General features: G+C 59.4%; 48 protein-coding genes and 1 pseudogene (1 of these 49 running past the window's edge). 25 read left to right on the forward strand and 24 right to left on the reverse strand.

Annotation, left to right across the window (positions count from 1 at the left end; translation table 11 throughout):
* Together BUB53_RS17300 and BUB53_RS17305 are read left to right on the forward strand one after the other, a co-directional pair.
* A pseudogene (locus BUB53_RS17300) lies at nt 1–99 on the forward strand (electron transfer flavoprotein subunit alpha/FixB family protein); the annotation flags it as partial.
* Between the two features lie 207 nt (nt 100–306).
* Nucleotides 307–1,308, forward strand: a complete 1,002-nt coding sequence (locus tag BUB53_RS17305; RefSeq protein ID WP_073036405.1) for an ABC transporter substrate-binding protein — start codon at nt 307–309, stop codon at nt 1,306–1,308.
* A 217-nt stretch (nt 1,309–1,525) separates the two neighbouring features.
* Here BUB53_RS17305 and BUB53_RS17310 read toward each other — a convergent pair whose 3' ends face one another.
* Nucleotides 1,526–2,692: a thiolase C-terminal domain-containing protein gene (locus BUB53_RS17310; RefSeq protein WP_073036407.1), complete on the reverse strand. Its 1,167-nt coding sequence runs from the start codon at nt 2,690–2,692 to the stop codon at nt 1,526–1,528.
* Nucleotides 2,693–2,959: 267 nt separating this feature from the next.
* Here BUB53_RS17310 and BUB53_RS17315 point away from each other — a divergent pair, with 267 nt between their 5' ends.
* The gene (locus BUB53_RS17315) at nt 2,960–4,015 is read left to right on the forward strand and encodes an AbrB family transcriptional regulator (RefSeq protein ID WP_073036409.1); all 1,056 of its coding nucleotides are present in this window, start codon (nt 2,960–2,962) and stop codon (nt 4,013–4,015) included.
* Here BUB53_RS17315 and BUB53_RS17320 read toward each other — a convergent pair.
* The 5 genes from BUB53_RS17320 to BUB53_RS17340 form a co-directional block, all read right to left on the reverse strand.
* Nucleotides 4,012–5,445 carry a 3-hydroxyacyl-CoA dehydrogenase gene (locus BUB53_RS17320; RefSeq protein ID WP_073036571.1) on the reverse strand — a complete coding sequence of 478 codons (1,434 nt, stop codon included), beginning with the start codon at nt 5,443–5,445 and terminating at the stop codon, nt 4,012–4,014. The two genes, BUB53_RS17315 and BUB53_RS17320, sit on opposite strands and share 4 nt — an antisense overlap.
* A 23-nt stretch (nt 5,446–5,468) precedes the next feature.
* A complete protein-coding gene (locus BUB53_RS17325; RefSeq protein ID WP_200797818.1) occupies nt 5,469–6,713 on the reverse strand; it encodes a CaiB/BaiF CoA transferase family protein in 1,245 nt (414 codons plus the stop codon).
* Between the two features lie 153 nt (nt 6,714–6,866).
* Nucleotides 6,867–7,778, reverse strand: a complete 912-nt coding sequence (locus BUB53_RS17330) for a glutaminase (protein ID WP_073036412.1) — start codon at nt 7,776–7,778, stop codon at nt 6,867–6,869.
* Between the two features lie 49 nt (nt 7,779–7,827).
* A complete protein-coding gene (gene rnk, locus BUB53_RS17335; protein ID WP_073036414.1) occupies nt 7,828–8,265 on the reverse strand; it encodes a nucleoside diphosphate kinase regulator in 438 nt (145 codons plus the stop codon).
* Nucleotides 8,266–8,354: 89 nt separating this feature from the next.
* Complete coding sequence (locus BUB53_RS17340) at nt 8,355–8,822, reverse strand: hypothetical protein (RefSeq protein ID WP_073036416.1); 468 nt, start codon at nt 8,820–8,822, stop codon at nt 8,355–8,357.
* 378 nt (nt 8,823–9,200) lie between these two features.
* Between BUB53_RS17340 and ampH the strand changes: the two genes are divergently transcribed.
* Complete coding sequence (ampH, locus tag BUB53_RS17345; protein ID WP_084729261.1) at nt 9,201–10,352, forward strand: D-alanyl-D-alanine-carboxypeptidase/endopeptidase AmpH; 1,152 nt, start codon at nt 9,201–9,203, stop codon at nt 10,350–10,352.
* Nucleotides 10,353–10,412: 60 nt separating this feature from the next.
* On the opposite strand, the gene BUB53_RS17350 is transcribed toward ampH, so the two are convergent.
* The gene (locus BUB53_RS17350) at nt 10,413–10,832 is read right to left on the reverse strand and encodes a hypothetical protein (protein ID WP_159437860.1); all 420 of its coding nucleotides are present in this window, start codon (nt 10,830–10,832) and stop codon (nt 10,413–10,415) included.
* Nucleotides 10,833–11,016: 184 nt separating this feature from the next.
* Here BUB53_RS17350 and BUB53_RS17355 point away from each other — a divergent pair, with 184 nt between their 5' ends.
* From BUB53_RS17355 to BUB53_RS17385, 7 genes are all read left to right on the forward strand, one after another.
* Nucleotides 11,017–12,258, forward strand: coding sequence for an ABC transporter substrate-binding protein (locus BUB53_RS17355; protein WP_073036420.1), 1,242 nt, complete (start codon nt 11,017–11,019; stop codon nt 12,256–12,258).
* Entirely contained in the window at nt 12,255–14,210 is a 1,956-nt protein-coding gene (locus BUB53_RS17360; RefSeq protein WP_073036421.1) for an ATP-binding protein, read from the forward strand. The genes BUB53_RS17355 and BUB53_RS17360 overlap by 4 nt, the downstream gene beginning before the upstream one ends.
* Before the next feature lie 3 nt (nt 14,211–14,213).
* Nucleotides 14,214–15,452, forward strand: coding sequence for a sigma-54-dependent transcriptional regulator (locus tag BUB53_RS17365; RefSeq protein ID WP_073036423.1), 1,239 nt, complete (start codon nt 14,214–14,216; stop codon nt 15,450–15,452).
* A gap of 143 nt (nt 15,453–15,595) precedes the next feature.
* Entirely contained in the window at nt 15,596–16,924 is a 1,329-nt protein-coding gene (locus tag BUB53_RS17370; protein ID WP_073036425.1) for an ABC transporter substrate-binding protein, read from the forward strand.
* Between the two features lie 87 nt (nt 16,925–17,011).
* The gene (locus BUB53_RS17375) at nt 17,012–18,757 is read left to right on the forward strand and encodes an ABC transporter permease (RefSeq protein WP_143163258.1); all 1,746 of its coding nucleotides are present in this window, start codon (nt 17,012–17,014) and stop codon (nt 18,755–18,757) included.
* A gap of 18 nt (nt 18,758–18,775) precedes the next feature.
* Nucleotides 18,776–19,828, forward strand: a complete 1,053-nt coding sequence (locus tag BUB53_RS17380; protein ID WP_073036428.1) for an ABC transporter ATP-binding protein — start codon at nt 18,776–18,778, stop codon at nt 19,826–19,828.
* A 20-nt stretch (nt 19,829–19,848) separates the two neighbouring features.
* Nucleotides 19,849–20,427 (forward strand): histidine phosphatase family protein, encoded by a 579-nt coding sequence (locus BUB53_RS17385; RefSeq protein WP_073036430.1) that lies wholly within the window; start codon nt 19,849–19,851, stop codon nt 20,425–20,427.
* A gap of 41 nt (nt 20,428–20,468) precedes the next feature.
* Here BUB53_RS17385 and BUB53_RS17390 read toward each other — a convergent pair whose 3' ends face one another.
* From BUB53_RS17390 to BUB53_RS17400, 3 genes are all read right to left on the reverse strand, one after another.
* On the reverse strand, nt 20,469–21,752 hold the full coding sequence (locus tag BUB53_RS17390; protein ID WP_084729265.1) for a glycosyltransferase family 4 protein: 1,284 nt from the start codon (nt 21,750–21,752) through the stop codon (nt 20,469–20,471).
* Nucleotides 21,745–22,602 carry a polysaccharide pyruvyl transferase family protein gene (locus BUB53_RS17395; RefSeq protein ID WP_073036434.1) on the reverse strand — a complete coding sequence of 286 codons (858 nt, stop codon included), beginning with the start codon at nt 22,600–22,602 and terminating at the stop codon, nt 21,745–21,747. Before BUB53_RS17395 ends, BUB53_RS17390 begins: the two co-directional genes overlap by 8 nt.
* Before the next feature lie 68 nt (nt 22,603–22,670).
* Entirely contained in the window at nt 22,671–24,473 is a 1,803-nt protein-coding gene (locus BUB53_RS17400) for an ABC transporter ATP-binding protein (protein ID WP_084729267.1), read from the reverse strand.
* Nucleotides 24,474–24,885: 412 nt separating this feature from the next.
* On the opposite strand from BUB53_RS17400, the gene BUB53_RS23445 reads away from it, so the two are divergent.
* The 5 genes from BUB53_RS23445 to BUB53_RS17425 all read left to right on the forward strand — a co-directional run bounded on the left by BUB53_RS23445 (nt 24,886) and on the right by BUB53_RS17425 (nt 29,246).
* Nucleotides 24,886–25,254 carry a serine O-acetyltransferase gene (locus tag BUB53_RS23445; protein WP_308424334.1) on the forward strand — a complete coding sequence of 123 codons (369 nt, stop codon included), beginning with the start codon at nt 24,886–24,888 and terminating at the stop codon, nt 25,252–25,254.
* A 68-nt stretch (nt 25,255–25,322) separates the two neighbouring features.
* Nucleotides 25,323–26,879, forward strand: a complete 1,557-nt coding sequence (locus BUB53_RS17410; protein ID WP_143163259.1) for a hypothetical protein — start codon at nt 25,323–25,325, stop codon at nt 26,877–26,879.
* Nucleotides 26,880–26,963: 84 nt separating this feature from the next.
* Entirely contained in the window at nt 26,964–27,575 is a 612-nt protein-coding gene (locus tag BUB53_RS17415) for a sulfotransferase family protein (protein WP_143163260.1), read from the forward strand.
* Between the two features lie 11 nt (nt 27,576–27,586).
* Nucleotides 27,587–28,369, forward strand: coding sequence for a hypothetical protein (locus BUB53_RS17420; protein ID WP_159437861.1), 783 nt, complete (start codon nt 27,587–27,589; stop codon nt 28,367–28,369).
* Nucleotides 28,370–28,391: 22 nt separating this feature from the next.
* Complete coding sequence (locus tag BUB53_RS17425; RefSeq protein ID WP_073036443.1) at nt 28,392–29,246, forward strand: glycosyltransferase family 32 protein; 855 nt, start codon at nt 28,392–28,394, stop codon at nt 29,244–29,246.
* Between the two features lie 207 nt (nt 29,247–29,453).
* Here the strand turns inward: BUB53_RS17425 and BUB53_RS17430 are convergent, their stop codons facing one another.
* The 4 genes from BUB53_RS17430 to BUB53_RS17445 all read right to left on the reverse strand — a co-directional run bounded on the left by BUB53_RS17430 (nt 29,454) and on the right by BUB53_RS17445 (nt 35,591).
* Nucleotides 29,454–31,775: a Tex family protein gene (locus tag BUB53_RS17430; RefSeq protein WP_073036445.1), complete on the reverse strand. Its 2,322-nt coding sequence runs from the start codon at nt 31,773–31,775 to the stop codon at nt 29,454–29,456.
* A gap of 169 nt (nt 31,776–31,944) precedes the next feature.
* Nucleotides 31,945–32,829 (reverse strand): CpsD/CapB family tyrosine-protein kinase, encoded by an 885-nt coding sequence (locus BUB53_RS17435; protein WP_084729273.1) that lies wholly within the window; start codon nt 32,827–32,829, stop codon nt 31,945–31,947.
* Nucleotides 32,830–32,846: 17 nt separating this feature from the next.
* The gene (locus tag BUB53_RS17440; protein WP_073036447.1) at nt 32,847–34,406 is read right to left on the reverse strand and encodes a GumC family protein; all 1,560 of its coding nucleotides are present in this window, start codon (nt 34,404–34,406) and stop codon (nt 32,847–32,849) included.
* Nucleotides 34,407–34,421: 15 nt separating this feature from the next.
* Nucleotides 34,422–35,591, reverse strand: coding sequence for an ExeA family protein (locus BUB53_RS17445; protein ID WP_229709587.1), 1,170 nt, complete (start codon nt 35,589–35,591; stop codon nt 34,422–34,424).
* Nucleotides 35,592–36,059: 468 nt separating this feature from the next.
* Here BUB53_RS17445 and BUB53_RS17450 point away from each other — a divergent pair, with 468 nt between their 5' ends.
* Nucleotides 36,060–36,812, forward strand: a complete 753-nt coding sequence (locus BUB53_RS17450) for a sugar transferase (protein WP_229709586.1) — start codon at nt 36,060–36,062, stop codon at nt 36,810–36,812.
* A 143-nt stretch (nt 36,813–36,955) separates the two neighbouring features.
* A complete protein-coding gene (locus tag BUB53_RS17455) occupies nt 36,956–39,403 on the forward strand; it encodes a tetratricopeptide repeat protein (RefSeq protein WP_073036451.1) in 2,448 nt (815 codons plus the stop codon).
* A gap of 154 nt (nt 39,404–39,557) precedes the next feature.
* Here BUB53_RS17455 and BUB53_RS17460 read toward each other — a convergent pair whose 3' ends face one another.
* Nucleotides 39,558–40,211 (reverse strand): VPLPA-CTERM sorting domain-containing protein, encoded by a 654-nt coding sequence (locus BUB53_RS17460; protein WP_159437862.1) that lies wholly within the window; start codon nt 40,209–40,211, stop codon nt 39,558–39,560.
* A 306-nt stretch (nt 40,212–40,517) separates the two neighbouring features.
* A complete protein-coding gene (locus BUB53_RS17465; RefSeq protein ID WP_143163261.1) occupies nt 40,518–40,718 on the reverse strand; it encodes a hypothetical protein in 201 nt (66 codons plus the stop codon).
* A 320-nt stretch (nt 40,719–41,038) separates the two neighbouring features.
* On the opposite strand from BUB53_RS17465, the gene BUB53_RS17470 reads away from it, so the two are divergent.
* From BUB53_RS17470 to BUB53_RS17480, 3 genes are all read left to right on the forward strand, one after another.
* A complete protein-coding gene (locus tag BUB53_RS17470) occupies nt 41,039–41,650 on the forward strand; it encodes a polysaccharide biosynthesis/export family protein (RefSeq protein ID WP_073036457.1) in 612 nt (203 codons plus the stop codon).
* Between the two features lie 112 nt (nt 41,651–41,762).
* The gene (locus BUB53_RS17475) at nt 41,763–43,067 is read left to right on the forward strand and encodes a porin (protein WP_159437863.1); all 1,305 of its coding nucleotides are present in this window, start codon (nt 41,763–41,765) and stop codon (nt 43,065–43,067) included.
* Between the two features lie 62 nt (nt 43,068–43,129).
* Nucleotides 43,130–43,792, forward strand: a complete 663-nt coding sequence (locus tag BUB53_RS17480; protein WP_073036461.1) for a rhomboid family intramembrane serine protease — start codon at nt 43,130–43,132, stop codon at nt 43,790–43,792.
* A gap of 5 nt (nt 43,793–43,797) precedes the next feature.
* Here BUB53_RS17480 and BUB53_RS17485 read toward each other — a convergent pair whose 3' ends face one another.
* The 6 genes from BUB53_RS17485 to BUB53_RS17510 all read right to left on the reverse strand — a co-directional run bounded on the left by BUB53_RS17485 (nt 43,798) and on the right by BUB53_RS17510 (nt 52,351).
* Nucleotides 43,798–45,207, reverse strand: coding sequence for an efflux transporter outer membrane subunit (locus tag BUB53_RS17485; RefSeq protein ID WP_073036463.1), 1,410 nt, complete (start codon nt 45,205–45,207; stop codon nt 43,798–43,800).
* Between the two features lie 170 nt (nt 45,208–45,377).
* Nucleotides 45,378–46,691 (reverse strand): HlyD family type I secretion periplasmic adaptor subunit, encoded by a 1,314-nt coding sequence (locus BUB53_RS17490; protein ID WP_229709584.1) that lies wholly within the window; start codon nt 46,689–46,691, stop codon nt 45,378–45,380.
* Nucleotides 46,688–48,436, reverse strand: coding sequence for a type I secretion system permease/ATPase (locus tag BUB53_RS17495; protein ID WP_073036467.1), 1,749 nt, complete (start codon nt 48,434–48,436; stop codon nt 46,688–46,690). The genes BUB53_RS17490 and BUB53_RS17495 overlap by 4 nt, the downstream gene beginning before the upstream one ends.
* Before the next feature lie 179 nt (nt 48,437–48,615).
* On the reverse strand, nt 48,616–49,428 hold the full coding sequence (locus BUB53_RS17500; RefSeq protein ID WP_084729277.1) for a WecB/TagA/CpsF family glycosyltransferase: 813 nt from the start codon (nt 49,426–49,428) through the stop codon (nt 48,616–48,618).
* Between the two features lie 345 nt (nt 49,429–49,773).
* A complete protein-coding gene (locus tag BUB53_RS17505; RefSeq protein WP_159437864.1) occupies nt 49,774–50,703 on the reverse strand; it encodes a glycosyltransferase family 61 protein in 930 nt (309 codons plus the stop codon).
* A 100-nt stretch (nt 50,704–50,803) separates the two neighbouring features.
* On the reverse strand, nt 50,804–52,351 hold the full coding sequence (locus BUB53_RS17510) for a hypothetical protein (protein ID WP_073036472.1): 1,548 nt from the start codon (nt 52,349–52,351) through the stop codon (nt 50,804–50,806).
* 278 nt (nt 52,352–52,629) lie between these two features.
* Here BUB53_RS17510 and BUB53_RS17515 point away from each other — a divergent pair, with 278 nt between their 5' ends.
* Genes BUB53_RS17515 through BUB53_RS17525 form a run of 3 tightly spaced genes read left to right on the forward strand, consistent with a single transcriptional unit; the run spans nt 52,630 to nt 55,408 of the window.
* The gene (locus BUB53_RS17515) at nt 52,630–53,589 is read left to right on the forward strand and encodes a glycosyltransferase family 2 protein (RefSeq protein ID WP_073036474.1); all 960 of its coding nucleotides are present in this window, start codon (nt 52,630–52,632) and stop codon (nt 53,587–53,589) included.
* 3 nt (nt 53,590–53,592) lie between these two features.
* A complete protein-coding gene (locus BUB53_RS17520) occupies nt 53,593–54,441 on the forward strand; it encodes a sulfotransferase domain-containing protein (protein ID WP_073036476.1) in 849 nt (282 codons plus the stop codon).
* Between the two features lie 4 nt (nt 54,442–54,445).
* Nucleotides 54,446–55,408: a glycosyltransferase family 2 protein gene (locus tag BUB53_RS17525; RefSeq protein WP_143163262.1), complete on the forward strand. Its 963-nt coding sequence runs from the start codon at nt 54,446–54,448 to the stop codon at nt 55,406–55,408.
* On the opposite strand, the gene BUB53_RS17530 is transcribed toward BUB53_RS17525, so the two are convergent.
* Together BUB53_RS17530 and BUB53_RS17535 are read right to left on the reverse strand one after the other, a co-directional pair.
* Nucleotides 55,409–56,212, reverse strand: a complete 804-nt coding sequence (locus tag BUB53_RS17530) for a sulfotransferase (RefSeq protein ID WP_143163263.1) — start codon at nt 56,210–56,212, stop codon at nt 55,409–55,411. It lies immediately after the preceding gene.
* Nucleotides 56,213–56,244: 32 nt separating this feature from the next.
* A complete protein-coding gene (locus BUB53_RS17535) occupies nt 56,245–57,120 on the reverse strand; it encodes a glycosyltransferase family 2 protein (protein ID WP_073036482.1) in 876 nt (291 codons plus the stop codon).
* A gap of 259 nt (nt 57,121–57,379) precedes the next feature.
* Between BUB53_RS17535 and BUB53_RS17540 the strand changes: the two genes are divergently transcribed.
* Nucleotides 57,380–57,671, forward strand: the 5' end (the start) of a protein-coding gene (locus BUB53_RS17540) for a Gfo/Idh/MocA family protein (protein WP_073036484.1). The gene runs 851 nt beyond the window's last position; 292 of the gene's 1,143 nt are visible here — the first part of the coding sequence; it begins with the start codon at nt 57,380–57,382; its stop codon lies off the right edge, out of view.

The following is a 57,671-nucleotide window of genomic DNA, read 5'->3' on the forward strand; positions in this document are numbered from 1 at the left end:
ATCAACAAGGACGAAGAGGCCCCCATCTTCCAGGTCGCCGATTACGGCCTCGTCGCAGACCTCTTCACTGCCGTCCCGGAACTCACAGAGAAACTGTGATGTCGAAACGGGCCGCGATCCATGATTGTTCGAGAGCGGTTCCGGTTGCGGAGACAACCGGAACCGGCAAGGGTTCTGAGCATCCGACACGAGCTTTTCGTGTCGGATGCTGAACTTGGCATATGAATTGCGCGGTCCTGAGTACGAGCCGGGGACCAACCAACCTCAGAATTGGTCGGCCCTGTCAATGCAACGGAGGAGGAAAACATGTTGCACAAGATTACCAAAATGATTGCGGTTGCAGGAGTCGCCCTGAGCGCATCCTTTGCCTCTGCACAGGAAACCGTGCGGATCGCACATTCCACGGAGAGCTTTGCTTTCCTTCCGCTGTTTGCGGCGGTGACCAGTGGCGCTTTTGAAGATGCGGGTGTCACGCCCGAGATCATCCGTGCTGGCTCCGGCTCCAAGACTGTTGCCGCGCTTGTCGGTCGCAGTGCGGATATTGCCGTTGGATCGACGGCAAGCGTGCTGTTTGCGCGCAAGGAAGGCCTCGATCTGCGTATGGTGTCCGGGCTGGTCACGCAATACAGTTCCAGTATCGTCTATTCCAAGGAATGGGCTGAAAGTAAGGGCGTCACTGCCGACAGCAGCTATGAAGACATGCTGACGGCCATGCGGGGTGCAAGGATCGCAACGTCCGGTCCCGGTGGTGGCGATCACATCATTCGCTACTTTGCCGGAGAGGCCGGTCTCGATCCGGATTCGGACCTGACCATTGTTTATCTGGGTAAGGATATCGGCGTTTACCAGGCGGCTATCGAAGAGGGTCGTATCGACGGTATTTCCCTGTCCGCGCCCACCCCACAGATCGCTGTCCGTGAACGGGACGCGGTTTTCGCCTTCAACACCGGGGCTGGTGAGGTCGAGGCGCTGGACGGCTTTCTTTACATCGTGGCTACGGCGCGTGGCGATTGGATCGACGACAACCCCGAGCTTGCGCAAAAGGTCATGCAGGGATTCGAAAACGGGCTGGAGCAGATTCGCAACCCGGAAACGACAAATGACACACGAGACAGTGTGTATGCGCAGTATTACTCGGACGTGGAGAAAGACCTTTTTGACGATATTTGGTCACAGTTCGCGGCAGGCACGCCGGAAAGCGCGACAATCACCCGCGACGCGATCATGCGGGTTGTCGAATTCACCAATGCCTTCGAAACTGACAATCCGATCGACCCGGCCGCTGTCGAGGGATCGTTTATTCAGTAATCGGTTATCCGGGCACTGGTGAAGGCTGAAAGGCCCGGCACCGGTAATGTAAAAAGGGCCGTCACATCGTGGCGGCCCTTTTTACATGATTGTGTCGAAGGCTTTGCCGGGTTGCCGAATGAGCGTTGGCAAGACGACGATAGCCAAATCAAAAGACCCCGGAGCAGAAGTCCGGGGCCTTGAACCGTAGCAGAAACGTCAATCCGGGCGCGTTATATCAGCGGGCTTCGGAGGTGAAGACCATCGAGATATGAGACGAAAGCAGGCCGCCCTCACCATGAACGAAGGCCGCATTGGCACCTGCCACCTGCCGACCGTCCGCCTCGCCCCGCAATTGACGAACCGCCTCGACGATACTCATCAGGCCGCCGACTGCACCGGCATGGGCATGGCTTAGCATCCCGCCATGTGTGTTGACGGGCAGCGTCCCGCCGACGGCGGCATGACCTTCCGCGAAAAAGGCGCCGCCTTCGCCGCGCGGCACCAGGCCGGTTTCCTCGATTTCGATGATCGGGACAATGCTGAAGCAATCGTAAAGCATCGCAAGGTCCATATCCGTCGGGCCGAGGCCCGCCATGTCGTAGGCGCGCCGGCTGGATTCCTCGGCGCCGAAGTCGCTGAGGCTGGGGGCCGAAGTCAGGTGTTCGTGGGTGTGACACTCACCGATCCCGGCCAGCCAGGCCGGTTTGCCGGGCAAATCGGCGGCCCGTTCCGGCGTCGTGACGATAAAGGCGCCGCCCGCGTCCGAGATCAGGCAGCAATCAAGCATGTGGAGCGGGTCCGAAATGGGTTTGGAGGACAGAACGTCATCGACCGTGATCGGCGTTTTCATATGCGCGTTCGGATGCAGCAGTGCATGGTTGCGGGTGTTCACGGCCACTGCGGCCATGTCTTCGCGCGTGGTGCCATATTTGTGCATGTAGGCCTGGGCAACGATGGCATAAAGCGACGGAATCCCGATGCCATAGGGGGCTTCGAAATAAGGGTGTCCAACGGCGGTCAGGGCGCCGACGGTCGCATCGCGGCTTTGGCCGGTGGCACGGTTTTCACCTGCACAGACAAGCACATAATTGGCCGCTCCCGTCGCAACCGCCTGTGCCGCGTGGTGCAGCATCGCCGCCGGCGATCCGCCGCCGACAGCGATCGAGGCGCAATAGGTCGGCCTGACCCCCAAGTACTCGGCCAAAACGGACCCCAGCATGAAATACGGTTCGGTAAAGGAATAGGCCGTCAACAGCCCGTCGATCTGGGAATGGTCAAGGCCCGCATCCGCAATGGCCCGTCTTGCGGCCTGCGCATTCAGACCCAGCCCGGACATATGCGGCATCTTTCCAATATCGCTTTCGCCGACCCCGACGACTACGGCGCGATTTCTCAGAGACATGGTTGTTCCTCCAGCTTGGATCGGATTCTTTCATGACGCATCCTTGCGGGTTACGCCGTTCGGGGTCTTACGGCGCAAACCACATGCCAAGTCCGTTAGCGGCGACTGGAAAAGTCATTGCCAGAATTGGTTTTGGCCTGAAACTTGCGGGTTGGTGAAGGCCTGTCAAATCATTGCGACGAACAGCGCCGGGGCGCGCGAGCCTGGCTGCGTGGGGCTGCACCATGCCCGATCACTAGGCCGGATTTTAGAAGGAGATGATACGGAATGATACGACGGATACGGTCCTTCACGCTGCTGTTTACACTCTACGCAATCGGTGCAGCAGCGGGATATCTGTTCGAGTCCATTGGTTTGCCCCTGCCCTGGATGATCGGCCCGATGGTCCTGACCGGTATCCTGACGCTGACCGGCCTGTCGAATGTGGTGGTACCCGTGGGGACGCGCCCCTATGGGCAAGCGACCGTGGCCAGCCAGGTGGCGCTGTTCTTCACCCCCGCGGCGTTCCACTCGCTGATCCTGAACGTTCCGCTTCTGGTTGGCATGGCTTTGTTGATCTGTTGCATCGCCGTGTTTGTTGCCCTGATCCTCTCACGTCTGGCGACGATCCCTTTGGCCAATGCGCTGATCGCTGTTCTGCCGACCAGCCCGGTCGAGGCCTCGGTGACCGCCGAACGGCACGGGTTCGATCCGGCCCCAATCATTCTTGCCCAGATCATCCGCATATCGACCGTCGTTATTGCGATTCCGATGACGTTGTATTTCCTTGAGGGCGTGCCGGACAGGGCGCAGGGTGTGTCACAAGGCGCATTCGATCCTGTGTCCATCGCGATTCTGGCGCTGGTGGCGTGGATCGGTGTCGTTCTGTTCAGGTTTCTCCGCATCGCCAATCCCTATTTCATGGGTCCGCTGGCCCTTGTTGCGGTTCTGAACGTGGTCGGGATGCCGTTGGAGCCTTTTCCGCCTGTCATTCTCATGATCGCACAGATCCTGCTGGGCACGTGGCTCGGGTCGACGTTCCGTCGCTCATTGTTCACTTCGGCGGGTCGCTATGTCACGTCTGCTGTGGCCTGCTCCATCCTTTTCGTCGCGACCTGTTCGGTCACGGGCGTGGCGATGTCGCATATGCTGGGTTTGCCGCTTGATCTCATGCTTCTTGCCATGGCGCCCGGTGGCGTGACTGAAATGGCGTTGACAGCCAAGGTGATGGGCGTGGATATCGCGATGATCACCGCGTTTCACCTGACGCGGCTTTTCATCATCGTGCCGAACATTTCTTGGTTCGTCGATGCGGTTGATCGTAGGGCGCGGAGCAGGGGCTAGACAGCGTTCGCGCTGCGCCGCAACAGGAACGAGGCCCTGTAGCGCGGATCGCCGGTGGCCTGTTTCAGATTGTCGAGCACACTCAGCACATGCGGCAATCCGGTCTCGCGGGCCCATGCCATCGGACCCTTGGGATAGTTCACGCCATAGCGCATCGCGGCATCTATTTCGGCTTCGGTGGCGACACCTTGCATCACCGCCTCGAAGGCTTCGTTTGCCAGCATGGCTACAGTCCGCATCGTGACAAGGCCCGGCCAGTCCGGCACTTTCGTGGCAACGATACCCTGTTGCTGCATCGTCGCTTCGAATGAACGTGCCGTCGCCTCGGGCAGATCGGGGGAACAGGCATAGGCGACCCGTTTCGCACTGCCGGAAGACGCCATGAGATCGAAAACCAGAACCGGGCGGCCAGAGTCCTGTGCCCGTGCACCTGCTGTGCGGCCATCGGTCAGCGCAATGATCGCGCCCTGTGTTTCGGTCTCGCCCAGAAGGTCCAGCGCTTCCATCTGCGGTGCATCCGTATCCGTCATATCGGTCGCGGGCGGCGCGGCAGGCCCCTGACCTTCGCCATACTCATAGAAGCCACGACCGCTCTTGCGTCCCAACCGCCCCGAATTGACCAGTTCGAGTTGCAGGATCGAGGGGCGAAAACGCGGTTCCTGAAAATAGGCGTTAAAGACGCTTACGCTGACGGCATAGTTCACATCGTTGCCGATCAGGTCCATCAGCGCGAAAGGCCCCATGCGAAAACCGCAGCCTTCGGTCAGCAGCGTATCCAGCGTTGCCACATCGGCCACCTGTTCCTCCAGAAGCCGGAGCGGCTCGGCGTAATAGGCCCGTGCGACGCGGTTGACGATGAAACCGGGCGTCGATTTCGTATGAACCGCGATCTTGCCCCAGGTTTCGGCGGTGGCAAAGGTGGTTTCGGCCACCTTGCGCGAGGTCGCGACACCGGACACGACCTCGACCAGTTTCATGACCGGGGCAGGGTTGAAGAAATGCATCCCCAGCATACGCTCGGGGTGCAACAGATCGCGGGCAATTGCCGTTACCGAAAGCGACGAGGTGTTCGTGGCAAGGATTGTTTCGGGGCCGACAATGGCTTCGAGATCGGCAAACAGGCCGCGCTTGATATCGAGATCCTCGATGATGGCCTCGATCACCAGTGCCGCCCCGGACAGACCGGCCAGTGCCTCGACCGGCGCGATACGCGACAGAAGCGCGTCGGTATCCTCGGCTGTCATCTTGCCCTTTGTCACCAGCCGTTCCAACGTCTGACCGATCTTTGCCTTGCCGTTCTGTGCAGCGCCTTCTCCGGCATCGAAAAGCAAAACCCGATGACCCGCCGATGCGGCGAGCTGGGCGATCCCGGCGCCCATGGTGCCTGCTCCGACGACAGCGATAGTGGCTGATGTATCCAATCCGGACATGTTCGAATTCCTCGACGTCTTGATCAATCGATCTCTGTTACGGCTGGTTTTTCCTGCCCGTGCAATTCACGTATGATGGCATCGGTATGCTCGCCAAGGCGGGGCGGAAGCGACCGCGCGACGCTGTAGGCGCCATCGACCTGAATGCCCAGGCCGATCTGCGGCTGAACCGCGCCGTTTTCGCCCTGAAGCGCATAGAACATGCCGCGTTCCTGTAAATCTGCGTCATTTGCAACTTCATCAACGCGGTTGATGGGGCCGGCGGGGATGCGTGCGCGGGCAAACCGCTCTAGCCAGGTTTCGCGCCGCTCGGCTTTCAGGAAGCTTTGGATATGGGCGACGATTTCGGACCGGTGGTCCCGGCGTGCAGCGTTGGAAGCGAATTCTTCCCGCTGCCCGAATTCCACATCGCCAACGGTTTCCCAGAAGCGGCGCCAGATGGCGTCGGACCCCAGTCCCAGTGTGATCGGCAGATCGGCTGTTTCGAACGCCTGATAGATCGCGATGACGCTATCGGTGCCGCCCGACCGTTCGGGAATTTCGCCAGAGCCAAGGTAGGACGAAATCCGGCAACTCAGGAATCGTGTCATGCTTTCGACCAGGCTGATGTCGATCAACCGCCCCTTGCCGGTGCGCATCCGGTCGCAAAGGACTGCCAGCGTTGCCATCGCGGCATCCTGTCCGGCCAGCATATCCGCCGCCGGGGCTCCGATCTTTTGTGGCGGAGCATCAGCCGTGCCGGTGATGTCCATGATACCGGAATACCCCTCGGCGATGAGGTCGTAACAGGTCATTCCCGACCGCGCACCGTTGAGACCGAAACCGGTGATCGACACAAAGACGATGTCATCGCGCATCGCCTTGACCGATTCATAATCGAGCCCAAGCTTGCGCTGCACGTCGAGCGGCTGGTTTGTGACGAAGACATCGGCGCTGGCCACCAGTTTTTCCAGGTCGTTTCGTCCGTTATTGGATTTCAGGTCCAGAACGACACTTTTCTTGTTACGGTTGACCGCCGTGAACCAAAGCGCCTGACCATCGAGGAACGGTGGCCCCCAATGGCGGGCATCATCCCCCGAGGAGCGCTCCACCTTGATGACTTCGGCGCCGAACTCGGCCAGCAACATGGTTGCATAGGGACCGGCGACAGATGTCGTCAGATCGACGACACGCACGCCGGACAGGAAACCGAAACCGGTTCCCGAAGTGACGCGTGGCAGGTCGTCAACCGGCAAGGCGCTGCGGTTGGTTTTCTGGACTTTGGTCAAAACAACTCTCCTGTACCTTGGCGATACTTGCCACGCAAAAGCCGTGCCAGATGTCTGCAAAAACAGCTTCGAATTGTTGTTTCGATCCGAGAAAGATGTCGCGTCCCTTGTCGGGCTCAACGGGTGCCGGCCGTCTTGCACCTCAGAAAGCGATCAGAAAACCGACCATTCCGTCGCGCGGCTCAGCATCACCGCGGCACGTGTCCCCGCTTTGGAATTGCCGTAGCCGTCCAATCCCGGGGACCAGATTCCGATGGATGCCTTGTGTGGGGCGACAATCAGAATTCCGCCCCCCACACCGCTTTTGCCGGGCAGGCCCACCCGGTAGGCAAATTCCCCGGAGGCGTCGTAATGACCGCAACTCATCATCAGGGCGTTCACCCGCTTTGCGTGTTCCTTGGATAATGTTCTTGGTGCGTCGGGCAACCGCGCCAACGCGCGCCCGGCTTTCGCAAGCTGTTCGGTCGTCATCTCGATTGCACATTGATGAAAATACGTTCCCAGAAGCTTTTCTGGCTCGTGCTCCAGATTTCCGTGAGATGACAGGTAATGGGCGAGGGCCTTGTTTCTTGCGCCGGTTCGTTCTTCGGACCGGGCGACGCGGTCATTGATGTAAATGTCATCCGACTCGGCCATGGCACGTATCAACCCCAGCGTTTCCGCCAACGCCTCTCGCGGTTCGCGACCGGAAAGAAGGGCGTCCGTGGTTACGATTGCACCAGCGTTGATGAACGGATTGCGCGGTCGTCCGGCGTCGGATTCGAGAATGCCGATGGAGTCGAAAGCCGTTCCCGTCGGTTCCCGCCCCACACGTGTCCAGAGCTGTTCGCCGATCCGTCCAAGCGTTGCGATCAATGCGAACACCTTTGAAATACTCTGGATCGAAAACGGGGTATTGGCCGAACCGGCGGAATGGGTGGACCCATCAGCCAGGCAAACGCTGATCGCGAACTGATCCGCCGGGATAGTGGCGAGTTCGGGAATGTACTGTGCCGGTATTCCCCAATCGGCCTCGTCCACGATACGATCGTGGATCGAGGCCAGGATTTCATCGAGTTCGACCAATTGTCTTATCCATCACGCATAAGCTGCCGGCCATCTGGGTTTCCTTTCGTCATTCTAAAGCGCCTTCGGTTCCGGGCAATATGACTTTCAGGACGGTCAGAAGCCGGCGTTCACCGTCGCGTGTCTCCCAATGAAAAGAGGCTCCTTCCGACAAGCCGATCAATGCTATTCCGATCGGTGTCATGACCGAGATCATGCCCCGCCCGATATCGGCCTCTTCGGGCAACACGGGAACCACGGTTTTTTCCTGCCCCGTGCTTTCGTCGCGGTAGATGACGGTTCTTCCCAACGCGATCACGTTCGATGGCAGTTTCCTGTCCGGAACGACGCGCGCCCGTCCCAGTTCGTCAACCAACAGATCGGCGAGATCCGGATTGCGGCTATAGGCGGCTTCGACAAGCGCTTCGAGATGTTCAAGCCCGCTTTCGGACAGGACGACGCGTGGCCGCCGTTTGGTAACTTTCCTGGGTGCGACAACTGGGGTCATGAAGGGTTCTCCATCAGGACAGCGCCGCATTTTGCGGACGCCATATTGGGTAAAGGGTATCGGTCGGATGAACCGGCTGTTTGCCGGATCTACGTATGCTCGGGCGTGTGCGGCGTTGCGACATTCAGAACAACCACTGTCCCGATGTCGCCGTCCTCGTTCAGAAGGGCGCTTTTCTGAAGGGGCTTCATGCCAAGCAATGTCGCGCCCAGAAGGGTATGAACCGGCAGTTCCCCGGCGCGACAGACCAGCCCGAGACTCAGCACGCCTTTGACGGCTCCTGCCCCGCTGATCATATAGGTGACTTCCCGCCCGCTGGTGACCAGCGACGCAGGTGCCGGGTCGGGTGCCGGACGGGAATTGCGCAGCTTATGCTGCAACAGCCCGATCAGGATCGGCGAGTACACCACGTGACTGTTTGCGGCGAAACGCAGAAAACGCTCGATCCCGATGCGGTCGGCAACGGTAAGAGAATATTCGGAACTTCGGCAATGCCCGAGAAACTGCGACGCGTTGGTGTCGGTTGCGTGGTATGTGAATTCTTTTGATACAGCCATGGTTTCCCCCGGGGTTTCCCCCACATTCTCAGTCAGTAACTTGAGAAATCCCCGAGTGGTCGCCGTACGCTAAAGCGCGCAGACCGCCCGGGGCAACGGGCGGTTCAGAAGAAGAAACCGAAAATGATTCTCATGTGAAACCATGGGGGAAAGCCTAGCATCGAAACTGTGCCAGTCAACGATCCGGGCCTAGTCATCAAATTGACCGAATTTGACTGTTTGAACAATCTCCTGATTTGCAGATACTTGGCGCGATTGTTCGAGAGTGCCCATGACGGGCCGTTTCATGGCGGATGGATTGACAATCTATTGGAATTACTGGTCACCATCGCCCGATAAAGCCGGGAAGCCGGTGGCATAATTTGCAAGGATAACGGAATGAATTTTGGAAATTTCACCAGCCGGACAAGGCAGATGGTGGCGGGATGCCTTGTATGTCTGTCATTCGCGGCCCCGGCGCGGGCCGATGCGCTTCTGGAGGAGGCGGTATCCTTCAACGGCGCCATCCTGCATTTGCAAACCGACGTGCCCGGGCTGATCCTTGGGGCGGTGCGCGGCGGCGAGGTTGCTGTTGCGGGCTTTGGTGAAACCGAACGCGGCAACGGCATCGCGCCGGATGGTGACACCGTTTTGCGCCTTGGCTCGATCACCAAGGTGTTCGCCGGGGAAATGTTGGCCCATGCCGTGGCGCGGGGCGAGGTCGGGTTTACCGATCCCGTCGCCCCGCTTCTGCCCGGCAGGCTGGGGCAGGTGGCGGGCGGGCATCCGGCCATCCGTTTGATCGACCTGGCGACCCATACCGGGGGATTGCCCCGCGAAGTGCCCCGCAAGGACAGCCCGCCCGAGGACCCGTTTGCCACGATCACCTATGATTCCTTTGCCGACTGGCTGGAAAACAACCCGTTGCAGTTCGCGCCCGGCACCAGCATCGCCTATTCCAATTTCGGCTTTGATCTTTTGTCGGCAGCGCTGTCGAATGCTGCCGGGGCGTCCTATGCCGATCTGTTGGCCGAAAGGATCACCGGGCGGGTTGGAATGGATGACACCGGGTTCGACGTGACCCCCGCCATGCAAGGCCGCCTGATGTCGGGCCATGCGCCGACTGGCGATCCGCTTCCCGATGTTCCCACCGGAGAGGTCATCACCGGGTCGGGCGGGCTGCGCAGTACGGCCAACGATCTGCTGAAATGGATGCAGTGGCATCTGGACAGCGGTCCCGAGGGCGCCGAAGTGCGTTTTCTCGATCATGCGGTTTATGTGCAGCGGGACGGGATGGAAACGGTGTTGTCGATGGATGAATCCGGCCGTATGGATGCGATGGGTCTGGGTTGGGTTGCGATGAACCCCACTGCCGAGCGCCCGTTCATCCTGCAAAAGGCCGGCGCCCTGCAAGGGCAGATGTCGTATATCACCTTCGCACCGGAACACGGCACCGCGGTTTTCGTCACGATCAACCAGTTCGATTTCGCCGCGGCCTATGCGATGACCGATCTTGCCAATGGATTGCTGGCGGACCTGAGCGGGTACTGAAAATGCTAAGCAACCCGGTTTTGGCATATCTGCTGACCAATCGGGTGGTTCACCGGACAGTCAATTCAATGTGCAATCGGTAACCGGAAACGTATATCCCAATGCCGGAAACACCCTTCGCGTTTCATATCCATCCTCCTGTGCCGCAAAGATGGCTGACGGCTCCCTGACGGCGATTGCAGCCGGTACACCGTTCTCTGCCCATGAGATCGAATAGAGTTTCACGAAAACAGAGGCACCGCCATTGTTGATCACCGCAAGATTGGCGCTCATGCATTCGCTTCTCGCGCGGCTCCTGACACATTGAACGGTTTCGGGGTTCCGGTGCGGCCAGTTGGACACAAAGATCAGGCGGTTGTCTTCGATGGTGACGGCTCCCCCGCCATTCACTTCGTCATACGGGACCGCACATTCCCAGGTTTCGGCGTGAACGGGCGCGGCCAGACAGGCAAGAAATGTCATTGGATAAAAGTGTTTCAAGATACGTCTCCTTGTCTTGTGCGGTCGCAAATTGCCCGACCCACAAATGCCAGCCCTTTGACGCTACAGGCTCATCGCGATGATAACCCGTCTGCCTTCCTGCGCAAAGCCGGGTGTTTCACCCGTGAGGGCGGGTGGGAATGTCAGTGCTTTTCAAAATGCGCTGGCCCGGTATCCTGCACCCATGCGGTATCTGGCGGTCATATTGATAAGCCTGTTGGCCTGCCTGTCCGGCACGGTCAGCGCGGCCGATCTTCGGATTCTGACATCCCTGCCGCCCAGTGTGTCCGAGCCCTATGTCGATCTTTTCATATCCCGGACAGAGAACGGCGCCGCGCAGGTGCTCAACAAGAACACCATTGCCGGGATCGACGAAATATTGCGCGGCAACGAACGCGGCTTCGATGTGTTCTGGGCGTCCTCGCCCGAGGCGTTTGAAATACTGTCGCGCAGCGATGCCTTTGCCGATGACGATATGTGCGGGCCGGACGGGCCGCCGCCGGTGGCCGCATTCGCGCTGTCCTCGGTCGGATGGGCGCGGCGTATGGACTCCGACCTGTTCATGCCTGCCGAATGGAATGACCTGACGCGCCCGCTATACCGCAATCGTCTGGCGATGGCGCGCCCCGCGCGGTCGGGGTCGACCCATATGCTGATCGAGCAGCTTTTGCAGGTCAGGGGCTGGCAGGACGGCTGGGCTTTCATCCTTGGCATGTCGGCCAACCTGTCCACACTTACGGCGCGCAGTTTCGGGGTTCCCGACGGGCTTGTGAACGACAGGTTCGATATCGGTTTGACGATCGACTTTCTGTCACAGGCCAACAGCGCCTTTTTGAGATTTCAGTATGGGCGGCCCCTTGTGGTCGCGCCCGCGCAGATCGGGATTTTGCGCAATGGCCGCGATCCGGACGCGGCCTGTGCCTTCCTGAGCGCCGTGCTGTCGCGGGAAGGGCAGCTGACCCTGCTGTCGCCCGGAATTTCACGCGTGCCCTATAACCCGGATATTCGCGCCGAGGTGAAAGACAGGCTGCCCACGGAAATCGTGGACGCGTTGAAACTGACATGGTTTGAGTACGATGCCGAAACTTCGGCGGATCGCTATTGGGCGGTGAATACCCTTTTCGATCTGATGATCACCGAACAACTGGATCGCCGCCGCACGCTCTGGCGTATGCACCATGACCTGAAACCATATGCACCGGCGGCGTCCCTTGATCGGGTTCACGAACTGCTGACCACCGTGGTCGTTACCGAAGACGAGGCCGCGCTGGCGACAGGGGCTGATGCGGGGCTGCGCAACACCTCGCTGATCCGGATGGACCCGCAGATGCGTTCGCTGGCAGAGGATTGGCGGGCGCGGGTCATTACGCAGCTTGAGGATGCGGAACGTGCGCTTTCGAACCTCCAGCAAAGGTATCTTCCATGAAGCGCCTGTTCGATCGGCTGCTGCCGAAGATCTGGACACGGCTTTTCCTGATGATCGTCACGGCGGTTCTGTTGACATGGGCGGTGATCGGGATCGCGCTGTATTGGCTGGGCAATGCCCAGGCTCTGGTGCACACGTTCAGCACCGAACATACGCCTCGTTTGATGCAAACCACAGATCTGGCCGCGCAGGCATCGGACCTGGCAGTGCTGAGCAATCGGATTCTCTATTCAAACGCCGACACGCCCAATACGTTTGAAAACGATCTGCGGGTCTCGGTGGATCAGTTGAACCAGATGCTACGCAACTTCTTCAGCACACCTGAGATGCAGGCGCAATCGCTGGACCTGCAAAGGCAACTGGCCGGGGTGATCCGGTCACTGGATCGCGCCCGCCGGTTCGAGACCACCTTGCGCGGGCAGGTCGACAGGCTGCGCTGGATCAATGTGGATATTCAGGACGAAATCACGCCGCTGGTCGCGGACTTTTCTTTCAACATCGCGGCATTGATCCGTGGCCTGACGCAGGAAAACGACCCTGCGGAACGCCGCAGGCAGGCCGAGGTCCTGATGGCCGAACAGGCGCTTTACCGCACATTCGTGGATATCGGCACCGAAGCTTCGATCGCAAGCACCCTGGCGGTGGAAGGTTCGGCCAGCATGCAGAACGAACAGCTCGAACAATTCGCCGGGCTTCTGTCGGATGCGCTGAGCCGCCTCAACGGACAGCTTCAGGAACTGCCGCTCAAGGCGGAATATATCACCTTGCGGCAGTCCATCGAAGCCTTGAACCAGATCACCGTTGGGCAGGGGAGTATCGTTTCGATCCGCCGTAACTGGCTGGAGGAGCGCAGGATTCTCAGTCAACAGCTTGAGGCCAGCCTTTCGGGCCTGTCCGCGCTTCAATCGCTTGTGCAGAATCTGTCTGCGGATCGCCGCGCCGAAATCCTCAGTACGAGCGAAGCGTTCGAAACCAGTGCGTCGCGCACGGTTCGTCTTTTGGTGGGGATGACGATATTCGCGGCATTGGCCGCGTTGATCATCCTTTTCGCGTATATCCGTCCCGCAATCATTCGCCCGCTGGATCACCTTACCGCCGCGATGCGCGCAATCGCCGAAGGGCGGCAGCCCCGTCTTGTCGATCTTCCGGCCCGCAACGATGAAATCTCACAGCTTGCCGGTGCGGTCGCGGCCTTTCGCGACTCGGTGCAAGAGCGCGACCGCGCGATCGAGCAGCTTCAGCAAACCCAGTCCGAGCTTGTTCAGACGGGCAAGATGGCCGCGCTTGGCAACCTGTCGGCGGGGTTGTCACATGAGCTGAACCAGCCGCTTGGGGCAATTCGGCAGCGTTTGCACATGACCGGGCGGGCGCTTGAGCGCGCCGATGTGGCGACGGCACAGGGCCAGACGGCAAAGATCGACGATCTGGTTGCTCGGATGGAGCGCATCATCAGCCACTTGCGGCGTTTTGCACGCGCCTCTGAATACAGGCGCGACACGGTCCGCCTCTCGCAGGTGATCGACGCGGCCTGCGAATTGCTGCGGTCACGGCTGGACGATCATGGTATCACGGTTGAAATCGACGATACCCTGAACGACATGGCCGCCACCGGCGATTTCATTCTGATCGAACAGGTTGTGGTCAATCTGGTCTCGAATGCGATTGACGCGATTGCGGTCACGTCAGGCCCACGCGGTATCGTCTTTCGGGCCGAGCCCGCAGCACCGGGCAACGTGGCCTTCTCGGTGCTGGATACCGGAGTGGGTCTGGGCGATCTGGAGCCCGAACGCGCCTTCGATCCGTTCGTGACAACCAAACCCCCCGGCGAAGGTCTGGGTCTGGGGTTGTCCATTTCCTATAACATCATCACCGGAATGGGCGGCGGCCTGCGCCTGGCGCACCGGGCACAGGGCGGCACGCGCGCCACGGTCATCTTGCCGAAAGGGACATGAGCCATGACGGATGAAAAGCTGATTTACCTTGTGGACGACGACAAGGATTTCCGCGAAGCCACATGTGAATTTCTGGAGGCCGAAGGCTTTCCGACCGTCGCATTCGAACAGGGCGACGCGATGCTGGCGCAGCTTGACCCGGAATGGAACGGCATCATTCTGTGCGATTTCAGAATGCAGAACATGGACGGGCTGGCGGTTCTCGAGGCGGCCCGCAAATCTGCGCCGGGGGTTCCGTTCGTCATGTTGACGGGTCATGGCGATCTGCGTACGGCCATCGCTGCCACCAAGGCGGGGGCGTATGATTTTCTCGAAAAGCCGGTGCAGCCCGATTACCTGCTTAGCCTGCTGCGCCGGGCGCTGAAGGTTCGCAAGCTTGCCGTGGAAAACAATCGCCTGCGACGCCGGGTGGCGCGCTACAGCGATATGCGCTCGCGTCTGATTGGTACGTCGAAGGCCATGAAGGCCTGCCGTAATGAGTTGCTGAACGTGACCCCGCTGCCCGTGACGGTCACGCTTCACGGCGAGGCGGGCACCGGCAAGGAACTCGGTGCGCGCACGATCCACGAGTTTTCCGAACTGGCGGGCGAATTTCACACCATCAATTGCGCAACTGCCACCATAGACAGCCTGCGGGCCGAACTGGGGCGCCAGACCGATCCGCAAGACACGCTGTTCATGCGGTCGCTGCATCAGATGGATGCCTTTCTGCAAAGTCATCTGGCGGAGTTTCTGCGCCGCAGCCAACGCCCGCGGGTGATCGTGTCGATGATCGGCGATCCCGATGCACATATGGCAAGCGGCGTCCTGACCAGGGAACTTTACTATCTGATAAATGTCGCGACGATCTGCCTGCCGCCGCTTCGCAGCCGTGACCGGGATATTTTTATCCTGCTCGAAAATTTCCTGCGCACCGGGGCGGCGCGATTGGGGAAAAGCCTGCCGCATGTCGATACGGCGCTGATCGAGCGCTTCAGGGCGCATGACTGGCCCGGCAATGTCCGTGAATTGCGCAATGTGGCCGATCGTTTGGTGATTGGTCTCCCGGTCGATCTCAAGGCCACGGCCCGCGATGCGGGGCTGGCCATGTCTTATGACGAGGCCATGCGCGATTTCGAGCGCAGCCTGCTGGAGCGCACACTGGTGGAAACGGGCGGGCACAAGGGCGAGGCGGCTGCGATGCTGTCGATCCCGCGCAAGCGGCTTTATCTGCGGCTCAAGGCGGTGGGACTGTCCGAATAGGTCAGTTTTGACCCAAGCGGAGTGTCAAGATCGACCTAAAACCACCCTAAAACCCCGATTTTCGCAAGAAATTTGATCGCTTGCCCGCTTGCCAACACAGTTTCCGGGCGCTGGAGGAGCGCAAGGATATCTGGGAGGGTTCCATGAAATTGAAGCATTTGTTCTTCTCGTCACTGGCCGCGACGGCGCTGGCGGGTGGCTCGGCTATGGCCGAAGGGTCGATCACGGTCATCACATCGTTCCCCGACTCGATGACAGGCCCGATCGAGGCCGCCTTCGAGGCGGCGCATCCCGAATACGACCTTGAGGTTCTGAACAAGAAAACCTCGGCCGGGGTGAAGTACATTCAGGAAATCGCGGGCGACAACACCGCCGATATCTTCTGGGCGTCGGCGCCGGATGCGTTCGAAGTTCTGAAAAGCGACGGGTTGCTGGATCAGGCACAGATCGCATCCGAAGGTATCCCCGACATGATCGGGGCCTATCCGCTGAACGATCCCGATGGGTATTACTTCGGCTTCGCCGGTGCGGGATACGGCATCATGTGGAACGAACGTTATCTCAAGGCGCACGATCTGGAGCCCGCCCGCGAGTGGGAACAGCTGGCCGATCCCAAATATCACGGCCATGTCGGCATGTCCGCGCCATCGCGGTCTGGCACGACGCACCTGACCGTCGAAACCGTCTTGCAGGGCGATGGATGGGATGACGGTTGGGCCAAATGGAAATGGATCGCCGGGAATTTCTCGACAGTGACCGAACGCAGCTTCGGGGTGCCCGACGGGGTGAACACCGGCAGTTTCGGTCTGGGGATCGTGATTGATTTCTTCGGGTTCTCGTCAAAGGCGTCGGGCTTCCCTGTCGATTTCGCCTATCCGACGATCACCGCCCTGGTTCCGGCCAATATCGCCGTGGTGAAGAACGCGCCCAATCAGCAAGGGGCAGTCGCCTTTGTCGAGTTCCTGCTGACCCCCGAAGGGCAATCCGTGCTTCTGGACCCTGCGATCATGCGGCTGCCGATCAACCCGGCGACCTATGCCAACGCGCCCGAAGGGTTCCCCAACCCGTTCGAGGATTCGACCATCGGCGCCAGCGTGAAATTCGACGTCGAGAAATCCGGCGCGCGCTACAATCTGGTCAACTCGATGTTCGACGTGATGATCACCTATCGCCTCGATGACCTGCGCAGCGCCGTGAACGCGATTCAGCAGGCCGAGATGAAACACGCGGAGGGCGACAATGCCGAGGCCAAGGCGCTGATCGCCGAAGCCCGTGCCCTGATCGAGGCCAACCCGATTGACGAAGCCACCAGCCTCGATCCCGATTTTGCCGCGATCTTCACCAAGAAGCGCCGCAAGGCGACCGACACGGTCGAGGGACGTCAGGCCGAGGTCGAACAGGAATGGGATGCGATGGTGGTCGAAAACTACCGCCGCGCCCGCGAACTGGCTGACCAGGCGGCAGCCATGTAAGCGCTCTGCCGGCCCGGTTCGGGCCGGCCTCACCCTCGCCGTTCAGCGCGGCGAGGGGTTTCGGGGAAGGTGGAAAAAATGCCAAGCATGAACAGGTCTACACCCGGCGCGACTGCCGGAATTGCCGATCGTTTGCCCAAATGGCTGGTGCCGAACCTGTCGGGTCTGCATATGGTGGCGCTGTTCATCGCGCTGCTGCTGATCGGGCTGCTCCTGGTGCCGGTCGCACAGGTGATGATCGTCGCCTTTCAGGATCCGGCAACCGGCGCGGCGACCTTGCAGAACTTTCTGGATTTTTTCCGCACGTCCCTGTTCCGTGAAAGTTTCTGGAATTCGTTCTATGTGTCGGTCATGTCGGTGGTGGTGGCCACCACGATTGCCCTGCCGCTGGCCTATATCACGACCCGGTTTCATTTTGCCGGCTCCGTCCTGATCCAGAGCCTGGGGTTCATTCCGCTGATCATGCCGCCCTTTGTCGGCGCGGTCGCGATGCAGCTGATCTTTGGGCGCAACGGCACGGTGAACCTGCTTCTGCGCGATTACCTCGGGTTCGACATTCCGTTCATGGAGGGCCTGAACGGCGTGATCCTCGTGCAGTCGATCCATTATTTCCCGTTCATCCTGATCAACCTGTCGGCATCGCTGCGCAATATCGACCGCTCGATGGAAGAGGCCGCGCAGAACCTCGGTTCGCACGGCATACGACTGTTCCGGCGGATCGTCTTTCCGCTGGCGATGCCGGGCTATATCGCCGGGGCGGCGCTGGTTTTCATCAAGGTCTTCGACGATCTGGGAACGCCCCTGCTTCTGAACGTCAACAACATGCTGGCGCCTCAGGCCTATCTGCGGATTTCGTCCATCGGGATCAGCGATCCGATGGGATACGTGATTTCTGTCATTCTGGTGGTCTTTTCGGTTCTGTCACTGTGGGCGTCCTTCCTTTTCATGCGCGGCAAGGATTACGCCACGGTCCAGAAGGGCGGCGGCGGCATGGCCAAGCGCAACCTGAAACCGGCGGAAAAGATGCTGGCCTATGGCGTCGTGATCTTCATCCTGCTGCTGGTCCTGACGCCGCATATCGGCCTGACGCTCTTGTCCTTCGGCACGATATGGTCTTTCGCGCCGTTGCCTGACGGCTACACGCTGCAAAACTACGTGACGATGTGGGAAGGCTCCAAGACCTTCATTCTGAATACCCTGCTCTATGCCGGGATCGCCGCCACAGCAGACGTGATCCTTGGAACGGCGATTGCCTATATCGTGCTGCGTACCAATATCTTTGGCCGCAAGGGGCTGGATTACCTGGCGACGGCGGCACTGGCCGTGCCCGGCGTGGTGCTGGGGATCGGGTATCTGCGGACCTTCCACAGCGTCGATGTGCCTTTCGTGGGCGAACCGCTGGCCAGCTGGTGGGTGGTCATCGCCCTTGCGCTGATGATCCGCCGCTTGCCCTATGCCCTGCGCGCCTGCATGGCGGCACTGCAACAGATCAGCCTTGCGCTGGAAGAAGCCGCCGAAAGCCTGGGCGCCACGAAAAAGCGCACCATCTACAAGATCGTCGTGCCACTGATGAAAGGCGGTCTGCTGGCGGGGTTCGTGACCAGTTTCGCCACTGCGGCTGTCGAACTGTCGGCCACCATCATGCTGGTCAGTTCCAATCAGGATGCGCCGCTGGCCTATGGCATCTACCTGTTCATGCAGACCCCATCGGGACGCGGGGCAGGGGCCGCGCTTGGCGTGGTGGCGGTGCTGCTGGTGGCGGCTGGCACGCTGGCCTCCCAGATCATTATCGAACGCGACAAAAAGGCCAAGGCTTCGGCCGATATGCACTGAAAAGGCGGAGACGGAAGAATGGACCAGACCGGCATCAAGATCGAAGACCTGCACCTGTCATTCGGCGAGACACAGGTCTTGCGCGGCGTGAACCTCGATATTCGCCCCGGAGAGTTTTTCGCCTTTCTCGGCCCGTCCGGGTCGGGCAAATCCACATTGCTGCGCGCAATTGCCGGGTTCGGCCCGACGCCGCAGGGGCGTATCCTGATCGGGGATCGCGATGTCGTGGGGCTTGACCCGTGGAAACGCAATGTCGGCATGGTGTTTCAGTCTTACGCCCTCTGGCCGCATATGAGCGTGCGCGACAATGTCGGGTTCGGCCTCAGGGAACGCCGGGTGCCCGCAAGCCAGATCAGGGGGCGCGTGGATGCGGCGCTGGATCTGGTGGGTCTGGCGCATCTGGCTGATCGCATGCCCAACCAGCTATCGGGCGGGCAGCAACAGCGCATCGCCCTGGCGCGCACGGTCGTCGTCGAGCCCGAGGTTCTGTTGCTGGACGAACCGCTGTCCAATCTCGATGCGTCGCTGCGGGTGCAGATGCGCCGCGAACTTCTGCACCTTCAACGCAAGCTGGGCCTGACGACCATTTTCGTGACCCACGATCAGGAAGAGGCGAACACCACATCCGACAGGATGGCGGTTCTGGATGGTGGTGTGATTCAGCAGGTCGGCACTCCGCAGGAACTGTACGACCGGCCCGCCAATCTGTTCGTCGCGAACTTTCTGGGCACCGCCAATATTTTTGAGGGCCGGGTCGAGATCGACGGCGAGGCCGCGCGGTTTCACACGAAAACCGGCGAGGTGCTCACGATCCCGGCCTCGGGCAATCTGGACGGCAGCAACGTGGTCTTGCGTCCGCAGAACATCTCGATGACACAGGCCCCGGAACCGGATGCCCTGAAAGGCGAGGTGCTGCACCGCGAATTTCTGGGTAGTCAGATCCGGTATCTGGTCAAGGTCGCGGGCACCGAGATTGTCGTCGATCAAAGCCACAGCGCCGGGCGGGACTGGTTCGATCCGGGGGCACAGGTACATCTGGTCGCCAATACCTCGAGCGCGGTTATTCTCTGAAACTAATACAGGCAGTCAAAATGAACCCCAGTCCCGATGTCTACCTTTTGCGGCATGGCGAAACCGTCTGGAACAAGGCGAGCCGCATTCAGGGTCAGATGAATTCCGACCTGACCGATCTGGGCCGCGAGCAGGCACAAGCACAGGCCGGTATTCTCAAACGGCTGGAGATCGGGCTGGACGATATCGGACTGTTTTGCAGCCCCCTCACCAGAACCCGTGAAACCGCCGCGCTTGCGCTCGAGGGGCGGGACTGCACCATCGACGACCGCCTGATCGAAATCGGATGCGGTGCCTGGGAAGGGCTGACCCCTGCCGAACGCGCCGCCCGCGATCCCGAGATCGTGGCGCGCTGCAAAACGGATCTCGACCTGTATTTCAACGCACCGGGCAACGAGGGGCTCCCGGCGGTTCAGGCGCGGATCGCTGCGTTTCTGGCCGACCTGACCGGCCCCGCCGTGATCGTGTCGCATAAGGTGGCGCTGATCGTCATGCGCGGCCTGTTGACGGGCCTGCCAGACGAGAGGCTATCCGAACTGACCTCCCGGCAAGGAACCGTGATCCATATCAGCGGCGGGCGGGAACGGCATTACGAGTGACCTGTGTCTGGAAGTTTGGGGCTGTTTTACAGGCAAGTTCATCACAAATCCTTGTCTTGGGGGCGGGTAAGATGCTGCCTGATATCGTTAAGAATCCGGATATGCGCCACCTGCGGTGAGAAATGAGACTGTTGCAGTTTCCGCAGGGTCGCGCCTGTCTTATCGGCATCTGCCGGATCGGAAAGGAACCGGTCGCATGAGTCGATGAATTCAGCTGCGTTTCCGGCGATTGCGAGATGATGTTCGATTTCCGGGCCATATCCACGAGAGGAATGACGCATTACCGCGACAGGCCTGCCGAACGCGCATGCCTCGATGACCTTGATCTTCGATCCGCCGCCTTCCAGTACCGGGGCGATCACAAGTCGCGCACGGGCATATTCCGCTGCAAGGTCTGGTGCATATCCAATGACATCGAACCCGTCTGACTCATGGAAGAAACGTGTTTTCTTCGACCAGTTTCCCATGCCCACCAGACGAAAGCGCGCGTTGGGGTGGCGGCGTCTGATCTCAGGCCAGCATTCGCGCAGGAACCAACGCACCCCCTCGACATTGGGTCTGTGTCCGGCAATGCCAACGAAAAGAACGTCACGCGCGGAAGAGGGCGGGGGGAGTGTTCCATTTTCCACCGTGACAAAGGATACGTTCCTGAGAACGGATGAAGGAACGATTTCGAAATCCCTGGCGTCTTCTTCCGAGGCGAACCAGGCATGTGTCGCGCCGGTTAGCCGACTGCGCATCAGCGATCGGATTCGTTTCAGAACCAGAACATCCAGGAGCCGTTGCATAAACGGTATCCGGATCGCCTGATTGACGCTGGAGCCAAGTCGCTGATCGTCGCGGTCGTCCACATCTACCATGACCAGTCGTGCGCCAGGGGTGGTGTTGGTGATGCCTGACAGGCTGAATGGCCTGAAATACCGGAAAACGACGGCTGCGGGCTGCTCGACCAGACGGTCGCGGATCATGTTATGTGTTACCGGATCATACCGGTAATTCCGGGAAACGAAAATGTATCGTCCCAACGCACCAAGCAATTTTTCCGTCATCGGGCGTTTGCTGGCCACCTCGCTTCGGGTGCCTGTCTGCCATATGCCATCATGATCGGGAAAGGTTTCTGTGATACGGGTGGGTTCGGACTTTCCCACAATCACAATACGTGTCGGCCCCATACTTTTCAGCGCCGCATACAGGATCGCGGATCGTTGTCCGGCCCCGCGTGTAGGGCCTAGGGCCGTGTCGGGAACGACCAGAACGAACGCCTCGGGCTCAGAGGCCGGGGCAGGAAGATCGTCAGGGGGTTGTGTCGCTGCCCGTTTACGCATGGTATGTTTTCAGTTGATAGGCTTTCTCCTGAATCCGATCCTGAGCGCGCGTCAGGTTGGCATCGGTGCTGAGATGCCAGTCGGGCCGGGCCAGGATGCGTTCAAAACACTGACGGGTTCGGCGCTCGACGATGGGCTGCAAACGCCATCGGTTCGCCCTGTTCAGCAACATTGGTAATATCGGCAGAGTTTCATGTATCCGGGCGTCTATGGCAAGGCTTTGCATCCAGTCGGACCATTTGAACCGGCTGGTGCGCCCTTCTTCAAGGACATTCAGAATACGGCAGCCTGTCCACGGGATGCGATAGGCATCGGCTACGATCGCGCCATGCATGGCCTCGCAGATCACATGGCTGCATGTCCGCAATTCCGACAAAAATGTCTCGACTGGCAAAGTCGTGGGGATTTCCACAAGCCCCAGATCGTCAAGCATCGCGGAGAATGCCGGAGAAGATGTTTTGAAATAAGGTACAAAGCCGATCCTGTCGGAGTGTTGCTTTGTCGGGTCGTTGAAATGGCGGGGCATCAAAATGGCCGGATCGGAAATATACTCCGCATTATATCCCATCTTTTCAAGGGCGCGTGCACTGTTGGGGCCACGAACAAAGGCAATATGAGTGTCCTTCGGCAAACGGGCCAGTCCACGGCCATTGCGCATTCCCGATCCGAATACGACAAGGCGTTGCAGGTCTTCCGGTATATGACCGTCCGTCAATATCGACCCGATGCCAAGAAAACGCTCAGTAGGGTCATCGTCGAAAAAACCTTCTCCGAAAACCCGCGGCCACAGATCGGCGTTCAGGTCGTCACCGAAATTGCCTCTCCGGGACTTCCAGTAATACAGATGCATGAAAGGTCTCCCAAAAATGCCGGACCGAAGCCCCGGTCAAAACGGTGGTGGCATCGCCGCCGGGGCTCTTATCCGACGGCCATTTTGCGGAAAGTTTCGCTGCGGTCGACCAGTTGGTCATAGGTGCCGGAGGCCTGAACATTGCCGTGTTCCATCAGGAAAATCTGATCGCAGTTGCGGATCGTAGTCAGGCGGTGGGCGATCATGATGACGGTTTTGGTATTGCGGATGCGTTGGACGGCATCCATCACGGCGCGTTCGGTCAGGTTGTCGAGGGCTGAAGTCGCCTCGTCCAGGATCAGCAGGGACGGATCGTGATAGAGCGCGCGCGCGATGCCGATCCGCTGGCGTTGGCCGCCCGAAAGGCGCACGCCTCGTTCTCCGACGATGGTGTCGTATTGGTTGGGCATCTCGCTCATGACGAAATCATGCAGCGCGGCGGTGCGCGCGGCGCGTTCCACGGCACCCATGTCGATGGCCTCGGGGGGGACGCCAAAGGCGATGTTCTGCGCAACGGTCGAATCCGTCAGGTAGATGCTTTGCGGGACGTAGCCGATGGAGCGGCGCCACAGATGCAAGTTGTCAGCTGTCAACGGTTCGCCATCGACTAAAATCTGGCCCGAATCCGGCGTGAGAAGCCCCAGGATGATATCCACCACCGTGGTTTTTCCCGCACCCGTGCCGCCGACGATGCCGATCGTGCTGAGGGCTGGGATTTCCAGATTCAAGTCCTGTACAGCGGGCCGTCCGCCAGAAACGTAGGAGAAACTGAGCTCCTTGAGAACCAATCGTTCGTTCAGCCGCAACATATCGTCCGGGTCAGTCATGCCGGGACGATCCGTGATATGAGTGACCGCGTCCATATAGTCGGTGTGGATATGGTCCAGAATGGGCTTGGCGCTGCGGATCGAGGCAAGTGCGCCATAAATCTGTTGCATCGCCGGGAGCAGTCGCATGGCGGAGGCTCCGAATACCCCGAGTGTCGGTATGACGGCGGCAAGGTTGCCTTCATTGCGCAGCAGCATAACCAGAACGATTCCGATCAGTGTTGCAAAGGTCAGGCCCTCCAGTGCGAACCGGGGTATCTGGCTCATGACTTGTGCCAAAGCTGCGTTTTGGGCCAGTGCACGGGCGGGTGGACGGAACCGTTCAACATAGCTTTGTTCCAGCGACATCAGTTTGACCTCCTTGAAGCCGCCTGTCGCCTCGTGGGTCAGGCGAAAACGCTCCTGATTGGCCTGAAGCTGGTGCTTGCCGACAAGAAGCAGTTTCTTGCGAAGGCTGATGTAAACGAGGCCATACCCCCCGCTGAGAACCAATGCGACCACCACTGCGACGACAGGGTCGATAACGATCAGGAAGCCGATGATCGTCAGCGTGAGAATGGTGTTTGCCAGTAGTCGCCCGCCGGGGCCGACGATTTTGGTGACTACATTCTGTACTTCGACCAGAACGCTTTTGGCGATATCGGCGCCATTGCGTTCCAGAAACCATTCGTAGGGTTGGTGCAGATATGCCTGCAACAGACGGCTTGAGATGGAATAGCCACGCATTGTAGCAAAGCGGGTCACCATATAGGTGCCGGCTGCTTTGATCGCGAGGCTCAGGATCATAACCAGCAGAACGGCCACGGACAGGGCGACCTGGAAGTTGAAAGTGCCGCTGAAGCCAAAGGTTTCGTAAGCCCAGCCGAGGTACTGATTTTCAAATAGTCTTTGGGGTTCGGACAAGACACGCAACAGGATCAGAAAGGTCGAAAGCCCGAAGACCTCGGCAAATGCCACGAGAATCATCATGAGGGTCAGAAGAAGGAATTTTCTTTGTTCCGCAGGGGTGAACAAAGCCATTACTTTTTTGAAAACATCAATCATATCAAGCGTCCATATCCGCAAAACCGGATAGTCGCCTCTTGTGGCTTTGATAGGGCATGCCCGTGGCAGAGCAATGCGCGTTGGAAAAGACCATGGCCGATTTCCGTAATTTGATGGAGATTAAGCGTATAAATACTGATTTCATATGTATGTAATTTAACCGAGATTGTAGCAAAGTTCACTACCAGCTTGGACCGGTTCAAATACTGTGGAAAGCTATTTAAGCATGAAATGCACTTCAGGTTCCTAATTAATGAACAAAATTCAACCAGAGCAACCAGCGGTTTCCGCTACCACGCCAGACCAAAGTCGCGAACAGCCCCGTAAGTTGTGGGACCCATCGCGCAGGTTGTTGCGCAGTATTCGAAGATATCAGGCCGCGCGGGCGCGTGGTGGTTGGCTCGCGTGGCTGATGTGCAAGGTTTATAGTCAGACATTCCGCTTTTGGACAATTATCACTCAGGCCGAATTGCCACTGAACGGCGATCTGGGCGGGGGCCTGATGCTGCCGCATCCCAATGGCGTCGTGGTTCACCCAAAGGCAAAAGTCGGTCCCAACTGCATTCTTTTTCAGCAGGTTACTCTTGGCACCTCGGGCAACGGCCCCGGTGCGCCCGTGATCGGCGGGGGGGTGGATATCGGGGCAGGGGCCAAGGTGCTGGGGCCGGTGACCATTGGCGATCATGCCGTCATAGGGGCGAATGCCGTGGTGACGCAGGACATACCCGAAGGCGCGATTGCCGCGGGTGTGCCCGCGCGCATCATCGGGAAACGCTGGTAGGCCTGTCATGAAAACGCTTGGCATGTCGCGGTAAGATCGGACAGACTTGGCCCATGATAGCGCGTGTGATGATACGGCTCCGGATTGTTCTGCTGGCGGTATTGGCCGTGGCCCCTGTGGCTGCACGGGCCGATCCCGGTGTGGTGACGATGGATGAACTGACCTCGCTCGGGAGGGCGGGATATGCGGCGGACGGGTTCGAACTGCCCGTCATGTCGCCTGCGCTGCCATTGATCGACCCCAATGATTCCTCGCCTGAGGCAACGTTGCTGCGGCGGCTGGAAAACGCCGGCAAGGCATCGGGCTTCGAGGGGGTCATTTATGACAATCGCGACAGGGGCCATTCCCTGTTGCCCGCGGGCACCTTTCCGCGACTCGCGACGCTTCAATACGGTCCGCAATTGCTGGAGCATCAGGCCGATTACGGGCTGGCCGGAAAGATCCTGCTGCCTGCCATCGTGATCGGCAATTCCTCGACCGCGATCACCCGCGGCAAGATCAATCGCAGCCAGCCGCGGCTGGCCATGTCATCGTCCAGCGGCAGTTTGCGTGCGTTTCTGACCTATGCCAGCAATCACCTCTATATTTATCCAGAGCATAAGGATCACGACAAGGTCGACCGCTTCCCGGCGAATTGGCCCTATATGGTGATTTCGCAAGGATCGTCGCGGTCAGACAAGCCGTTCCTGCGGGCCTTGCTGATGACGCTGGCCGCCTTGCCGCCCGAGACGCGCGACAGGTTGCGCGACGAAAAGCTGATCGCCCCGACCTTGCAGATGATCCTGCGGCGCTCGCAGGTGGGGGTGTATTCGCGTGAGGATTACATGACGGGCCGTGCGAACCCGGTGGTTTTCGACAAGAAGAATCTTGCACCCGAGCGGATGGTTTCGCTGGCGGCAGCCCTGAAACCCGATGAAATCCCGCCGGTGGTGAAACTGTCGGTTGAGGAGGAGGATTTTCAGGCCCATGCCGGGCTGGCAGGGGTGTCGGAAGATCTGTTTACAACGCCATCGGCCATTGCCCGACTCTGGCGCGGGCCCGAGTATTCCCGGCGCATGGTCGTTTCGGCGGAGGAGACCGAAGACCCGAACGGTCATCGGCTGCGGTTCCATTGGGTGCTGCTACAGGGCGACCCCGATCTGGTTCGTATCCGGCCAAAAGGGCAGGGCGAAACGAGCGCCGAGATCACGATCGACTGGCATGACGCGTATCGACCCTTGGGGGCGAAACAGCGCATGACCAACCGCGTCGATATCGGTGTTTTTGCCTGGAACGGCGCGCATTACAGCGCGCCTGCGATCATTTCCATCGGGTTTCCGGGGCACCAGACCCGACAGTATGAGCCCATCCCCAACGGGCCGGGCAAGCGCCTGATCTCGGTCGATTACGATGCCGAGGGGCGCGAGACCTATTACGATCCGCTGCTCTATTGGACCGCCCCCTGGGTGGACAGGATCGGCTATGACGCGACGGGCGCGATTGCCGAAATCACGCGCCAGACGGCGGAGGAAACACTGAGCCTGTCAGCGCCGGACCGGTTGCACGACGGCCGCACTGTCAGCTACCTGCCCGAAGATACGAAACAGGGCCGGTACCTCCGGATGACGATTGAACCGGATGAGTGAACGGTGTGTTCTTGTCTCGGGCTGTGACAGGCACCGTTTTGAGTTGTATTGTTCCAATTTTAAAGGATGGGATTTTTGGGACCGATGAAACCCAGAAAAGTCTTTTGCCTCGGGTTTCAGAAGACCGGCACGTCGTCATTGGGACTGGCGCTTGAAAGACTGGGGTATTCAGTTTGTGGCTACTATCCGTTTCGGGATATGGGGAGCGACAGCAATGTCACCTGGGGCGAAGTTACGGAGCGAGCGCTTGCTCTTGCCGCTGATCACGATACGGCGCAGGATACGCCGTGGCCGGTGCTTTACCGCGAACTCGATGCAGCCTTCCCGGAATCGCGTTTCATCCTGATTACCCGGAATCGCGACGCGTGGATCGACAGCGCTGTCAAGGATTTCGCCCATTATCCCAATGCGATTCACAATCTGATCTATGGATGCCCGTACCCCTTGGGATACGAAAAGGAATGGCTGGCCCGGTATGATCGCCACAACGCCGAGGTGAAGGCCTATTTTGCAGACCGTCCCGATGATTTTATCTCGCTGGATCTGAATCGGGGAGAGGTGAACTGGCAAAACCTTTGCCGGTTCCTGAATGAGCCCGATCCGGGAATTGCCTGGCCTCATTCGAATACACGGCGGTCCAAGACGCTGAAGATGAAATATTACAAGGTCATGGAAAAGCTGGGGTTGAAATCATGACCGGGGATTGTGTGCTGAAGATTTATGGTGAGCGGAATTCGGGGACGAATTACCTCCAGGATCTGGCCAGTAAAAACCTGTATGCTCAGGTGCTGTCGGGCCGGGCACCTGACCGACACCCCCAGGCCTATGTTGCAAAGGCCCTGAAACTGATCTCGAAGGACCTTGGCATGCGGTATCGTCATGCGTGGCGCGACAGATATCTTGCAAATGCTTTCGATGCGCATCTGGGCTGGAAACATGCCTGTCCCTCGCCTGAACGTCTTGGTCCGGATCGTTTGGCGAGCGTGCGATTTGCGATGATTGTCAAAAACCCCTATGCGTGGCTCCTGTCTATGTTCCGCCGACCGTATCATATCGGCGCGCAGGACAAGACATTTGAGGCATTTCTGAACCGCAAGGTGCCGGTGATGCCTGCCATGGAAAACATCGGAACCGATCAAATCGGTCCGGTTGAAGTCTGGAACAGGAAAATAGCGGGATATTTCGTCCTGAAAGATGCCGCCGCACATGCCTGTATTGTGAACTATGAGAACTTTTTGCAGGATGAAGAAGGGGCGTTGCGACATATGGCGCAGGGACTGGATATCAGGCAGCGTCCAGATTTCGTTTCGATTACGAGGGGGGCCAAAGGCGATGCCGAGGTCAACCGACAACATTACGTAGATTATTACATGCACGAACGTTGGCGCAAGAAACTGAGCCCTAAACTGGTTGACATGATCAATTCGCAGCTTGACGGTGACCTCGTATCCCGGATGGGGTATGAGGTTATTTCGCCGGATACGCTTTAACGGATATCCGGATACCCGTTTCATGGCTGTTCCCAAAATAATCCATCAGTTTTTTGCCGTCGGGTGGGATGCTGTACCCACTGAAGCGAAGAACGCGATCCGCTTGATGCGGCAACAGAATCCGGATTGGGAATATCGCTTTTACGATGCGGCGGCGGCGGAAGCGTTCATTGCGGAACGCTGTGACGAACATATGCTGGAAGTCTATCGCAGCATTGATCCTGTTTATGCGGCGGCGCGCGCCGACCTGTTTCGTTATCTGGTCTGTTATGAGGAAGGCGGGCTGTATCTGGACATCAAGTCTACTGCCCGCGCGCCGCTCGACACGGTGTTCGGTCCGAACGACCGGTACGTGCTGAGTCAGTGGTTCAGTAAGTCGGAAGCGGTGGAACAATACAAATCACATCCGGAACTGAAGGGTATCCGCGGTGGTGAGTATGTGCAGTGGTTCATGGCCTGCGAAGCGGGGCACCCCTATCTGGCAGAGGTCATCAAAACGGTTTTGCACAATATTAAAGTTTACCGCCCTTTGCGCGATGGTGCCGGTCGGCTGGGTGTTTTGCGGCTGACAGGGCCTATTGCCTACACACTGGCTATTCATCCTATTATCGCGAAGCACCCGCACGTCTTTCGGGACTATCAGGCGGATCTGAAGTTTGCCTATTCGGTGTACGGGGATATCCGTACGCACCGAACGAAACTGGGGTCGCACTACACGGCCCAGACGCGACCGATCATCAAGACAAATCTTTTCGAAACTGTCCTGTGCATGATCAGGTACGGCCCAATGGTCAAGGCGCGAAAATGGCTGTCGGGAAGAAAGCGAGGCCTGGTATCGCGTTGTCAGGCGATGGGGTCGTTTTTACGATCCAGATGATGGAGGGCAATGCTGTCTGGGGCGCAGTATTGCTTTGCTCCTGGCGCAGGCAGGTTGTCGTGGGCAAACAGATCGGGAGAAGCCATTCACGATAGCCCAGTGGACATGCTGGCTGGGCCGATGTCTTCGGCAGGACGACGTCGGACAGTTGTGCGTATATGACTGCGACCACAAAACTGTGTAAGGGGCAGGGGGCGATGCCCGCGCCTATTTTTGCTTTCGCATCGCGTCCATCAGCGCAGCCCCCAGGGCACTTTGTCCGGTTGAGCCCTGCTGGCTCTTTTGCCGGTTCTGCCCCTTGGGGCCACGGCCCGGATTTGCATTGCGCGGTGGTTTCTTGTCCGCCGGGGGCTTCGATCCCGCGTTGTCCTTGCGCATGCTCAGGCCGATGCGTTTGCGTGCCACGTCCACCTCGGTCACGCGCACCTTGACCACATCGCCGGTCCTGACCACCTCATGCGGGTCCTTGACGAAACGGTCGGCCAGTTGGCTGACATGCACCAGCCCGTCCTGATGCACGCCGATATCCACGAAGGCCCCGAAAGCGGCGACATTGGTGACCGTGCCTTCCAGCGACATGCCGGGGCGCAGGTCCTTGATGTCGTCGATCCCGTCGGCAAGGCGGGCGGTCACGAAATCCGGGCGCGGATCGCGGCCCGGTTTTTCCAGCTCGGCAAGGATATCGCGCACGGTGGGCAGGCCGAACCTGTCATCCACGAAATCCTCGGCGCGCAGCCCCTTCAGGGCCTCGGGCGCGCCCATGATGGCGCGGATGTCCCGCCCGCAGGCTTGCACGACGCGGCGCGCGACATCATAAGCCTCGGGGTGGACCGAGGTGGCATCGAGCGGCTCGGAACTGTCGCGGATGCGCAGGAATCCGGCGCATTGCTCAAAGGCTTTCGGCCCCAGCCCGGATACCTTGAGCAGCGCCTTGCGGGACGGGAATACGCCCTCTGCATCGCGATGCGCGACGATGGCCTGCGCCAGCGACGGGCCAAGCCCGGCCACACGCGCCAGCAGAGGTGCCGACGCCATGTTCAGATCGACGCCCACGGCGTTCACCGCATCTTCGACGACCGCATCAAGCGTTTGCGCCAGCCGCCGCTGGTCCACGTCATGCTGATACTGGCCGACACCGATGGATTGCGGCGTGATCTTCACCAACTCGGCCAGCGGGTCCTGCAGTCGCCGCGCGATGGACACCGCACCGCGCAATGACACGTCGAGATCGGGAAACTCCTCGGCGGCCAGTTCGGAGGCGGAATAGACGGATGCACCTGCCTCGGACACGATCACGCTGGACGGGCGCGGTGTGCCCTGCGGCAGTTGTTTCAGCGCATCGGCGACCATCCGCTCGGTCTCGCGGCTGGCGGTGCCGTTACCGATGGCGATCAGTTCGATCCCATGTTGGCGGACCAGTTCAAGCACGGCAGCCTGTGCGACCCGCAGATCGTTCTTGGGCTGGAAGGGATAAAGCGTCGCCGTCGCAAGCAGCTTGCCGGTGGCATCCACGACCGCCGCCTTGACGCCGGTGCGAATGCCCGGATCAAGCCCCAGCGTGGCGCGCGGCCCGGCGGGGGCGGCCAGAAGCAAATCCTTGAGATTGCGCCCAAAAACGGCAATCGCCTCGTCATGGGCACGTTTGCGCAACTCGCCCATCAGATCGACATACATCGTCAGGCTCAGCTTGACGCGCCATGTCCAACCCGCCACCTCGCGCAGCCATATATCCCCCGGTTCGGACCCGGTAATGCCGATGGCCGCCTCGACCATGGTCACCGCACGGGGCGCGCCGGTGTCGGGATCGGGGGCGATATCGACGGTGACGACCTGTTCCTTGGCCGCGCGCAGGATCGCCAGCGCGCGGTGCGAAGGGATGGTGGCCCATTTCTCGCGATGATCGAAATAATCCGAGAACTTGACGCCCTCGTCTTCCTTGCCCGGCTGGACACGGGCCGAGATGATCGCTTCGGCGTGCATGAACTCGCGCAGGCGGCCCAGAAGATCGGCGTGTTCGCTCAGTTCTTCGGTCAGGATGTCGCGCGCGCCGTCCAGGGCCTCCTTGGTCGATGGCACGGCCTCGGTGATGTAACCGGCAGCCAGCTTTTCGGGCAGGGCATTGCGGTTATCGAGGATGGCACGCAGCAAGGGTTCCAGCCCATTCTCGCGGGCGATCATCGCCTTGGTGCGTCGCTTGGGCTTGAACGGCAGGTAGATGTCTTCGAGCGCGGCCTTGGTTTCGGCGCCGGCAATGGCGCGGGCCAGCGCATCGGTGAGCTTGCCCTGTTCTTTGATCGATCCAAGGATCACCTCGCGCCGGGCTTCGAGGTCGCGCAGATAGGTCAGCCGATCCGCCAGCGTGCGCAGTTGCGTATCGTCCAGACCACCCGTTGCTTCTTTGCGGTACCGGGCGACAAAAGGCACCGTCGCGCCACCATCCAACAGGCCCACGGCGGCGGTCACCTGATCGGGGCGGGCGTTGATATCTGCGGCGATGCTGCGGGCGATACGATCGGCAGTTTGTGTCAAATCCGGCGTCCTCTGCTTCGTTGAACGCGCAGGAATACTCAGGGCGACAGGAAGAGGGAAGGGGGATTTGTCGCAACCCAGTTTAGAATGTGCCCCCCTAAACGGCAGGTAGGCGCATAATGATAGTTATGTTAAATAGAAAGCGGCAGGCTTTAACCCACCATTGGCCTCAGTACCCGTATTCCTTCCCATACTCCTCATGCCGGTCCAGATAGCGGCACTTGTTCAGGATGACACCGAGGACATTCGTTCGCGAGGCGAGTTCCTGCTCACATTTATCGACTTCTTCGATGGTCGTTTTTTCCGCCTCGGCGATCAGCAAGGCGCAATCGACCTGATCGAGAAATGCCATCGTGTCGTCGCCGGCGAACATCGGCGGGGTGTCGAGAATGATGATATCGGGCCGGTACTGCGCTTCGAGTTCGTCAATTACGTGGGCTGCCCGCGCGCCTTGCAGCAATTCGGCCGGGTTGCGCGCCGGGGTCTGGTTCGCCCCCAGGATCAGGTTTCGCCCATAGCGCCGCATATGCTTTTCCGGAGACGCATCGCCGCTCAGGGCGCGTGAGAACTGGCAGTCGTCTTTCAACCCGATGCTGCGCGCCATCGCGGGCCGCCGCATATCCAGTTCAAGGAGCATCGAAAACACGTCGCTTTGCCGCGACAGGCTGAACGCCAGGTTCAGGCAGGTCATGGTTTTGCCGGCCCGCGCCGAAGGCGAGGTGATCGCCACGCGCGTCCATTTGTTCTTGCGCATCTTGTGCAGAAGCTTCGTGCGCATCACGTCATAGGGCACGCTGGCGGCGCTGGCCCGATGAGCGATCAGCCTGTTGCGGTCCAATACCTTTTCCGAGGGGGTGAAGGCCGGGATGGATTTCCACGCCTCTTCCCGGTCGGCCAGCGCCATGTCCGAACTGAGAACAAGCGCTTCGCTTTCGCGGTCCTCGCGTGTATCGCGGTTTTCGACGGGAGAAACCGGGACCGGTTTGTTTTCGTGCTGTTGTTGCCCGGATCGTGTTTCGCGGGCTTTCTTCAACGCTGCCTGAATTCGTTCCATACGATTTACGACCCTGCCTAAAATGTGTTTTTGATTTGTTCGACGATGTCGGACAGACCGGCCTTCTCGAGTACCTTCTCGATAAGCAGATCCATTGGCAAATACATGACATGCAGCAGATAGAGCCCTAACGGGATGCCCACCGAAACGATCATCAATGCCAGAATAATAATAATGCGCCGTGTCCGGACCTGGCGGCGTGTCCTGATATAAGGAATCGATACAAAGGGCGTGATGCCCAGCCGGTTGCTCAGGTCCACAGGTCGGCGGATCGAACGGTTCAGCAACTCCAGAAGAAAAATGAAACCCGCGCCCAGGCCGATCCCTCCGGCGACACCGGCCGCGGCGATCTTTTTGCGCGGCGGGCTGGTGGGAGCCCGCGGGACGGTTGCCTGTTCGACAACGGTGATGCGCTGGCCGCGCGACTGCGCCTCGATCTGGTCGCCGGTGCGCGCCGCGGCCAGATCGCTGGTGGCCTGAGTGTACTGCACACGCAGGTTTTCGTAATCGCGTTCCAGCGTCCCAAGCGCGATGGCGTTCTGGGGTGTGGCGTCGATGGAAGCTTCCAGCGCGGCCAGTTCCTTTTCCAGCTGCGCTTTTTCCTGAATGATATACTCCATCTGGGAATCGAGATCGGCCAGTTGGATTTCAAAGGCCGAAAGCCCTTCGGTCCCTTCGCCTTGTTGTTCGTGTTGGCGCAGAACGATCTGTTCGGCGGCGTTCACCTGCGCCCGCAGGGCCTTGATGCGCGGGTTTTGTTCGGAATACAGCACCAGCGCCGAGGCCAGTTGGTTCCGCAGTTCCTGCAACCGCTGCATTTCGGGGCTCAGCTCTTCTTCGCTAAGCGTAACCTCGCCTGTGCGTTCATAAAGTTCGGTCAAACGAGCGCGGCGATCGCGCAAACTGGCCAGTTCGCGTTCCATCTGCAACACGCGCTCCTGAACCGAGGCCTGCCGCGAACGGCGAAAATCCAGACTGTCGGGCAACGCCCCCTGATTTTGTTTCTTGAATTGCAGGATCTTCGCGCCTTGCTCGGCGATTTCCTGATCCAGGCGCGTGACCTCCTGTTTGAAGAACTCCAGTGTCTGGCCCGTGACGGCGGTACGTAACCGGCGGTTTTCTTCGAGAATGCGGGTGACCAGCTCGTTGGCCACCTGCGCCGACAGGCGCCCCGTGTCCGATTGGAACGATACATACACGAACGAGGCCGCGTCCCTGCGCCGTGGCAGCGAAATGCCGATGCGGTTGCGCATATCGGCTACGATGTCATCGGCACTGATGTTCGGGCGGTCCTTGTAAACATCGAACTCACGCGCGATATCCAGCAGATTGGCCCGTGTTCTGACCCGTTGTGTAATGATTTCAAGAACTTCATCGGTTCCGGCCCGCACCGTTGATGATGCCAGATCGCCCGGAATCTGCGGCGATTCCACCAGCAGGGTCGCCCGCGCCGAATAACTGGGCGGCAGGGTAAAGGCGATGGTTGCGCCCACGGCGGCCACCGTCAGGGCGATCAGAAGAAAATAGTGAATTCGTCTCAGAAACAACGAAATCAGAAATTTGATATCAGGAAGCATCAAGCTGTCTCTTTACTAATCGGCGGTCTCCTGCGGAAATGTGCCCGCAGCGAAAAATGCGCCATCCTCAAGAACTTCTTCAACGGTCGCCAAGGTTACCGTTTTCTGGTTTTTCGTAAAAGCATAAACCATTGAAAGATCACAAAGCTGATTCACCAGACGCGGTACGCCTCCGGTTTGTTCATATATGAGGTGGCAGGCGGCCTCGGCAAAAAGGTTTCTGTTGGCCCCGGCCACGCGCAGCCGGTGCGCGATATAGGCTGTCACCGTCCGTTCATCCATTGCACCCAGATGAAAGCTGGCCGCGATCCGTTGCGCAAACTGCCGCAGTTCAGGGCGATGGATTATCTCGCGCAGTTCCGGCTGCCCGACAAGCACCAGCTGGAGCAACTCGTCCTTGTTGGAGTTGATATTGGTGAACATCCGCAATTCTTCAAGCGACTCGATGCTCAGGTTCTGGGCCTCGTCGAAGATCAGGATCACCCGGTTGCCCCGGGCGTATTCGGAAATCAGGTATTTCTGGAACGAGTCGAACAGATCCACATAGGTGGCGTCCCGGTCGGCGGGCTGGTCCAGCGCCATCAGCACCCAACGCAGAAGTTCGCCGCGCGATCCGTGGGCGTTCGACACCAGGCCAATCTTGACGTCGTCGCCGACCCCTTTGAGGAATTCGTGCAACAACGTGGTTTTGCCCGCCCCGACCTCGCCGGTGATCAGGGTGATCGGCGATCCGGTCAGCGTGCCGTATTCCAGCATGGTGAACGCCCGGCTATGTGCCGGCGACCAGAACAGGAAATCGGGGTCCGGCACCAATGTGAACGGGCGGTGATGCAGGCCGAAATGCTGCGTGTATATGTCAAGCGCGCCGCTCATAGGGTTGATGTAACTTGAATCACGTGCCTCATCCACTGCTTTAAGGATATTGTTTGCCGATTTGCCCTTGGCTGCCAAGGCCTTGACGGTTGGCGGGGGTGAACTTGCCACATTTTCATTCAGGGCATTCCGGGACGAGCGGACACTCTGGAAAACCGGGGTGACATCGGAGAACGCGGTTTGCCTGGTGCGGTCGGCCCGGTCCCCGTTCTTTCCGAAGACAAGAATACGTCCCCTGGCCTGCATCTGCGTGGAAGAGGGCGCCGTGCCGGGCGGCTTGTGGCCTTGGGCAAAGATGTCATCCCGATACATGGCGTCCTCATTATCGTTTCCGCACGTCCGCGCCGTTGGCCCGGTTTCATCGCACATCACTCAGGCTATGCCCGATCCTGATCGGTAAGTAAGACCTTTGGCGATATGGCGACGGCACTAAGGTGATTTCATGTCGCGGCACCGCGGAAAGAGATGATTCGCGCCCCTGCCCCTCCGACCCGCGCGGAAGCGTCCAAATTGCGCGCCTTATTTGGAACACAATCGCTGAATAAGATGAATTTTGTTTCAGGTTGAGAATGACCGCATTACCTGTGGTTGTTCCGATGGATATTTGATCTGCTTAGGCATGTATTTTATACATTAGCCTTTGATTAAGTGATTTCAGAATGTTAACTTCAGGCTAATTCAAAAAGTGGCCTAAAGCCGATATAAAAAACTGTTAATCCCGAGCAGTAAAATGAAACCTTCCCCTGGCTCGTTTTGTAAAGCCAGCGTGTATCTTGACGATTGTTTTTTTTACGTTTTTTAGCCAGGGGTATTAAGGGATTGGTTATTATTATGACGATACAAGACAAAGATATTAGTAAGAATTTCAACGCCATTCCGGTTCAGCCGCGTATCGTGATTTCAGGTCGGCGAACCCACCGCTCCTTCAGCCCGTATAGCCGCATTTTCAAACGTGTTCTGGATTTGGTGCTTGTCATCGCGGCCATGCCTATCGTTGTTCCGATGATTCTGTTGCTGGCATTTCTTGTGGCATTGGACGGTCATAATCCGTTCTATTCACAGAAACGCGTTGGCCGGAACGGCCGCGAATTCCGCATGTGGAAATTGCGCAGCATGGTCCATGATGCGGAGGCGCGGCTTCAGAACCATCTGGAAACCAATGTCGAGGCTCGTGCCGAATGGAACAGCAAGCAGAAGCTGGCACATGATCCGCGTATCACCCGGCTTGGACGGGTGCTGCGCAAAAGCTCTCTGGATGAGTTGCCGCAATTGTTGAACGTCCTGACCGGCGACATGAGCCTGGTCGGCCCGCGCCCGATGATGCCCGAACAACGTCAGATGTACCCCGGGGTCGCCTATTTCGATATGCGCCCCGGTGTCACCGGATACTGGCAGATTTCGGATCGCAATCAGACATCGTTTGCTGCCCGTGCCTCGTTCGATGTCCGCTACTACAATGACATGAGCCTTGGCACCGATCTGAAGGTGTTGACGCAAACAGTCGGTGTTGTCCTGCGTGGAACGGGATGCTGATACCACTCACTGTGTGTTAAAGCTAAGGTCGTTTGAGGTGCATGCCCCAAGCGGCCTTAGTTTATTTTTCGTCTCGAAAATGCCACGCTACACTGAAAGACCTGAAACAGTTCTCTTTTGATTTTTAGACTACGGGAAATCCTATGCGCCGACCTTCCGCTACTCTGACCGCCCTGATGTTGAGTGCCAGCCTCGCGCTTGCCGGATGCGAAAGCTCGGAAGAGCGCGCGCAGCGCCATTTCGAAACCGCCATGGAGCTGTTGGCCGAAGGCGATGTGCAGCGGGCCTATGTCGAATTCCGCAATGTGTTCAAACTGAATCCGCGCCACAAAGAGGCGCGCATGGAATATGCCATGGCGCGTCTGGAAGCGGGGGATAAATCCGAAGCCTACGGTCAGCTTCTGCGCCTGGTGGAACAATATCCCGATACGACCGAAGCGCGCATCCTGCTGGCGGAAATGGCCATCCAGACGCGCAACTGGGACGAGGCAAAGCGCCATGGCAAGGCCGCCGTCGAAATGGCGCCGGACGATCCGCGCGTGCGGGTGATCGAAACCGCCCTGGCCTATGCCGAAGCTTCGCGGCAAGAAGACAATGCCGCGCGCGAGGAACAGGCTGAAATCGCACGCACGGAAATGGAATCCGCGCCGGACAATTTCATCGCCCGCAGTATCGTCATCGACTATCTGGCCACCAACGGCCGTCTGGAAGAGGCGCTTCCGGTCATTGACGAAGGGCTTGCGCAGCATCCCGAAGATTACAACCTGCACCAGATCAAGCTTCAGACGCAGGTTCAGGCGGGCAAGATGGATCTGGTCGGTGATACGCTCCGGACGATGGTCGAAACCTTCCCCGATGACGAAGAAGCCCGCCGGTTGCTGATCACATGGTATATTCAGCAAGGCGATATGGAAGGCGCTGAAAACTTCCTGCGCGAACTGGCCGAACGTCCGGATGCCGACACGGGCGCGCACATGGCTGTCATTCAGTTCCTGCGCCGCACCAAGGGCGACGACGCCGCCCGCGAAGAAGTGCAACGCCTGATCGAAACACAAGACGATCCCACCGTGTTCATCGCCGTTCTGGCATCGATGGATTTCGATGCCGGCGACAGGGATCGGGCGATTGCCGCGCTTGAACAGCGTGTCGATGGGGTGGAAACACCCACCGCCGAGTCGAACGACGCCAAGTTCCTGCTGGTGCGGATGCTGGCCTCTACCGGCAATCATGTCGGGGCGCGGGCGCGGATCGAGGAAATTCTGGATAACGACGCATCTCATGTTCAGGCCTTGAAGGCCCGCGCAGGTTTGCGCATCGACGATGACGAACCGGGCGAGGCAATCATCGACCTGCGCACGGCGTTGTCGCAAGCCCCGGAAGACCCCGAGATCATGACATTGATGGCCCGCGCGCATGAACGTGCGGGCGACCGGGCTCTGGCTGGGGAACGCTATGCCCTGGCTGTCGAACTGTCCAATCGCGCACCGGAGGAATCGATGCGCTATGCAGCCTTCCTGATCGCCGAAGACCGCCCGGAAGCTGCCGGAGCCGTCCTGTCCGAGGCGCTGAACGAAGCGCCCCGGAATGTCGATCTGATCAAGATGGCCGCCGGTCTTCACCTGCGCAATCGTGACTGGAACGAGGTGCAGCGCGCCATCTGGAAACTGCGCAAGGAAGACACCGACGAAGCGATTGCCGTTGCCAATTCGCTCGAGGCGGAGATGCTGCTGATGCAGGATCGGCTGGATGAATCCGTGACTTTCCTTGAAAACCTCTCCAACAGTTCGGACGATATCGGCGCGCTTGCCGCACTGGTTCAGACCCAGTTGCGGGCCGGGAACACCGAAGCCGCCCAACAGCAGATCGAAGAGCGGCTTGCCGAAACTCCCGACGATCCGGCCCTGCGATTCCTGCGCGCGGGCCTGCATGTTGTCTCGGGCGAGCGCGATCAGGCCGAGACGACCTATCGGGATCTTCTGAAGGATCACCCCGGAAACAACGCGGTCATTCGCGCCCTGTTCAGCATCCTGCGTGCCGACAACCGCACCGAAGATGCGCTTGCGCTGCTGGATGAGCAGATCGAATTGGCCCCCGATGCGCTGAATGTTCATCTGTTCAAGGCCGAGATGCTGGAACGCAGCCGCGATTTCGAAGGCGCGATCGCGATCTACGAAGATATTTACAGCCGAAACAGCAACAACATCATCGTGGCCAACAATCTGGCCAGCCTGATCGCCTCGCACCGGGACGATGCGGAAAGCCTCGAGCGCGCCTATGTCGTCGCCCGGCGCCTGCGCGGGAGCGACATTCCGCAGTTGCAGGACACTTACGGGTGGATCGCCTTCCGCCGTGGCGATCTGGACGAAGCTTTGAGCCATCTCGAACCGGCGGCCAAGGGCCTGCCCGGCGATCCGCTGGTGCAATACCACCTGGCGCGCACCTATCTTGAGCTTGAACGGTTCGAAGAGGCTCGCGGGATACTGGAACGCGCGATCGAGATATCCGGCGACACCCCCCTGCCCCAGATCAAACATGCGCGTGAACTGCTGGAAAACCTGCCAGCCCCCGAAGCCTCCGGTTCGACCGAGTAATGCCTGAGTAACCTTGTCGCGCAACGCGTGGCAAGGTTGGCGATGTTCACCATGCCGGTGGTCGGCAGGGTCTCTTGCCTCGTATCAGCACGGACAAAAAATTAAGGGGCCCGAAGGCCCCTTAATCAATTTCATGCGGTGTTGAACCTCTGGCTCAGGCCGCTTTCTTCTTGCGGCGCACGGCGGCAAACCCACCAAGAGCCGTCAGCAGAAGCAGACCACCCGCCGGAAGCGGCACGACCGAGATGCGAACGACCATGTCGTCATAATCGCGGTCATTTGCTGCCCCGCTGTCATCGAAGAAAGCATAGACGGTTTTGCCGTTGTCATAAAGCTGGCTGAAACCCATCGCAGCGGTTCCGTTATACGTGCCATCGTTCGATGCAAGGGTGCCAAGGCTCGACGAGAATGAGAAGTCGAGGATGCCCGCGCCTACCGTGGTTACATAGGTGGAGCCGATGGCATCGCCATTGGATACGCTGCCCCCAAGAGAGAACGCGAGGTTGGTCGCGCCGGCTTCTTTGCCGAGGAAGGTCACCTTGAGACGAGCACTGTCGTTCAAAAGCAGGCCCGGTCCGGGGTTTCCGGCGTCAAATGTCAGCAAATCCTCGGTCAGGTTAGCGGCGGGACCACTCGGATTGTAGCAGCTCGTAATACCGGATTCACAAGTCGAATCATACGGATCGCTACCCCAGGCGACGGGCGTACCTGCGCCTGCTTGAAACGAGAGTGTAGCAGCACTCGCGGCACCAGCCGCCAACATAATGGTTGAAGCGGCAACACCTGCCGCAAGTTGCTTAAGTTTCATATTCATTTCCTCTTAATCACCAATGGCCTTATTCTTAACACATTCCCGCCACAGTGCCCAAGGTTTTTCGAGGCAACGGTCTTCCGTTTGTATTGTTAGCGCTAATGGTTAAAAATTTTGCCAATCGTTTCCCAAGAGGAAACAATCATGACGGGAGAACGTGATTTTATCATCGCTCAGAAAGGTTTCGCCGAACAGACGGCAAGCATGACTCACGCGCAGATACGCATTTTCACGTGTTTCAAGCGAATCAGTCTTCGCCACCTTCGCCAATTCGGGAGGCCGGAGTCGGCCTTTGAAACAGCGTCAGCCCTGATGGGCCTTGTGTGTCATGCTGCGTTCCTGCATCGCATCGCAAATGAACGCGCGAACCAGAACCAGAAGCAAAATCCCGATTCCAGTTACCATATAGAGGGCCAGTGCAGCCCAGATTGACGATCCAAGCATAACGGCAGCAATGCTTGCTATTATCCCGGCGACCATGGCGACAAGAATAAATGCGAGCATTTCGATAGCCTCCGTAATGAGATCACAGCGGAAAATAACCGCTATGCGTGTCCCATAAAGGGCTGTAAATGTGGGCAAATTCAATAAAAACAATGGCAATTTCGTGTTTAGCGTGCATTTTCGTCACATCTCTGCCGCTTAGATGCCACATTTGTGCCACGATGCAAGGTGGGCACACCGGATTGTTGCGTTGCTGGCACGGGGCTACACAGACTGCCATGTTTCTCATTGAAATCTTAAAAATTCCTTTCGAAACGAAATTTTAGAGCGTACTTTTAACGTCGAGAAAAATTTGTCGTCCCATAGATAGAGAGCCCGGCATGAAACGTATTATCGCCCTACTCGCCGCTTTGCTCATCATTCCTCTGATGACCCAACCTGCCAGCGCGCAGAGCAATTATCGCATCAAGCCCGGCGATGTGGTCCGTGTCGAGGTTCTGGAAGATTCCAGTCTCAATCGTGACACGCTGGTCCTGCCCGACGGGCGTATTTCCCTGCCCATGGCAGGCACGGTTTCCGCCGGGGGCCAGACGCTCGATCAGCTGCGCAGTTCGATCCGCACTCAGCTGGCGCCGAACTTCGCGTCCGAGCCGACGGTTCATGTGGCGCTCAGCCAGCTTGCGCCGCGCACAGCCGCGGTCGCCGCAGCGCCGGCAACCGATACGATCTACATCCTGGGCGAGGTTAACAACCCCGGCGCGGTCGAACTGGAAGAAGGTACGACCCTTTTGCAGGCGCTTGCAGCCGTCGGCGGATTTTCCAGGTTCGCAGCGACCAAGCGCATTCAGCTGCGCCGCACGGATTCATCGCGGGTCGAGCGCATTTACAACGTAAATTATCAGGACATTCTTCAGGGTAAAACCAGTATCGGAACGACGGTTCTGGCCTCGGGTGATGTGATTATCGTGCCGCAACGACGGCTTTTCGAATAACCAAACCCTATTCGGGGGCGCAGTGTTGAAAAAGAAAAGACTGATACAGGCAACAGTCGCTGGTAGTTTTGCATGCTCCGTCCTGCCCGCCCTGGCGCAGGACGGTCCTGGTTTGCGCATGATTTTCGGCGTGGATCAGGAATTCAGGGCCGGCGATAACCTGTCGCTTGAGATTCCGTCAGAAGGCTCCACCGTGTTGTCCACGACGACACTGTCCTTCGATCTCCTGTCCGAAACAAGCACTCAGACTTTTGCCTTGGGGCTGTCCGGCAGCCTGCGCGAAGGGGATATCCCGCGTCGCAGCGACATTTCCACCGGGTTTGTGGAACCCTCCGTCAAGCTGTCCTACAGCCGCGAAGCCGCCAGTGCGCGGTTTTCCTTCGATGGGCAGTATCGTGAATCCGACGTATCTTTCCTGGACCCGCTTTCATCGCTGATCGACGATATGGGTGTGCTGGTTCTGCCCGAAGATTTCGAAACTCTGAACGGCAGGGGAACGCGCCGTGTCTACAATGTTTCGACAAAACTGGAAACCGGCATCGACGGGCCCGTCGGTTTCGTGTTCGATGCCAGCGCCAGCGGTATTTCCTATGGCGACGGGGCCTCGGCAACACGGGACGATTCACGGCGCCACAGCTATGGGGTCGAAACACGATTGCGCTTTTCCCCGGTGACGACCGGCTTTGTCGGGTATGATCGCGACTATTACGAATCTGACGATCCGCAGAACACCGAGCATGAAACCGATGCGTTCGAAATAGGTGTAAACCACGAGATTTCCGAACGCGCGACGATCGAAGTGGCGATCGGGTATAGCGAAACGTCGGAAACCGAGAACTTCGTCACCATGAATGACGATGGCCTGACGGGCCGCGTGAGATACGATCTGGACATGCCCAACGGCACGCTCGATGCGTCATACGAGGTTACGCGCGATCAGGATGGCAAGCGTGAATTCCTGCGTTTTGGCCGGTCGCTGGAGCAGCCATTGGGCACCTTGGCCTTCAATATCGGCGCCACACGCAAAGGCAGCGGCGATCCCAAGCTGATCGGCGGGCTGAACTGGCGGCGCGATCTGCCCACCGGGCGCATTACCCTCGGTCTGAACCGGGGTGTTACCGTGAACGATGACGACGAAGAGCGGATTTCGACCACGGCGAATTTCGGCTATATTTATGAAATCAATCAGCTTTCCAGCCTTGGGTTTGACGCCTCCTATGGCCTCGCCGAAAGCAGTGTCACAGGCAACGAAACTCAGCGCACGGATTTCACGGCCAGCTACAACTACGCGCTGACGCCCGACTGGTCCCTGAGCACGGGTGTTTCCTATCGCATCCGCGACGAAGACAGGCTTGGCCGAACGGATTCGACATCGGTTTTCCTGAACATCGGGCGCGAATTCACCATTTTCCAATGATCTTCGGCCCGCGTGCCTGTATAGACCATGTCATTGCACGCGGGATTTGAGTATCGGGGGCCATGACGCATCGCCAGTCTTATCCGGGTCGCCTGCCGCTTGTCTTTGTTCTGCTGGTCCTGCCCTGCGTGGTGATCGAGCTGACCTTGCAGGCGGCGGACTGGGGGCTGATCGGGACGGCGCGCTGGCGGGCGCTGGCCTATCAGTTCGGGGCGTTCTGGCCCGGCCTGCTGGCGGGGTGGCGCCCGAACTATGAGGCGCAGCCGGTTTTGATGTTTCTCAGCTACGCGTTCCTGCATGGCGGGCTGGTGCATCTGGTCGTGAACATGATCACCCTGATTTCCCTGGGCAATGCGGTGATCTACCGGGTCGGGCAATGGCGGTTCATGGCGATCTATGCCGCCTCTGCGATCCTGGGCGGGGTGGTGTTTGCGCTGCTGGCCTCCAGCGGGTTTCGCCCGATGGTGGGGGCCTCGGGATCGCTGTTCGGGCTGGCGGGGGCGCTGATCGTGTGGAACGTGGTTCTGACCGTCAGACAGCGATCCGGCATCCTGTTGACGGCTGTCAACTTTGCCTGGCCGGTGGGGATTCTGATCGTGCTGAATGTGGTGATGTATGTCGGCACGGATGGCGCGGTGGCATGGGAAACCCATCTTGGCGGGTTTCTGGCCGGGACGGTTCTGGCTGTGTTCATGACGCCCCGGATGGACGCACCCGAGGGTTGAGGCCCTTATTCGGCCAGCACACCCATTGCCGCTGTCGCCACCGCTGCGCGGCTGACCTGTCCGGCGTCGGCGGACAGGCGATCGCGGATCATTTCCTCGTGACCGATGCCAAGAGCCACGCGCAGGTCGATATAGGCCAGCGACAGGTCGCGCAGCGCGCCCGCCTGTCTGGCGCGGGCGGATGACAGGGAGCGTTCCCGGTCGATCACGTCCAGCACGGTGGCATCGCCCCCCTCGGATATCAGGCGCCGCGACAGATCGAGCGAGCGCTGGTTCAGCGAGACGAGTTCGCGTGTCGAGCCCACGGCATCGCGTGCCGCCTGCAAACGGGCGAGGGCATTTTCGACCTCTTCCACCGCTGTCAGGACGTTCTGACGCCATTGCAGATAAGCCTGTTGCGCCCGCGATTCCGCCGCATCCGCCGAGGCCGCCAGCGCCGGTTGGGTAAAGACCGGCATGGTCAGCCCTGCCAGGATACTTTCGTTCCATGACCCGCTTTTCAGCGGTGCGGTCACCAGGCCGCTGAGGTTCAGGCTGGGATAGCGCGAGGCTTCGGCGACGCCCAGATCGGACACCGCGGCGGCATAGCGCCGTTCGGCCATGCGAATATCGGGACGGGCGCGCAGCAGATCGGCGGGCACGCTAACATCGCCCGCACCACGCGGAAGCGGCTGGCTGCCCGGATAGCCCAGATCGACCCCAAGCTGCCCCACCGGCTGCCCCAGCAGGGTTGAAATACGGTTGCGCTCAGCGACGATCCCGGCCTGGATATCGGGGACTTCGGTTTGTGTTTCCGACACCAGCGCACGGGCGCGCAGCACGTCGAGCTGGGTTGCCGCGCCCGCGTCGAGCATGGTGCGCATGTCGCGCAGGGTGCGCCGCCGCGAGGCCAGATCCTGTTGCCGGGTTTCTAGGCTGCGTTGCAGGAAGCGCATCTGAACATAGGCGGTCCCCAGTTCCGACAGAAGCAGGCGGCGGGCCTCGGTTTCGCCCAGTTGTGCGGCCTCAAGCCGTTGCTGCGCCGCGCGGCTGGCCCATTGGGTGCGCCCGGCCAGACCGAAATTCGCCTTAAGCTCGCCCGAGGCGGTATCGGGGCTGTTGGAGTTGCTGCGCGCGCTGGCGGTCAGATCGCCGGTCACGGGAACGCTGTCGCGGCGCAGAACGGCCTCGGCTTCGCGGACCCTTTCACGGGCCTCGGCGACGCTCAGATTGTCCTGCATTCCGGTATCGACCAGACGGGTCAGGACCGGGTCGTTGAAATCCAGCCACCAGTGCAAATCGGCGCGGCTGGCCTTGCTGACCGGCGCCAACAGCGAATAGCGGTCGGGAAGGTCCATTTCGGGCGACTGGTACGTGGGGCCGACGGTGCATGCCGACAAAATCAATCCCGCGCACGCGCAATATAAAATACGCATGGAGTATGCTCGTTTCTCTGCCTCGCGGACCTTATTGCACGCATTTTCGCGTATCTTTTTATGGTCCCTGGCGGGAACCTAGCAGAAATTGGTCAATTTTTCCACGGCCTTGTCGGGTTTGCACAGGTTGGCAAAGACTGTTGCGCATTTACGTCAACCGTTTTGCGGCCTTATTCGCGAAACGCGCGGTGGAAAAAGCTGGCCATCGGCTCGATCAGGTATGTCAGGGGCGAGCGTGCGCCCGTCTGGATGAAGGACTGCACCGGCATCCCCGGCAACAGCGTTTGGCCTTGCAGCTTGGTGATTTCAGAGCTTTCGGGGACGATTTCGACCGAGTAATAGGCCTCGCCCGTCGCCTCGTCGCGCAGCACATCGGCCGAGAGGCTGCGCACCGCGCCCTTGAGTTCGGGAATTCCTCGCTGATCGAAGGCCGAGAATTGCAGCGACGCCTCCTGCCCCGCATAGACCTCGTCGATATGGATGGTGTCGACCCGCGCGGAGACGATCAGGGGCTGATCCTGCGGAACGATATACATCAGCGGCTGTGCCGCCTGCACGACCGATTGCGCACCGAAGACCTGAAGGCCATAGACGATCCCGCCGACCGGCGCGCGGATGTCCAGCCTGGAGATGGTGTCTTGCAGGCTCAACCGGCGTTCGGCCAGTTCGATTTCGCGAAATTCCAGATCCCGCAGGCGCGACACCGCGTTTTCCCGGCGCTGCGTTTTAAGCTGTAGCAAGGCGATCCCGTTGCTGGTTTTCTGGCCGCGCAGTTCGGCGGACTCGGCCTCGAGCCGCCCGATCTGGCCTTTCAGCCCGGCCAGTTCGCGCATCAGTTCGCTGACCCGAGAAGCGCGCGTCAGGTTCTGGTCCAGCAGCTGGCGTTCCGAATCCAGATCGTCCTGTGTCAGGCTGGCCTGTTCGTTCAGCGCATCGAGCTGCGCCTGTAACCCGGCGATCCGGTCCTCGATCTGCTGGTTCTGTTCGTTCAGCAGGCTGACCTCCTGCTCAAGCGATTCATTGCGCGACTGGAACAGCGTGCGTTCGCCCTGCAACAGTTTGTCGACCTCGGGCCGGGAGGCGGCCAGAGCGATCAGACCGGGGTCAAAGGCGATTTCCCCGGCATTGTCGCGTTCGGCCTGAAGGCGGGCCTTGCGCGCCGAAAGTTCGCGCAACTGCGCCTCGACGATGCTCAGCTCGGATTTGGGACGGCGGCCGTCGAGCTGGATCAGGATATCGCCCTCGTCCACGCGATAGCTGTCCTTGACCAGCAAGTCCCCCACGACACCGCCTTCGGGGTGTTGCACCGCCTGACGGTTGGTTTCGACCTTGACCTGCCCCGGCGCGACCACCGCGCCCGACAGTTCGGCCCGGACCGACCACAGGCCCAGCCCCCCCACCAGGGCGACAAGCGCCAGAATACCGGCGGTCAGGGGCAGAACGCCCTTCCATTTTGGATCTTCGTCCATGTTTGCGTCGCTCACATCGCCACCTTGTTCGACTTGCCCGGCCGTGCCGTCGCCAGGCGCGGCTTGCGCGGGTCCGCGATGGTTTTCGCCAGCACCTCGTCACGCGGGCCGAGGGCGACCACCGAGCCCTTGTCGAGAACGATCAGCATGTCGCATTCGGCAATGGCGGCGGGCCGGTGGGTGGTGATGATCACCGCCTTGCCGCGTTCCTTGAAGCGCTTGACGGTCTGGTTCAGGGCGTCCGAGCCTTCGGCATCCAGCATCGAGTTCGGCTCGTCCAGGATCAGCAGGACGGGATCGCCATAGAGCGCACGGGCAAGGGCGATCCGCTGACGCTGCCCGCCGGAAAGCTGGTTTTCGTTGCCGTCGAGATAGGTATCGTAGCCGTTGGGCAATTGCATGATCATCTCATGCGCGTTGGCCTGTTTGGCGGCCTCGACCACGCCCTTGGAATCCGACTCCAGCGACATGCGCCGGATGTTTTCCGAGATCGTTCCGGCAAACAGGCTGACGGTTTGCGGCAGGTAGCCGATATGGCGGCCCAGATGCATCGGATCGTATTGATTGAGCGTCGCGCCGCCAAGGCGGACCTCGCCCGCGGCCATCGGCCAATACCCCGTCAGCACCCGCGCAAGGCTGGATTTGCCCGAGCCGCTTTTGCCGATGATGCCAAGCGCATGGCCCGGCTCCAGCGTGAAGGAGACGGAGCGCACGGTGGGTTTCTTGGCGCCGGGGGGCATGATCGTGACGCCGTTGGCCTGCAACAGCGAACCGGGTACTGGCAGTTCGGTGCGGTCCTCGGGAAGCGGCACGGCGGACAGGAACCGCTCCAGCGTTTTCCACCCGGCGCGCGCCCGTTGCAGGACGGGCCAGTTGCCCATCGCCTGCTCGACCGGGGCAAGGGCGCGGCCCAAGAGGATCGACCCGGCGATCATCGAGCCGGGCGTCAGTTCGCCCTGCAATACGAAATAGGCGCCAAGGCCGAGGATCGCGGATTGCAGGAACAGACGGAACGCCTTGGTAAGCGAGGTGAAGATGCCCGTCCAGTCATTGGCGTTCATGCTTTCGCGCAGGGCCAGATTGCGCAGGCGCTTGTAGCGGGTTTGCAGGCTGTCGCGCATGCCCTGGCTCAGCGCGACTTCGCTGGCCTCGTGGGCCTGCTCGGCAAAGGCATGGGCGCGTTGCGTCGCGATCTGAGACATGCGCACGCGATAGGCCGTGACCACCTGATTGAGCAGCGCCAGAACCACGATGATCAGCGCCCCGGCCAGCGCAACCCAGCCCAGAACCGGATGGAAGATGAAGATCGCGGCGATGAACAGCGGTGTCCAGGGCATATCCATGATCGCGGTGAGAACCGGCGATACAAAGAGGTTCTGCAAGGCGTCCAGATCGCGCAGGACGGCGGTGCAGGCCGGACGATCATGCGGGTTGGCCGAGCGTTGCAGCGTCGCCCTGAAAACACGCGCATCCAGCGCCGTCTGGAACCGCGCCCCGATCCGCGCCATCACCCGCCCGCGGGCGTAATCCAGCACCGCCATCAGCGCATAGAGCATCGTCACCAGCAGCGACAGCGCGACCAGCGTTTCCACCGATTTCGACGCCAGCACCCGATCATAGACCTGCAACATGTAAAGCGGGCCGGTCAGCATCAGGATGTTGACGAAAATCGAAAACACGAAAGCCCAGAACAACAGCCCCCGCCCCTTGCGGCGCGCCGCCTGAAGCTCAGGGAGCCCCGGTTTGTCTTCAGTTGCCATATATGCCCCAAAGCCTGTGGCTTTTCTAATGTCGACCAGAAATACCAGTTGAAGTGAACATGGAAACAATTACTGAAGATATATGCCGTTTTCCGCCAATTGTTTCCAGTAAAAACAGGGTTGCCGCGCCCAGGAGGCGGCGGAATTGAAGAAAAACGTGATTCTGATGGTCTCCGCGCCTATTTGAACGGATCGCGATAGAGGCCCAGTTTCTGTTTAAGAACCCACCACAAGAACGGTGGATCCTGGAGGATGTACCGACGCCAACGCTGACGAGGTTCCTTGATCAGGCGATAGAACCATTCAAAGCCCGCGTCGGTGACCCATGATGGAGGCCGGCGCAACGTGTCCGCTTCATAGTCAATCGTACCACCAAGCGGCAGAAACAACTGGACGTTTGGAAGACGGTCCCGGTAGCGGAAAATGAATTTCTCCTGTCTTCCGCCGCCCAGGCCGACCAGTAGTGTCTTGGCACCGGACTGGTTGATCAGGTCGATCATGTGATTGATTTCTTCGGGTCTGGTCTCGAAATCGAAAGATGGTGCGTAAGTGTCCACGACAAAAGAACGTCCCGTTTTTTCGTTCACCCGTTCAGCGGCGCGGTCCGCAACACCGGGTTTGCCACCAAGCAAAAATACCGTCATTTGCGGGTCGTCTTTGTAATGCATGTAGAATTTCGGAAAGAAATCCGAGCCAGACACCCGCTGTTGAACCGGCGTACCCAGGAACTTCAGAGCGAAATACATGATCTGGCTGTCGCAAGTGACAAGGTCGAACTGCGGCAGAAGATCATAAAACTCGCGATCCTTCTGCAGTTTGATCATCATGTCGACATGCAGGGTCAGCATCACGCCGCTTTTAAAGCCTTTGACGACCTCGTCCATGGTGACGTTATGCACGAATGCGTTCAGGAGCGGCGCCTGTTCGAGAGTGCCGCGCACTGGTTGAGGGATTTCTGAATTGGATTTGTTGGAAATTTTCTCGATCCGCATAAAAGTTCTCTCCAAAACACCATGTTTCGCTTGGGACAATATGGTTGGTGCTGTCGAGCGACCGGATGTGCTGTGGCAGCGGAACCAGCAGGCCTATCCACCGTCGCAATATGTCAATTCGATTATTCTCTGGCAAGCGAGGTGTAATTACGGTTGTCGGATGTTTTGACGTTTTCGGTCAGGAAGTAACGGCAATATTGATGCATGTTTATGACTATAGTTTGTCGCGAATTGCGCGGTTTGATGGTGGCCGATGCTCCTGTATGGTTTAAATTTGTGTAACGGGAAAAGGTCTCGGTCTGGTTTGCCTGATTTTTGACCTTTGCAGGCCGGGAAGAGAATAATTCAAATCATGTCCAGCGCCAGCTCAAGTGATTGCAAATCGATTTCAAACGATTGAAGCGAGTATTTCAGGAACGGTTCTTTCAGGTCATAGGCCGGTTGAATATGTTCTGGCTTGATCTTGCCGCGCACACCGATCCATTTGCATCCGACCTGATGGGCCATGACGCGGTAGACGTCTGTCATATGACCGCACGGGAAGAGTTCGATCAGCTTTTCCAATCGCGACTTGTCGGAGCGATACAGCAGAGGCGCCAGCGCAGCGCCGTGAATGGCGACGATGCTTTTGGCCTGTTCAAAAAGTTTGAACTGATCTGTGACCGACAAATCCTCGGGATAGATTTTGGTGTATCCCCTTTGAGTCAGAAAAGTCTCAACCCGGGTTTCATTTTCAAGGTCTCGCGTGCCACGCCGCGAAATGAAGGCTTTGTCCGGCAGATTGCCCTGATGTCCATCGCGTATATCGGCGCGGTCAAGGCAATCTTGTGCATAGGGCAGTTTTACCCAGTCGGCCCTGATGGATCTGATCCCGGTCCAGGGGTCCGAGGTGAAGTCGATGGCGTGTCCCTGAACCGGGGCATCGGTGCAAAGGGTGTCCAGCCCGAACACCCTGGCCGCGCCAAGGATATGAGGCGGGGTGTTCGCGGGCAGGATGAGCAACGCGTCGGACGGGTTCAGGCCTGTGTGATGAGCGAGTATGAAAAAGATGGGTAAATGATTGTTCAGGAAATGCGCCCAGTTCTGAGGGACGTGCGACCGAAAATCAATCAGGGTCGCGTCCTTGACCTCCTGTAGCCTGGGAACGCGCCGCAGCCGTGCAAGGCGCTGCCGAGATTTGTCTGGTGACGTGCATGTCGTTGTCCGCCGGGTAAAAGACAACTCTCCGCCGCCGGATTTTTTGGCAGGAAGCTCGATGATTTCACAATCGGGCACGAAGCGATCCACAAGATAAGACCGCGCCGTGATCAGATGGCCTGCCGGACAATCGCAGGGCGCGAACGAAATCTTATCGGAATCCTGTTTCAAGCTCACCTCACCCTTCCCGTGGCCTGCGTATATGCACGGGATAGTCCTGCGGTTCGCTGTCTCGCGGTTTGCTGGCGTGGCCTTTCGCAGGTCGCATTTCTGTTCCTGCCTTGCTCATGGCGGGATCAGTCTGTTTGGCTGTGGCCGTGGCGGTCTGGTATCGTCCCATGAGCGCCCCGGCGATGAGCCAGACAACAGGCGAAATCGTTGCATTCGGGATCAGGTCGGTCAGTGCGGCGGCCATAACGACACACAGCCCGACGCTTGCATGAGACAGGTTGAGTCGTCTTCGGTTCATTGTCAGCAGTATGATTGCCCCACCCAGAAGGCTGAATTGTGCAATATACCCCAGCCACCCGTATACACCGATGACGATAACCCAATACCCGTCTGTCGCAGTGGCATTGCCGCCCCAATCATTGTTGACGCGGTTTCTGCCCCAGCTTCCCCAACCGGCCAGTGGTTTTTCGTTGGCCCGTTCGAGCAACATATCCTCGCCTTCAAATCTGTATTCGAGTGTACCGGCCCGCACCGGATCGATCCTGGAGAAAAACGAGAGGACTTGTTCTGTCGGAATGACATCTGCACCACGTAACGTGGGATAAATCAGAACAGCCGTTGCGATTGCAGCGGCGGTCAGCATCTGAACTCTGGTTGAACACAGAAGAACCAGAAGCAACAGAACGACGGCGATCACAATGGCGCCGACCGACTTGCAAAGTACGGTAACGCCGAACAGCCAAAGCGTAGCCAGGAACCAGGAGCCAGCCTTCCTATCGGCCAGATAATGGCGCCACAACGCGGCGGCGGCAATGGTGCCGAGCGAGAACAGGATGGCCACCCAGATACCGTGATACAGAAACAGGATCGGCCTGTAGCCACCGTACCTGATATGTTGGGACCAGCTGTGGGCGAAAAAGCCATAAACATCCCTGTTGAGCCTGGGACTCATCCGCAGTTCCCAGAGCGCCAGAATGGAGTACCCCAGACAAGCGATAACCAGAACGCGGAGAAGTACGACATGACTCTCGGGTGTGGCCAGGAAACGTCGTGCAAGAAAGAACGGGGCCAAACCGACCAGCAGATCGAGATTCATCGAAAAGCTGTCATAGATTCTCATGCCGGCGACAGAACGGATTCCGTGAATGACCGGCTCAGTGTTGGAAAGCCCGGTGATGAACGGGGAGCCAAAAAGTAAGATCAGAAGCGCCCAAAACAGAACCTTGCCTCGTTTGACGTCAAAGGGATTTATCTGTCGCTGGTTATTTGCAGGTCGGCGCGGGTGCGCCGCATTTGCCCGTGATGCGGTGGGCGGGCGGTGCTGCTTGTCCGCAAGGACCAACGCGAAACACATGATCGCGGCAAACAGGCTGGGGACGAGATCCTTGTTCCATGCGGGCAACAGGGGCAAATCAAAGGCCGACACCTGCGGCAACAGCATGTACCCGCCGATGATCGACCAGGCCAAAGCCTCGTCGAGCGGTCGTTTGCGAAACAGGGCGATGACGACCAGCGGCCACAGGAAAAGGGCGAGATATGCGAAAGTCGATGGCATGAAATGAATGCTCGGTTTTAATGGCCGGTTGTTGCGGCGGGTCGTTTATATGTCCCTTCCCTGTCATTCATACGATGTTTGGGGCTGTCTAGGAACCGTGGTTTATCGGCATGCTGCGAAACCGGGGCGGGATTTTTGACAATGGCGCTTTCCTGTTGCGATTGTTTCGCTGCAAGGGACGGGGCTTTACGAGCCTGCCATGAGATTCCTATAGTCCGGGACTGACCCAGTTTTTACCGGACCTTTTCGTGGCAGATATTTCGGCGCCTTCCTCTGAAATGCACAAAGTCGTTGTTTCGATTATCAATTACCGGACAGCGGAAATGACGATCCGGTGTGTCGCCTCCGTGCTGGACGATCTCAAGGGGATCGACGGGCATGTCGTTGTGGTCGACAATCAATCCGGCGATGGCTCGGCCGAGGCAATAGAGGACTGGATCGGCAGCCTGCCGAACGCTGCCCCGGTCAGCCTCGTGCGGTCTGAGACGAATTCGGGGTTTTCCGGGGGGCATAATCAGGGGATCGGCGCGCGTGTTGCGGAGTATTATCTTGTGCTGAATTCCGATGCGATCGTGCGGCCGGGTTTTTTCGCGGCCATTCTGGACGCGGCCGGGGCGAACCCCAATGCCGGATTGTTCGCGCCCTGCATCGAATACGACGATGGCGAACAACAGGTCAGTTGTTTTCGTTTCCCCTCCCCAGCCAGCGAGTTGATGCGTGGCGCGCAGACCGGTGCGATCAGCCGGGTGTTTGCGAGGCGTGAGGTGGCGCTGAACATGCCGCCCGCTGCGGATCAGGTTGAGTGGGCGAGTTTCGCCTGCATCCTTTTGCGTGCCGAAATGGTGGCGCAGGTCGGCCCGATGGACGAGGGGTATTTCCTGTATTTCGAGGATGTCGAATATTGCTGGCGCGCACGGCAGGCGGGCTGGCGGATCGTTTATGTGCCGCAGGCCCGCGCCGTGCATTTCCGGGGCGGCAGCGGGCCGGTGAAAGCCCTTGCAAAACAACGTAAACGCCTGCCAGCCTATTACTACGCCTCGCGCACGCGGCTGTTTCGCCAGACCCGTGGCATGTTCGGCCCCGTTCTGGCCAATCTCGCGTGGTATGCGGGGCGTGGCATCGCGCGGCTTCGGCTGTTGGCGGGGAAATCCATTCCGCCCAGCAATGCGCATGAGGCGCGCGATATCTGGATCAATGTCCTGTCGCCCCTTGGCGACCGGCGCGAAAGCGGAACCTGACGGATGGCCCTGCCCGATTTCATCCTTGTCGGCGCCATGAAATGCGGCACCAGCACGCTGGCGGCGCAGCTTGGCGCGCAACCGGGGCTTTTCATGACCGATCCGAAAGAGCCGAATTTCTTTTCCGACGATGCGGTCTTTGCCAAAGGGCAGGACTGGTACGAAAGCCTGTTCGCCGACGCGCAGGGCGATATCAGGGGCGAGGCCAGCACGCATTACACCAAGCTGCCCACCTATCCCGAAACCCTGCCGCGGATGCGCGCGATGCTGGATGCGCCGAAGATCGTCTACCTGATCCGCGATCCGGTAACGCGGGCCGTGTCGCATTATATCCACGAATGGACGATGGGTGTCATGTCGGGCGATATCGAACAGGCGTTTGCCGATCAAGACGAGCTGATCGCCTATGGCCGCTATGCCATGCAGATTGCGCCCTATGTCGAAGCCTATGGCAGGGAGAATGTCCTGATCCTCAGCCTTGAAACCATGAAGTTCGCCCCGCAGGACACGCTTGAGCGGGTCTGTATGTTTCTGGGCTATGACGGCACGCCCGAATGGCGCGAAGAGCAGGCGCGGGTCAATGCCTCGGCCGAGCGTGTCAGGCGCTTTCCCATGCACAAGCTGGTGTTCGACAATCCGGTGGCCGCAACGCTGCGCCGCACGCTGATCCCGCAATCCGTGCGCGACCGGATCAGGAAATCCCGCCAGATGCAGGATCGTCCCGCCCTGACGCCCGATCTGACCCGCAAGTTGCGAGACATCTATTCCGAGGATTTCGCCCATTTGCGCCAGATGTTCCCCAAGCGTGACGACCTGCGCGCCAGCTATCCGTTTCTGACCGATGCAGGGTGACGCGATGACGGGCGCGGTGGTCATTGGCCGCAACGAAGGGGCGCGGCTGATCCGCTGTCTCGATTCGGTCTGCGGGCAGGTCGCGCATGTGGTCTATGTCGATTCCGGGTCGAGCGACGGTAGCATGGCTGCCGCCCGTGCGCGGGGTGTTCATGTGGTTGATCTGGATTTGAACACCCCTTTTACCGCCGCCCGTGCGCGCAACGAGGGGCTGGCGGCGCTGCTGGATCTGGCGGCGGTGGAGTATGTGCAATTCGTCGACGGCGATTGCGAATTGCAACGGGGCTGGATCGAAACCGCGCTGGCGTTCCTGGAGGAAACAAGCGATGCCGCCGTGACCTTTGGCCGCCGACGTGAACGGTTCCCCGAGGCATCGGTCTATAATCGTCTGTGCGATTGGGAATGGGATACGCCCATCGGTGAATCGGCGGCCTGCGGCGGGGACGCCTTGATGCGCGTTGAAGCTTTGCAGCAAGTCGGCGGGTATAATCCGCACCTGATCGCCGGGGAAGAGCCCGACCTTTGCGTGCGCCTGCGCGGCAAGGGCTGGCGCATCTGGCGGCTGGATCATGAAATGACGCTGCACGACGCCGCGATGACACGTTTCAGCCAGTGGTGGAACCGCACCAGACGCGCCGGACATGCCTTTGCAGAAGGCGCGGCCCTGCACGGGGCCGGGCCGACGCGCCACTGGGTGCGCGAAACCCGCAAGGCGGTGATCTGGGGGCTGATCCTGCCGCTGGTCCTGCTGCTGGCGGCAGTGATCGGCAGCCCCTGGGCACTGCTCGGGTTTGCCGCCTACCCTGCGCAACTGTTGCGGCTGGCCCTGCGCGAAGGCGGCGACAGGCAGGCGTGGGAGCGTGCGTGTTTCCTTGTTCTCGGCAAATTTCCTGAGGCGCTCGGCGTTCTGCAATACTGGCGCGGGCGGCTGTCCGGCAAACGCGGCGGGCTGATCGAGTACAAGTAATCAGATGCGCGCCGCGTCGCGCAACAATGCCTCATGCGGGGTGCCGCGCACGGCATCGAGGCATTCGTCGAAATTCTCGATCACGTCGTTGGCGGGGGCGCGGATGATCTTTGTCATCCTTTCCTGCGTTGCAACCGGAGGAACGCCCAGAAACGCGAACGCACCCTCCATGATCCGCTGGCGGCTCTCGGGGTCGGAAAACAGTTCATCGTAACGGACGATATATTTCCGGTTGTCGGGCAGGCGGGACAGCATGGCGTCAAGATCGGCATTCTCGGTTTCGATGTCAGTCAGCAAACCGGCGATCCGCGTGGGATCAATACGCAGGGTGCGCGTTTTGCCATCCGCCCCGCCCCGCGCTGCGACCACCCCGGTGGCCCCCAGCATTGCGTTGGAAATCATCCGGTCCACCACGTTTTCACGGATCAACCCGATCACCTTGATGTCGGGCCGGGCATCCAGATAGCCCGACAACCCGTATCGCTGGAAATTGAGCGAGAAATCCTTGACGCCGAATGTGCGGATATCGCGCAGCCGTTTGGCTGCGGTGCGGCGGCCTGTCAGGGTTTTGTTCAGCGACCGGAGTGTATTCACACTGCGCAGGAAGGCCAGAGAATACAGAATCCAATCCAGATACGCCTCGTCCGTGCGGGGCAGGAAAAACGCCTTGCGCTGGAATTTTCGTATCGTGTTCCACTCGCCCAGAACCTCGCCGAAATTCAGTATACCGGGGCTTTGGTTCAGCATGTCGCGCAGGGTGTTGCTGCCGCTGCGACCGAGGGTGAGAACGACGTGACGATCCATGATCAGACTGTGGCTCCGGTCTTGTGCAATGCTCAGCGCCCCCTGCTCCACCCTGTGTTGTCTGAACGCAGGCGCACGGCGATGTGAACGCTGGTATAGACGAGGAACGATACCGGCATCCTGACGAACAGTCTTAGCAAATCGGATCGTGTGACGCCCGGCTTGCCCTCGTTCGCGGGCAGGCCGGGGTATAGCCCGTGAATTTCGCGCACGCCCGCATCCTGCCTGCGGCGCACCTTGACCAGATTGGCAAAGCCTTCGACCATCGGCCAGTGATAGCGCGCGGGCACCTCGATGCGCTCATCGGGGGTGAACAGCAGCCGCACATAGGTGTCGTCGGAAATGATGTCGGGAAACGTATCCCAACGTCCTCGCCCCACCCGGTTGACGGCAAACAATCCCGCCCCCACCGTACCGCCCTGCACGAAAGGAAGCTGCGTCCAGAACCGGGCGTAGTGCCGGGTGACCCATGTTTTTGCGGGCGCAACCTCCAGCGTGCCGGTGGCATAGCGCGGTGTCCCGGTCTCCAACACCTGCCGGAGCTGGCCCAGAATTTCGGCGTCCAGCCGGACATCGGCATCCAGAAAAATCAGCGCCCTGCCGGTGGCCACGCTGTCTGCGGCGTTCAGCGCATTCACCTTGCCGGGCTCTGGCACATCCAGGATATTCAGCGACCAGCCGCGCGCCTCGAACGCGGGGCGGTAAGATGCCGCGACCCCGGCGGTGTCGTCGGTGCAGGCATTGGCGGCAAGGATCACCTCGACCGGTCCGGCACTGTCATCCTGATCCAGCAGCGATTGCAGGCACTCGCCGATATACCCCTCTTCGTTGCGGGCGGCGATGATGACGGACAGGGTGGCGTTTCCCCCGCGTTCGTCCCTGTCATGCCCGTTGGCCTGCGCCGCCATATGCCGTTAATCCCTTTGCCCGCGCTGCGCGCGGTGAATATCCCCTGATCAAATCGTTAGCCGTTGCAGGCATGTCTTGTCGATGGTTTAGGCCATTTTCACCCCGCCAGGGCCGAAATGTTGGACGGGCCTGCATCGCTGGTCTACAAATTCGACAGTTCCCATGCGGGCAACCCACAGGTTTCAATGTGATTTTCAAAAACAAGCATTTCCCAAATGCGGTCATAGTCTTGACAAGCACCGCGGGCAAAACGCCCACATGACGCGGATTGGCATCATCGGCACCGGCTTTGTGGCCGATCTTTACATGCGCTCGCTGGAAACGGTGCAGGGGCTGGATCTGATCGGCGCCTATGATCTGCGCGGCGCGCGCCTGTCGCAATTCTGTGGGCATTGGGCTGTGACCGGCTTTGATACCCGCGATGCGCTTCTGGCGGCCATCGGGCCGGGGGGTATCCTTTTGAACCTCACCAACCCGTCCGCCCATTGCGAGATCAGCAAGGCGGGGCTGTCTGCGGGGTGCCATGTCTACTCGGAAAAGCCGCTGGCCA

The sequence above is a fragment of the Roseovarius pacificus genome (assembly GCF_900142665.1).
Taxonomy (GTDB): domain Bacteria; phylum Pseudomonadota; class Alphaproteobacteria; order Rhodobacterales; family Rhodobacteraceae; genus Roseovarius; species Roseovarius pacificus.

Bases quoted from the DNA above. Each gene is read 5' to 3' on its own strand.
- BUB53_RS17485 (WP_073036463.1), bottom strand. From the start codon at position 45,207: ATGCGTATTTTATATTGCGCGTGCGCGGGATTGATTTTGTCGGCATGC.
- BUB53_RS17340 (WP_073036416.1), bottom strand. From the start codon at position 8,822: ATGGCTGTATCAAAAGAATTCACATACCACGCAACCGACACCAACGCG.
- BUB53_RS17465 (WP_143163261.1), bottom strand. From the start codon at position 40,718: ATGCTCGCATTTATTCTTGTCGCCATGGTCGCCGGGATAATAGCAAGC.
- BUB53_RS17395 (WP_073036434.1), bottom strand. From the start codon at position 22,602: ATGCATCTGTATTACTGGAAGTCCCGGAGAGGCAATTTCGGTGACGAC.
- BUB53_RS17470 (WP_073036457.1), top strand. From the start codon at position 41,039: ATGAAACGTATTATCGCCCTACTCGCCGCTTTGCTCATCATTCCTCTG.
- BUB53_RS17400 (WP_084729267.1), bottom strand. From the start codon at position 24,473: ATGATTGATGTTTTCAAAAAAGTAATGGCTTTGTTCACCCCTGCGGAA.
- BUB53_RS17370 (WP_073036425.1), top strand. From the start codon at position 15,596: ATGAAATTGAAGCATTTGTTCTTCTCGTCACTGGCCGCGACGGCGCTG.
- BUB53_RS17535 (WP_073036482.1), bottom strand. From the start codon at position 57,120: ATGGCGGCGCAGGCCAACGGGCATGACAGGGACGAACGCGGGGGAAAC.
- rnk (WP_073036414.1), bottom strand. From the start codon at position 8,265: ATGACCCCAGTTGTCGCACCCAGGAAAGTTACCAAACGGCGGCCACGC.
- ampH (WP_084729261.1), top strand. From the start codon at position 9,201: ATGAATTTTGGAAATTTCACCAGCCGGACAAGGCAGATGGTGGCGGGA.
- BUB53_RS17305 (WP_073036405.1), top strand. From the start codon at position 307: ATGTTGCACAAGATTACCAAAATGATTGCGGTTGCAGGAGTCGCCCTG.
- BUB53_RS17530 (WP_143163263.1), bottom strand. From the start codon at position 56,212: ATGGATCGTCACGTCGTTCTCACCCTCGGTCGCAGCGGCAGCAACACC.
- BUB53_RS17310 (WP_073036407.1), bottom strand. From the start codon at position 2,692: ATGTCTCTGAGAAATCGCGCCGTAGTCGTCGGGGTCGGCGAAAGCGAT.
- BUB53_RS17415 (WP_143163260.1), top strand. From the start codon at position 26,964: ATGAAACCCAGAAAAGTCTTTTGCCTCGGGTTTCAGAAGACCGGCACG.
- BUB53_RS17515 (WP_073036474.1), top strand. From the start codon at position 52,630: ATGCACAAAGTCGTTGTTTCGATTATCAATTACCGGACAGCGGAAATG.
- BUB53_RS17495 (WP_073036467.1), bottom strand. From the start codon at position 48,436: ATGGCAACTGAAGACAAACCGGGGCTCCCTGAGCTTCAGGCGGCGCGC.
- BUB53_RS17390 (WP_084729265.1), bottom strand. From the start codon at position 21,752: ATGCGTAAACGGGCAGCGACACAACCCCCTGACGATCTTCCTGCCCCG.
- BUB53_RS17315 (WP_073036409.1), top strand. From the start codon at position 2,960: ATGATACGACGGATACGGTCCTTCACGCTGCTGTTTACACTCTACGCA.
- BUB53_RS23445 (WP_308424334.1), top strand. From the start codon at position 24,886: ATGTGCAAGGTTTATAGTCAGACATTCCGCTTTTGGACAATTATCACT.
- BUB53_RS17460 (WP_159437862.1), bottom strand. From the start codon at position 40,211: ATGAAACTTAAGCAACTTGCGGCAGGTGTTGCCGCTTCAACCATTATG.
- BUB53_RS17445 (WP_229709587.1), bottom strand. From the start codon at position 35,591: ATGTATCGGGATGACATCTTTGCCCAAGGCCACAAGCCGCCCGGCACG.
- BUB53_RS17525 (WP_143163262.1), top strand. From the start codon at position 54,446: ATGACGGGCGCGGTGGTCATTGGCCGCAACGAAGGGGCGCGGCTGATC.
- BUB53_RS17355 (WP_073036420.1), top strand. From the start codon at position 11,017: ATGCGGTATCTGGCGGTCATATTGATAAGCCTGTTGGCCTGCCTGTCC.
- BUB53_RS17435 (WP_084729273.1), bottom strand. From the start codon at position 32,829: ATGGAACGAATTCAGGCAGCGTTGAAGAAAGCCCGCGAAACACGATCC.
- BUB53_RS17500 (WP_084729277.1), bottom strand. From the start codon at position 49,428: ATGCGGATCGAGAAAATTTCCAACAAATCCAATTCAGAAATCCCTCAA.
- BUB53_RS17480 (WP_073036461.1), top strand. From the start codon at position 43,130: ATGACGCATCGCCAGTCTTATCCGGGTCGCCTGCCGCTTGTCTTTGTT.
- BUB53_RS17455 (WP_073036451.1), top strand. From the start codon at position 36,956: ATGCGCCGACCTTCCGCTACTCTGACCGCCCTGATGTTGAGTGCCAGC.
- BUB53_RS17385 (WP_073036430.1), top strand. From the start codon at position 19,849: ATGAACCCCAGTCCCGATGTCTACCTTTTGCGGCATGGCGAAACCGTC.
- BUB53_RS17425 (WP_073036443.1), top strand. From the start codon at position 28,392: ATGGCTGTTCCCAAAATAATCCATCAGTTTTTTGCCGTCGGGTGGGAT.
- BUB53_RS17320 (WP_073036571.1), bottom strand. From the start codon at position 5,445: ATGTCCGGATTGGATACATCAGCCACTATCGCTGTCGTCGGAGCAGGC.
- BUB53_RS17520 (WP_073036476.1), top strand. From the start codon at position 53,593: ATGGCCCTGCCCGATTTCATCCTTGTCGGCGCCATGAAATGCGGCACC.
- BUB53_RS17375 (WP_143163258.1), top strand. From the start codon at position 17,012: ATGAACAGGTCTACACCCGGCGCGACTGCCGGAATTGCCGATCGTTTG.
- BUB53_RS17510 (WP_073036472.1), bottom strand. From the start codon at position 52,351: ATGCCATCGACTTTCGCATATCTCGCCCTTTTCCTGTGGCCGCTGGTC.
- BUB53_RS17380 (WP_073036428.1), top strand. From the start codon at position 18,776: ATGGACCAGACCGGCATCAAGATCGAAGACCTGCACCTGTCATTCGGC.
- BUB53_RS17365 (WP_073036423.1), top strand. From the start codon at position 14,214: ATGACGGATGAAAAGCTGATTTACCTTGTGGACGACGACAAGGATTTC.
- BUB53_RS17360 (WP_073036421.1), top strand. From the start codon at position 12,255: ATGAAGCGCCTGTTCGATCGGCTGCTGCCGAAGATCTGGACACGGCTT.
- BUB53_RS17440 (WP_073036447.1), bottom strand. From the start codon at position 34,406: ATGCTTCCTGATATCAAATTTCTGATTTCGTTGTTTCTGAGACGAATT.
- BUB53_RS17410 (WP_143163259.1), top strand. From the start codon at position 25,323: ATGATACGGCTCCGGATTGTTCTGCTGGCGGTATTGGCCGTGGCCCCT.